Source organism: Bacillus tequilensis (genome assembly GCF_012225885.1).
Lineage (GTDB): Bacteria > Bacillota > Bacilli > Bacillales > Bacillaceae > Bacillus > Bacillus tequilensis.
This window is the reverse complement of sequence record NZ_CP048852.1, coordinates 390858-447614: the sequence shown is the minus strand read 5'-3', so window position 1 is coordinate 447614 and position 56757 is coordinate 390858. Positions and strand designations below refer to the sequence as shown.

At 46.5% G+C, this 56757-nt stretch carries 58 protein-coding genes and 3 pseudogenes (1 of these 61 cut by a window edge); 20 read left to right on the top strand and 41 right to left on the bottom strand.

Going from position 1 to position 56757, the window contains the following annotated elements; all coding sequences use genetic code 11:
- Nucleotides 1-25: 25 nt before the first annotated feature.
- Nucleotides 26-622, top strand: coding sequence for a class I SAM-dependent methyltransferase (locus G4P54_RS02295; RefSeq protein ID WP_205781568.1), 597 nt, complete (start codon nucleotides 26-28; stop codon nucleotides 620-622).
- A 16-nt stretch (nucleotides 623-638) separates the two neighbouring features.
- Here G4P54_RS02295 and G4P54_RS02290 read toward each other — a convergent pair whose 3' ends face one another.
- The 4 genes from G4P54_RS02290 to pbpC form a co-directional block, all read right to left on the bottom strand.
- Entirely contained in the window at nucleotides 639-2150 is a 1512-nt protein-coding gene (locus tag G4P54_RS02290; RefSeq protein ID WP_167871659.1) for a class I adenylate-forming enzyme family protein, read from the bottom strand.
- Nucleotides 2151-2360: 210 nt separating this feature from the next.
- Entirely contained in the window at nucleotides 2361-4445 is a 2085-nt protein-coding gene (gene mtlR / locus G4P54_RS02285) for a mannitol operon transcriptional activator MtlR (RefSeq protein ID WP_167871658.1), read from the bottom strand.
- Nucleotides 4446-4634: 189 nt separating this feature from the next.
- Nucleotides 4635-5537: an aldo/keto reductase gene (locus G4P54_RS02280; protein WP_167871657.1), complete on the bottom strand. Its 903-nt coding sequence runs from the start codon at nucleotides 5535-5537 to the stop codon at nucleotides 4635-4637.
- Between the two features lie 98 nt (nucleotides 5538-5635).
- Nucleotides 5636-7642 (bottom strand): penicillin-binding protein 3, encoded by a 2007-nt coding sequence (gene pbpC / locus G4P54_RS02275; RefSeq protein ID WP_167871656.1) that lies wholly within the window; start codon nucleotides 7640-7642, stop codon nucleotides 5636-5638.
- Nucleotides 7643-7793: 151 nt separating this feature from the next.
- On the opposite strand from pbpC, the gene G4P54_RS02270 reads away from it, so the two are divergent.
- Entirely contained in the window at nucleotides 7794-8084 is a 291-nt protein-coding gene (locus tag G4P54_RS02270) for an antibiotic biosynthesis monooxygenase family protein (RefSeq protein ID WP_167871655.1), read from the top strand.
- Nucleotides 8085-8086: 2 nt separating this feature from the next.
- On the opposite strand, the gene G4P54_RS02265 is transcribed toward G4P54_RS02270, so the two are convergent.
- The 9 genes from G4P54_RS02265 to G4P54_RS02225 form a co-directional block, all read right to left on the bottom strand.
- Nucleotides 8087-8332, bottom strand: coding sequence for a YczI family protein (locus tag G4P54_RS02265; RefSeq protein ID WP_167871654.1), 246 nt, complete (start codon nucleotides 8330-8332; stop codon nucleotides 8087-8089).
- Nucleotides 8333-8504: 172 nt separating this feature from the next.
- A complete protein-coding gene (gene lipC / locus G4P54_RS02260; RefSeq protein WP_167871653.1) occupies nucleotides 8505-9146 on the bottom strand; it encodes a spore germination lipase LipC in 642 nt (213 codons plus the stop codon).
- A 62-nt stretch (nucleotides 9147-9208) separates the two neighbouring features.
- Nucleotides 9209-9961 (bottom strand): IclR family transcriptional regulator, encoded by a 753-nt coding sequence (locus G4P54_RS02255; RefSeq protein ID WP_167871652.1) that lies wholly within the window; start codon nucleotides 9959-9961, stop codon nucleotides 9209-9211.
- Nucleotides 9962-9976: 15 nt separating this feature from the next.
- The gene (locus G4P54_RS02250; RefSeq protein ID WP_167873803.1) at nucleotides 9977-10984 is read right to left on the bottom strand and encodes a 5-oxoprolinase subunit C family protein; all 1008 of its coding nucleotides are present in this window, start codon (nucleotides 10982-10984) and stop codon (nucleotides 9977-9979) included.
- Between the two features lie 2 nt (nucleotides 10985-10986).
- Nucleotides 10987-11709 carry a 5-oxoprolinase subunit PxpB gene (gene pxpB / locus G4P54_RS02245; protein ID WP_167871651.1) on the bottom strand — a complete coding sequence of 241 codons (723 nt, stop codon included), beginning with the start codon at nucleotides 11707-11709 and terminating at the stop codon, nucleotides 10987-10989.
- Nucleotides 11710-11753: 44 nt separating this feature from the next.
- Nucleotides 11754-12527: a putative hydro-lyase gene (locus G4P54_RS02240; RefSeq protein WP_167873802.1), complete on the bottom strand. Its 774-nt coding sequence runs from the start codon at nucleotides 12525-12527 to the stop codon at nucleotides 11754-11756.
- 24 nt (nucleotides 12528-12551) lie between these two features.
- A complete protein-coding gene (locus G4P54_RS02235; protein ID WP_167871650.1) occupies nucleotides 12552-13766 on the bottom strand; it encodes an NRAMP family divalent metal transporter in 1215 nt (404 codons plus the stop codon).
- Nucleotides 13767-13780: 14 nt separating this feature from the next.
- Complete coding sequence (gene pxpA / locus G4P54_RS02230) at nucleotides 13781-14554, bottom strand: 5-oxoprolinase subunit PpxA (protein WP_167871649.1); 774 nt, start codon at nucleotides 14552-14554, stop codon at nucleotides 13781-13783.
- 201 nt (nucleotides 14555-14755) lie between these two features.
- Nucleotides 14756-15505 carry a phosphoglycolate phosphatase gene (locus G4P54_RS02225; protein ID WP_024714505.1) on the bottom strand — a complete coding sequence of 250 codons (750 nt, stop codon included), beginning with the start codon at nucleotides 15503-15505 and terminating at the stop codon, nucleotides 14756-14758.
- 133 nt (nucleotides 15506-15638) lie between these two features.
- On the opposite strand from G4P54_RS02225, the gene G4P54_RS02220 reads away from it, so the two are divergent.
- Nucleotides 15639-15803: a YczO family protein gene (locus G4P54_RS02220; RefSeq protein WP_032682072.1), complete on the top strand. Its 165-nt coding sequence runs from the start codon at nucleotides 15639-15641 to the stop codon at nucleotides 15801-15803.
- Nucleotides 15804-15838: 35 nt separating this feature from the next.
- Here the strand turns inward: G4P54_RS02220 and G4P54_RS02215 are convergent, their stop codons facing one another.
- On the bottom strand, nucleotides 15839-16231 hold the full coding sequence (locus G4P54_RS02215) for a 3-hydroxyacyl-ACP dehydratase FabZ family protein (RefSeq protein ID WP_167871648.1): 393 nt from the start codon (nucleotides 16229-16231) through the stop codon (nucleotides 15839-15841).
- An 85-nt stretch (nucleotides 16232-16316) separates the two neighbouring features.
- Between G4P54_RS02215 and G4P54_RS02210 the strand changes: the two genes are divergently transcribed.
- Nucleotides 16317-16925 (top strand): dienelactone hydrolase family protein, encoded by a 609-nt coding sequence (locus G4P54_RS02210; protein ID WP_167871647.1) that lies wholly within the window; start codon nucleotides 16317-16319, stop codon nucleotides 16923-16925.
- A gap of 60 nt (nucleotides 16926-16985) precedes the next feature.
- Here the strand turns inward: G4P54_RS02210 and sipU are convergent, their stop codons facing one another.
- The 6 genes from sipU to G4P54_RS02180 all read right to left on the bottom strand — a co-directional run bounded on the left by sipU (nucleotide 16986) and on the right by G4P54_RS02180 (nucleotide 22330).
- Nucleotides 16986-17549, bottom strand: coding sequence for a signal peptidase I sipU (gene sipU, locus G4P54_RS02205; RefSeq protein WP_167871646.1), 564 nt, complete (start codon nucleotides 17547-17549; stop codon nucleotides 16986-16988).
- A gap of 119 nt (nucleotides 17550-17668) precedes the next feature.
- Nucleotides 17669-18733 carry a tartrate dehydrogenase gene (locus G4P54_RS02200; RefSeq protein ID WP_167871645.1) on the bottom strand — a complete coding sequence of 355 codons (1065 nt, stop codon included), beginning with the start codon at nucleotides 18731-18733 and terminating at the stop codon, nucleotides 17669-17671.
- 73 nt (nucleotides 18734-18806) lie between these two features.
- Entirely contained in the window at nucleotides 18807-19928 is a 1122-nt protein-coding gene (locus G4P54_RS02195) for a mannitol-1-phosphate 5-dehydrogenase (RefSeq protein WP_167871644.1), read from the bottom strand.
- 1 nt (nucleotide 19929) lies between these two features.
- Nucleotides 19930-20361 (bottom strand): PTS mannitol transporter subunit IIA, encoded by a 432-nt coding sequence (locus G4P54_RS02190; RefSeq protein WP_167871643.1) that lies wholly within the window; start codon nucleotides 20359-20361, stop codon nucleotides 19930-19932.
- A gap of 24 nt (nucleotides 20362-20385) precedes the next feature.
- Nucleotides 20386-21816 (bottom strand): PTS mannitol transporter subunit IIBC, encoded by a 1431-nt coding sequence (locus tag G4P54_RS02185; protein WP_024714512.1) that lies wholly within the window; start codon nucleotides 21814-21816, stop codon nucleotides 20386-20388.
- A gap of 160 nt (nucleotides 21817-21976) precedes the next feature.
- Nucleotides 21977-22330, bottom strand: coding sequence for a hypothetical protein (locus G4P54_RS02180; RefSeq protein WP_167871642.1), 354 nt, complete (start codon nucleotides 22328-22330; stop codon nucleotides 21977-21979).
- Nucleotides 22331-22494: 164 nt separating this feature from the next.
- Here G4P54_RS02180 and cutR point away from each other — a divergent pair, with 164 nt between their 5' ends.
- The 3 genes from cutR to G4P54_RS02165 are packed head-to-tail and all read left to right on the top strand — an operon-like array spanning nucleotide 22495 to nucleotide 25355.
- Entirely contained in the window at nucleotides 22495-23067 is a 573-nt protein-coding gene (gene cutR, locus G4P54_RS02175; protein ID WP_024714514.1) for a copper uptake transcriptional regulator CutR, read from the top strand.
- A 34-nt stretch (nucleotides 23068-23101) separates the two neighbouring features.
- Nucleotides 23102-24727, top strand: coding sequence for a copper transporter YcnJ (gene ycnJ, locus G4P54_RS02170; protein ID WP_167871641.1), 1626 nt, complete (start codon nucleotides 23102-23104; stop codon nucleotides 24725-24727).
- 13 nt (nucleotides 24728-24740) lie between these two features.
- Complete coding sequence (locus G4P54_RS02165; RefSeq protein ID WP_167871640.1) at nucleotides 24741-25355, top strand: YcnI family copper-binding membrane protein; 615 nt, start codon at nucleotides 24741-24743, stop codon at nucleotides 25353-25355.
- 42 nt (nucleotides 25356-25397) lie between these two features.
- On the opposite strand, the gene gdh is transcribed toward G4P54_RS02165, so the two are convergent.
- From gdh to gabT, 4 genes are all read right to left on the bottom strand, one after another.
- Nucleotides 25398-26183, bottom strand: a complete 786-nt coding sequence (gdh, locus tag G4P54_RS02160; RefSeq protein ID WP_167871639.1) for a glucose 1-dehydrogenase — start codon at nucleotides 26181-26183, stop codon at nucleotides 25398-25400.
- Between the two features lie 19 nt (nucleotides 26184-26202).
- Nucleotides 26203-27066: a glucose uptake protein GlcU gene (glcU, locus tag G4P54_RS02155; RefSeq protein WP_024714518.1), complete on the bottom strand. Its 864-nt coding sequence runs from the start codon at nucleotides 27064-27066 to the stop codon at nucleotides 26203-26205.
- A gap of 122 nt (nucleotides 27067-27188) precedes the next feature.
- Nucleotides 27189-28577: a succinate-semialdehyde dehydrogenase gene (gene gabD / locus G4P54_RS02150; protein ID WP_167871638.1), complete on the bottom strand. Its 1389-nt coding sequence runs from the start codon at nucleotides 28575-28577 to the stop codon at nucleotides 27189-27191.
- A gap of 68 nt (nucleotides 28578-28645) precedes the next feature.
- Nucleotides 28646-29956 (bottom strand): 4-aminobutyrate--2-oxoglutarate transaminase, encoded by a 1311-nt coding sequence (gene gabT, locus G4P54_RS02145; protein ID WP_167871637.1) that lies wholly within the window; start codon nucleotides 29954-29956, stop codon nucleotides 28646-28648.
- A gap of 105 nt (nucleotides 29957-30061) precedes the next feature.
- On the opposite strand from gabT, the gene gabR reads away from it, so the two are divergent.
- The gene (gene gabR, locus G4P54_RS02140; RefSeq protein ID WP_167871636.1) at nucleotides 30062-31501 is read left to right on the top strand and encodes a MocR-like transcriptional regulator GabR; all 1440 of its coding nucleotides are present in this window, start codon (nucleotides 30062-30064) and stop codon (nucleotides 31499-31501) included.
- Between the two features lies 1 nt (nucleotide 31502).
- Here gabR and G4P54_RS02135 read toward each other — a convergent pair whose 3' ends face one another.
- A complete protein-coding gene (locus tag G4P54_RS02135) occupies nucleotides 31503-31817 on the bottom strand; it encodes an ArsR/SmtB family transcription factor (RefSeq protein WP_167871635.1) in 315 nt (104 codons plus the stop codon).
- A 140-nt stretch (nucleotides 31818-31957) separates the two neighbouring features.
- Here G4P54_RS02135 and G4P54_RS02130 point away from each other — a divergent pair, with 140 nt between their 5' ends.
- The 4 genes from G4P54_RS02130 to G4P54_RS02115 all read left to right on the top strand — a co-directional run bounded on the left by G4P54_RS02130 (nucleotide 31958) and on the right by G4P54_RS02115 (nucleotide 35490).
- A complete protein-coding gene (locus tag G4P54_RS02130; protein WP_167871634.1) occupies nucleotides 31958-32245 on the top strand; it encodes a putative quinol monooxygenase in 288 nt (95 codons plus the stop codon).
- Between the two features lie 16 nt (nucleotides 32246-32261).
- Nucleotides 32262-33011 (top strand): NADPH-dependent oxidoreductase, encoded by a 750-nt coding sequence (locus G4P54_RS02125; RefSeq protein WP_167871633.1) that lies wholly within the window; start codon nucleotides 32262-32264, stop codon nucleotides 33009-33011.
- Between the two features lie 162 nt (nucleotides 33012-33173).
- Nucleotides 33174-34052 carry a TetR/AcrR family transcriptional regulator gene (locus tag G4P54_RS02120; protein ID WP_167871632.1) on the top strand — a complete coding sequence of 293 codons (879 nt, stop codon included), beginning with the start codon at nucleotides 33174-33176 and terminating at the stop codon, nucleotides 34050-34052.
- A gap of 19 nt (nucleotides 34053-34071) precedes the next feature.
- On the top strand, nucleotides 34072-35490 hold the full coding sequence (locus G4P54_RS02115) for an MDR family MFS transporter (RefSeq protein WP_024714526.1): 1419 nt from the start codon (nucleotides 34072-34074) through the stop codon (nucleotides 35488-35490).
- A 46-nt stretch (nucleotides 35491-35536) separates the two neighbouring features.
- On the opposite strand, the gene yclQ is transcribed toward G4P54_RS02115, so the two are convergent.
- Genes yclQ through yclN form a run of 4 tightly spaced genes read right to left on the bottom strand, consistent with a single transcriptional unit; the run spans nucleotide 35537 to nucleotide 39154 of the window.
- On the bottom strand, nucleotides 35537-36490 hold the full coding sequence (gene yclQ / locus G4P54_RS02110) for a petrobactin ABC transporter substrate-binding protein YclQ (RefSeq protein WP_167871631.1): 954 nt from the start codon (nucleotides 36488-36490) through the stop codon (nucleotides 35537-35539).
- A 21-nt stretch (nucleotides 36491-36511) separates the two neighbouring features.
- On the bottom strand, nucleotides 36512-37270 hold the full coding sequence (gene yclP / locus G4P54_RS02105; protein WP_167871630.1) for a petrobactin ABC transporter ATP-binding protein YclP: 759 nt from the start codon (nucleotides 37268-37270) through the stop codon (nucleotides 36512-36514).
- Nucleotides 37264-38211 carry a petrobactin ABC transporter permease YclO gene (gene yclO, locus G4P54_RS02100; RefSeq protein ID WP_167871629.1) on the bottom strand — a complete coding sequence of 316 codons (948 nt, stop codon included), beginning with the start codon at nucleotides 38209-38211 and terminating at the stop codon, nucleotides 37264-37266. The genes yclP and yclO overlap by 7 nt, the downstream gene beginning before the upstream one ends.
- Nucleotides 38204-39154, bottom strand: coding sequence for a petrobactin ABC transporter permease YclN (yclN, locus tag G4P54_RS02095; RefSeq protein ID WP_024714530.1), 951 nt, complete (start codon nucleotides 39152-39154; stop codon nucleotides 38204-38206). The genes yclO and yclN overlap by 8 nt, the downstream gene beginning before the upstream one ends.
- A gap of 385 nt (nucleotides 39155-39539) precedes the next feature.
- On the opposite strand from yclN, the gene G4P54_RS02090 reads away from it, so the two are divergent.
- The gene (locus tag G4P54_RS02090) at nucleotides 39540-40904 is read left to right on the top strand and encodes an aspartate kinase (RefSeq protein WP_167871628.1); all 1365 of its coding nucleotides are present in this window, start codon (nucleotides 39540-39542) and stop codon (nucleotides 40902-40904) included.
- A gap of 182 nt (nucleotides 40905-41086) precedes the next feature.
- Complete coding sequence (locus G4P54_RS02085) at nucleotides 41087-41176, top strand: YjcZ family sporulation protein (RefSeq protein ID WP_167871627.1); 90 nt, start codon at nucleotides 41087-41089, stop codon at nucleotides 41174-41176.
- A gap of 100 nt (nucleotides 41177-41276) precedes the next feature.
- Here the strand turns inward: G4P54_RS02085 and phrC are convergent, their stop codons facing one another.
- The 3 genes and pseudogenes from phrC to G4P54_RS02070 all read right to left on the bottom strand — a co-directional run.
- On the bottom strand, nucleotides 41277-41399 hold the full coding sequence (phrC, locus tag G4P54_RS02080; RefSeq protein WP_024714533.1) for a phosphatase RapC inhibitor PhrC: 123 nt from the start codon (nucleotides 41397-41399) through the stop codon (nucleotides 41277-41279).
- Nucleotides 41383-42531: a response regulator aspartate phosphatase RapC gene (rapC, locus tag G4P54_RS02075; protein ID WP_167871626.1), complete on the bottom strand. Its 1149-nt coding sequence runs from the start codon at nucleotides 42529-42531 to the stop codon at nucleotides 41383-41385. The genes phrC and rapC overlap by 17 nt, the downstream gene beginning before the upstream one ends.
- Nucleotides 42532-42693: 162 nt before the next feature.
- A pseudogene (locus G4P54_RS02070) lies at nucleotides 42694-42828 on the bottom strand (ATP-binding protein); the annotation flags it as partial.
- Between the two features lie 156 nt (nucleotides 42829-42984).
- Here G4P54_RS02070 and G4P54_RS21590 point away from each other — a divergent pair.
- Nucleotides 42985-43136, top strand: a pseudogene (locus G4P54_RS21590) (ABC transporter permease); the annotation flags it as partial.
- Nucleotides 43137-43184: 48 nt separating this feature from the next.
- On the opposite strand, the gene gerKB reads toward G4P54_RS21590, so the two are convergent.
- From gerKB to gerKA, 3 genes are read right to left on the bottom strand one after another with little or no spacing between them, the layout of a single operon-like run.
- Nucleotides 43185-44309, bottom strand: a complete 1125-nt coding sequence (gerKB, locus tag G4P54_RS02065; RefSeq protein WP_024714535.1) for an endospore germination permease GerKB — start codon at nucleotides 44307-44309, stop codon at nucleotides 43185-43187.
- A gap of 24 nt (nucleotides 44310-44333) precedes the next feature.
- Entirely contained in the window at nucleotides 44334-45557 is a 1224-nt protein-coding gene (locus tag G4P54_RS02060) for a Ger(x)C family spore germination protein (protein ID WP_167871625.1), read from the bottom strand.
- The gene (gene gerKA / locus G4P54_RS02055; RefSeq protein WP_167871624.1) at nucleotides 45547-47181 is read right to left on the bottom strand and encodes a spore germination protein GerKA; all 1635 of its coding nucleotides are present in this window, start codon (nucleotides 47179-47181) and stop codon (nucleotides 45547-45549) included. The genes G4P54_RS02060 and gerKA overlap by 11 nt, the downstream gene beginning before the upstream one ends.
- Before the next feature lie 125 nt (nucleotides 47182-47306).
- Between gerKA and G4P54_RS02050 the strand changes: the two genes are divergently transcribed.
- Nucleotides 47307-47528 carry a YczF family membrane protein gene (locus G4P54_RS02050; protein WP_024714538.1) on the top strand — a complete coding sequence of 74 codons (222 nt, stop codon included), beginning with the start codon at nucleotides 47307-47309 and terminating at the stop codon, nucleotides 47526-47528.
- 14 nt (nucleotides 47529-47542) lie between these two features.
- Here the strand turns inward: G4P54_RS02050 and G4P54_RS02045 are convergent, their stop codons facing one another.
- The gene (locus G4P54_RS02045; protein ID WP_167871623.1) at nucleotides 47543-49297 is read right to left on the bottom strand and encodes a right-handed parallel beta-helix repeat-containing protein; all 1755 of its coding nucleotides are present in this window, start codon (nucleotides 49295-49297) and stop codon (nucleotides 47543-47545) included.
- 278 nt (nucleotides 49298-49575) lie between these two features.
- Between G4P54_RS02045 and G4P54_RS02040 the strand changes: the two genes are divergently transcribed.
- Entirely contained in the window at nucleotides 49576-51054 is a 1479-nt protein-coding gene (locus G4P54_RS02040) for a peptide MFS transporter (protein WP_167871622.1), read from the top strand.
- Nucleotides 51055-51131: 77 nt separating this feature from the next.
- Here the strand turns inward: G4P54_RS02040 and G4P54_RS21520 are convergent.
- From G4P54_RS21520 to G4P54_RS02020, 5 genes and pseudogenes are all read right to left on the bottom strand, one after another.
- A pseudogene (locus G4P54_RS21520) lies at nucleotides 51132-51350 on the bottom strand (alpha/beta fold hydrolase); the annotation flags it as partial.
- A gap of 143 nt (nucleotides 51351-51493) precedes the next feature.
- Nucleotides 51494-51958, bottom strand: a complete 465-nt coding sequence (locus G4P54_RS02035; protein ID WP_024713959.1) for a pyridoxamine 5'-phosphate oxidase family protein — start codon at nucleotides 51956-51958, stop codon at nucleotides 51494-51496.
- Entirely contained in the window at nucleotides 51955-52182 is a 228-nt protein-coding gene (bsdD, locus tag G4P54_RS02030) for a phenolic acid decarboxylase subunit BsdD (protein ID WP_024713958.1), read from the bottom strand. The genes G4P54_RS02035 and bsdD overlap by 4 nt, the downstream gene beginning before the upstream one ends.
- Nucleotides 52183-52198: 16 nt before the next feature.
- Nucleotides 52199-53620: a phenolic acid decarboxylase BsdC gene (gene bsdC / locus G4P54_RS02025; protein WP_024713957.1), complete on the bottom strand. Its 1422-nt coding sequence runs from the start codon at nucleotides 53618-53620 to the stop codon at nucleotides 52199-52201.
- A gap of 2 nt (nucleotides 53621-53622) precedes the next feature.
- The gene (locus G4P54_RS02020; RefSeq protein ID WP_024713956.1) at nucleotides 53623-54237 is read right to left on the bottom strand and encodes a non-oxidative hydroxyarylic acid decarboxylases subunit B; all 615 of its coding nucleotides are present in this window, start codon (nucleotides 54235-54237) and stop codon (nucleotides 53623-53625) included.
- Between the two features lie 88 nt (nucleotides 54238-54325).
- Between G4P54_RS02020 and bsdA the strand changes: the two genes are divergently transcribed.
- The 3 genes from bsdA to tcyB form a co-directional block, all read left to right on the top strand.
- On the top strand, nucleotides 54326-55198 hold the full coding sequence (gene bsdA / locus G4P54_RS02015) for a transcriptional regulator BsdA (protein ID WP_167871621.1): 873 nt from the start codon (nucleotides 54326-54328) through the stop codon (nucleotides 55196-55198).
- Nucleotides 55199-55313: 115 nt separating this feature from the next.
- On the top strand, nucleotides 55314-56120 hold the full coding sequence (gene tcyA / locus G4P54_RS02010) for a cystine ABC transporter substrate-binding lipoprotein TcyA (protein WP_167871620.1): 807 nt from the start codon (nucleotides 55314-55316) through the stop codon (nucleotides 56118-56120).
- A protein-coding gene (gene tcyB, locus G4P54_RS02005; protein WP_014662754.1) for a cystine ABC transporter permease TcyB crosses the window boundary here: on the top strand, nucleotides 56107-56757 show its 5' portion. Its footprint extends 54 nt past the window's final position; the window shows 651 of its 705 coding nt (coding positions 1-651); its start codon is at nucleotides 56107-56109; the stop codon falls past the right edge of the window. Before tcyA ends, tcyB begins: the two co-directional genes overlap by 14 nt.

Here is a 56757-nt window from a genome sequence, read left to right as displayed (position 1 = left end):
AATAACTTGCAAAGGGGGTTGCTGAATGATTAACATGCTTTCTAAAAAATTCAGCCGGCCAAAGGGCGTATGCGGCATGCTTGCCGGGTACATCATGGCAGCTGAAAATCAGACACTGAATCAGTGGACAATCGATCAGCTTGGGGTCACACGCGGAGACAGCATTTTAGAAATCGGGTTCGGCCCGGGATACTGCATGCAGCAGATGCTGAAACGAGAAAAGACCGTTGGGCTTCATGGGATTGATATATCAGAAGCCATGCTGAAGCTGGCCGCCCGCAGAGTAAAATCAAAAGGTGTGCGTTTGATACAAGGAAACATTGAGACATTCCCTCTCGCCGCCTCGTTTTATGATAAAGTGATTTCCGTTAACAACTACACCATTTGGAATGACCAGACAAAAGGCGTGAGACAGATGTACCGGGCGCTAAAGCCCGGCGGCAAAGCAGCGATTACGATGCAGCCGCGGGAAGCGGACGCCAGTTCCGAAAAAACCAAATCATTTGGACAACAGATGATTGCCGACTTCCAAGCAGCCGGATTTGAAGATATTGAGCTGCACTTTAAAAACATTAAGCCTGAGCTTTCCGTCTGTGCAACTGCAAAGAAGCCCGTCACATAAGTGACGGGCTTCTTTTTTACGAATGTACAGCCTGCTTGCGCAAGACGTCTTTTTTTACCTTGCCGAGGTTATTTTTCGGCAGTTCGTTCACGAATTCAACTTCAGGTATTTTGTAAGCGGAAAGGCGTTCCTGGCAAAATGCGACGACGTCCTCTTCCGTTATACGCTGGCCGCCGTTTGTCACGATAAAAGCGCGCGGTTTTTCTCCGTACAGCGGGTCTGGTATACCGACCACAGCCGTTTCAAGAATTCCCGGGATCTGCTGGATGACTTCTTCAACCTGATCCGGATAGACGTTATCGCCTCCGTAAATAATGACATCCTTGTAGCGTCCAGTGATGAAAATAAAGCCATCTTCATCCACATAGCCTGAATCTCCGGTTTTGAACCAGCCGTTTTGCAGCACTTTTGCTGTCGCTTCAGGGTTGTCTTCATAGCCTTTAAATAAGAATGGCGTGTGAACAACGATTTCGCCGATTTCACCTTGAGGGAGTTCTTCTCCCGTCTGAGGATCTTCGACTTTGACTTTAACACCTTCCACAGGTTTCCCCGCAGATGCAGCTTTATCCATTCCCATCTCAGGCATCCATGTGCTGATTCCCCAAGCTTCAGTGCTTCCATAGCCGTGTGCGAGCGGAATGCCGATATCATTATAGCGGCGGATCAGGCTGCTCGGCACTTTTGTTCCGCCTGTCATTAAAATCACAAGCGAAGATATGTCGGTTTGGTGCTTTTCCCATGCTTCGAGCAAATACGTGTAAAACACAGGAAGAGCCATCACGCTTTGAATTTTTTCTTCTTCAATGACCTTCAGCATATCAACAGGATCTTGATCCTTTGTAAAAATGAAAGTCGTTCCTGCAAAGGTTCCCAGCATGATGCAAATGAGCGCACTCGTATGATAAATCGGGTGGCACGCGAGAAAACGAAGGCCCTTCATGCGTGTTGCTGAGCTAGTGGATCTTTCTACATATCTGTATATGCCGCCATGTGTGATCATGCATCTTTTCGGGTTTCCTGTCGTTCCGGACGTAAACATCAGAAGCGCCGTATCATCTGGGGAAACCATTTCAGTTTCGGGCAAATGGTCAGGACCCGCAAACAGAGCTTCAAATGCAGCAGATGTTTCGTAAGCTGTACCTGTTTCCATCATAATCTGGAGTGAAGACAGCTCAGGAAGAACTTCGTTGAGTGTCTCTTTAAACTCCGCTCCGTAAAACATCGCTTTCGGTTCACTCGCTTTTAAAATGCCTGTCATTTCATATGGTTTCAGCTGCCAGCTGACAGGTACCACAACAGCACCTATTTCAAGCGCGGCGAACATAACAGTTGATGCAGGATGACCGTTTTTGCAAAGCAGTGCGACACGGTCTCCTTTTTGAATTCCTTTTTGCAGCATGGCATTTGCCAGTTGATTAATCCGCTTACGGTATTCTTTATATGTCAGTGTATGAGCTCCGCTTTTTACAGCCTCTATTTCTTCGCTATCCGGCATGTCATGCAGGATCAGATGCTGTAGTGTTTCCATATCGTCATCTCCTATATTCTCATTAATCTTCTATAATTTGTTAGATTTTCTTCCTACCTCACCCATTTTAACCCAAAAAAGATAACTTGTAAAACTATTTCATTTTGGAATTATTCCATTGATGAATGATAAAATAGTCCCGCATTTTCTTATTTTGTGCCCCACCCACATAAAAACACACGCCATTTTTTTGACGTGTGCCGTGGAGGATTACAGGATGTTTTTTTCTTTCATCCATGTGAAAAATACGCGGTTTAACCGCTGATACAGTTCTTGTTCTCCCTCTTCCTGAAACCCCGCGATGCTTTCTCTGCTCTCGATAATGGCGGAGCTGATTGCGCTTAAAATCTCCGAGCCTTCAGCAGATAATGAATCAGGCGCCATCATCATGAGGATACGTGTCATCCTGAGGGTATTTCCGTCCATGCCATTCACTTCATAAGAGGTGCTGAGATCATATATTTTGAAAAAAGGCAGGACAATTTCATCATTTTTGAGATGATAAAGCGCCATGTTTGTCCCCGGGATTCCCAATCCCCCTTGTTTCTCCCGCTCCGCCAGGCAATCCGCCGCTTTTTTCGGATCACGGATCAAGCCATCTTTCTTCAGCTGCCGGAATAGCTCTAACAGGAGCATGCTATGATCAGGGTTTGTTTTGAGGTGAGTAAGAGTAAAGTGGCGCAGCACATCTTGCATGACCGCCATATACCGCCCCACGCTTTCCGCCGCTGCCAGCATGTCAGGCACGTCAGCTTGACGCGCCTCTTCCTTCGTGCTTCTTTTTTTCTCAAGAATGAGGGGAATTTTCCGCTTGATATACTGCTTCACCTGATTTGCGTCTTCCTCATTTAAAAGCGGGCTGACCATCATGTAATCAATGTTTTCGTAAGGAATCGGAACGGTGGAAACGATCATATCATACGATTGAACATCTCTGTCCTTCAGCTCGATCAAAGAGGACATGTCAAATGACTGAATTTCCGGAAGTTCTTTCTTCAGTCTGGAAGCAAGCATTTTCGAAGAACCGATCCCGCTTGAGCAGACGACAAGCGCTTTCACTTTTGCTTCTTCTTTTTTGATTTCAAGAGCTGAGCCAAAGTGAAGAACGATAAAAGCGATCTCATCATCAGAAAAGGACATGCCCGGAAAAACCTTTTCCACGCCTTCTTCAATCGCCATATAAAGCAGAAAATAATCGCGCTTGATCTGTTCCTTCATCGGATTGTATATCTCAATATTCTCTTTTATGCGGCTGACGGCCGGTTCCAAGTGGGCGATCAAGCCTTCATATAAAGAGTAGTTTTTCGTGAGATCCATTCTGATTTTGTCTGAAATAAAAGCAATGAGCCGCTTTGTTTGCAGAGCTGTTTCCAGTTCGATTTCCTGCGCTTTGTATTCTGTTTTGTATTTTCGGTTGGCGCTTCGAAGGTGGATTGTAATATAGCCGACCTCCGCCTCCGGAATTGTTACACTGAAGGCACGTTCAAGCTCGCCCGCGATTTCAAGAGCAGAGCTGTATTCTTTTGCACTCTTCAGTTCCTCAAGTTCGGCTTGCTCCATGGTGATGGTTTCCCCAAGCTTGATCCGTTCAATTGCATACGTCAGATGGACGACGAGCGCGATATAGGAGCTGTCGGACAATGAAAAGGCGATTTTTTCTTTCAGCTGAAATAAGATACGCTCCATTTTTAACAGCTCGCCTTTGCTGACTACGCCGAACATTTTCTCTGATGAATCGGCTTTTCCTTTGATGTTTAACTCAACCGCTTCCAAAAACATTTGGATATCGAGACGGTTCACAATCAAGTTGCCGACAATTTTCCGTTTCGCATTTTCCGGCCCTAAAAGCTGGATGCCAAAGCCTCTTTTACGGATCAATATCAATCCGAAGGGAGAAATCCATTTCTCCAGCTCGTCTAAGTCATAGCTGACCGTGGCATTCGTCACCTGCAGATCATGGGCAAGCGTGTACAGCTTAACCGGTTCCTGAGACTCTAATAACGAACAGAGAATGAGCAGTTTACGTTCGTCCGCGCTATATTCATGCTGTTCGTATGATAAATCAGTCAGCAGCTTTTGTTTGTCCTCGGGACTTCCCACTGCCTTCAACCCTTTACCGGGCTGTTTATCGAGCGTAAGGTTTGCGGTTTCCATCAGTGGCTTAATTGATTTGAGCTCTCTGTGAATGGTTCTCGTGCTGACTTCCATCAGCTCGGCAAGCTCAGTGACAGTGACATATCGGTTTTGTAATAATAAGTGCTTTAACAGCTTTTGTTCTCTGGCAGTCATATACATAAAAAGGCCTCCTAGACAGTCGTGATGTATGGATGAAGTCGCGAGGAAATTCAGGAGATAATAAAAGAGAGGTTTTCTTTTTAATATAAAACGCTTTCAAAGGAGATTCAATCACTTATAAATGGTAATTTGGCACTAGCAAGTGTGACAGTATTGAAAAAGCACCAGCTGTTTAGCTGGTGCTTTTTGTTAAGGTATATCGCAGCCCTGTACGGCTGTAAAAATGCGGAACCACTGATCCTGATCAAGCTTGTATGCCAGCGCATGTACCGCAGCGGAAATCCGCTCGCGTTTTCCGCTTCCGACAATCGGCATGATGCCGGCCGGATGCGTAAACAGCCATGCGTACATCACCTCGTCTATTGACGCGGCGCCGATTTCCGCCTGAACGGATTCGAGCGCCGTGCGGGCACGGCGGTCTTTTTCTGTGTCGCCGGTGAATACTTTGCCGCCTGCCAGCGGTGACCAAGCCATTGGCGGAATCCGTTTTTCCTGGCACAGGTTCAGTGTGCCGTCCAGCACATTTTCTAATTCATATGCGGATAGCTCGATCTGATTGGTCACGAGCTTTTCAGGCAAATACGATTCCAGCATGCGATACTGGTGGTCTTTAAAATTTGAAACGCCGAAGTGTCTGACCTTGCCGGAGCATTTCAGCGCTTGAAACGCCTCTGATACTCCCTCCGGGTCCATGAGCGGGTCCGGTCTGTGAATCAGAAGCACATCGATATAATCCGTTCTTAGGTTCATAAGAGATTGCTCAACGGATGCTAAAATATGTGATTTGCTTGTGTTATAATGATGCGAACTGTGAGCGGGACGTTCAGGTGCTTCAAGAACGATGCCGCATTTTGTGACCAGCTCAATATTTTCCCTTAATCCGGGCGAAAGGGCAAGAGCGTTTCCAAACAGCCTTTCGCACGTATAGCCTCCGTAAATATCGGCATGGTCAAAGGTTGTGATGCCGTGATCGATACACCATTCAATGAGGCTGAGCAGCTCGGCATCTGAATAGTTCCATTCATTCAGCCGCCAAAGCCCGTGGATGACTCTTGAAAATTGAAGATCCTCCGCCAATTGAATACGCTGCATGCAAAATCCCTCTTTTCTGTGTACAAACCGGGTTTTGCCCCTTATTAGTTCATTCGGCCTCAGATCCCCTTTTTCCTTTCATTCCTGTCAAAAAGGCATTAATTCGATTGAAATTGCTTTTTCGCTTTCTCAACGACATAGTGGCTGCCGCCGCGGTCTTGCACATTTTGGATCATCATTGCGACAAGCAGGTCTTTATTTTTGTAATCGTAGCCGACGAACCAGCCATTTTCCGCGCCGTCTTTATCATCTTTTGATGTTTTCAGCTCGGCTGTTCCAGTTTTTCCGGCAACAGTGATTCCTTTCACGACAGGCTGATACGCTGATCCGCGCACGTCTTCCACGACGCCTTTCAGACCTTTTGTAATGTCCGCCGCTCCTTCCTTCGTGACCACTTGCTTGTGCCAGACATCGGCTGTTTGTGAATCTTTTTTGATCAGTGTCGGTTTGACAAGATCTCCGTTATCCACAAATGGCGTGTAAGCAGCCGCCAAGTGAAGCGGAGACATTTGCATTTGCCCTTGTCCGTATCCTGTATCCGCAAGCAGAATGTCTGAATCGAGCTTGTCATTTGCGATAGACGACTTCTGGGTCGGGAATTCGTACGGAATGTCCTCTGAGAAGCCAAACGTTTTCAGACCTTTTGTAAAGTTGTCCGCTCCCATATCAAGTGCGTTCTGCGCGAAATAAATATTGTCAGATGTAATGAGGGCATTTTCCAGATCGACTTGCTGAAGGCTCTCGGACACACGTGTCACTGAATAGCCGCCCCAGCTTGAATCCTTTTGCCACTCTTTGCCTTTGATTGTTTTCTTCTCATCCGCTTTAAGGGTGCCGTTTTTGAGTCCGATGGCAGCTGCAATCGGTTTAATCGTGGAACCCGGCGCGTAGGTTTTGTTGAATTTCGCTGAAAACGGATTGTTTTTATCTTCGTTTAGTTTTTTCCATTCCTTATCGTCCCAGCCGAAAATAAATCCGTTTGGATCGTAAGAAGGTGCGCTGACAAGAGCGAGTGTTTCGCCTGTCTTCGGCTGCAGCGCGACTGCCGCCCCACTGTCATCCTTTAGTTCATCATACAGCTTTGTTTGCGTTTTGATATCAATTGTGAGGTGAAGATCCTCGCCGTCCTTCGCTTTCTTCTCAGCGATGACTTCTCCGGTTTGCGGCACGTAGATTTTCCAGCCGGTTGTGCCTCTTAGCTTGTCTTCATACACATTTTCAAGTCCGGCGATGCCGATGTTAGACGTATCGCTGTATGTTCCGTCTTTCTGTTTCTTCAGTTCCTCCGCAGTGATGGCGCGTACGTAGCCTGTTAAATGGGCAGTCTTTTCGCCATACGGATAGTAGCGGGAGCTGACATTCGTTCTTGTTACACCTTGTAATGAGGTGGCCTCAGACACTAATTTCTGCTGGTCAGGCTTGACCATTTTGACCGGCACAAACGAATCGTCTTTCACCCAGCCTTGGTTTAGCTTTTTCTTGATGTCGTCTTCAGTCAAATCAAGTTTTTTCGCGAGCTCTTTTATGGTTTTTTCTTTTTTATCGCCAAGCTCACCGGGAATAATTCCGATTTCAGGAACATCTGTATTGATGGCTAAGCCTTTCCCGTTTTTATCGTAAATTTGGCCTCGTTTTGGTTCGATGCTCATAATTTGCACTTTTTTGTCATCAGCCAGCTGCTTGAAAATAAACGACGGGTCCCAATCTATATTCCATGACTCCTCGTCATCTGTTTTTTCTTTTTTCAGCACGGCGGTATTTTTGAAGCTGACCTTGCCCGCATTTGTATCCATGCTGACCTTATATGGGATGTGCTTCATTGTCTCGTTGTCTTTATCGTCCTTATCCACATCTCCTGCAGTGACTTTCAGATGTTTCACGCCTGCCTGCTCGTAAATGGTTTTATACCTGTTGATGAAATCTTTCTTGGAGATTTCTTTTTTAACATCTTTGGTCAGGCTTTGATACATCTCATCGAATTGCTGATCGTTCCATTGTTTCACGAATGCTTCCATACGATCCTCTGGTGAATCCGTCTTGGAGCATCCGATTAATCCAATCAATCCGACGCATAGAAATACTAGTAGAATACACTTTTTTAACATGACTTTCCCCTTCCTTCCACTTGTTATTTTCTCTTATATGAATTAGTGCTTGCAAGATTTTTTTGAAAATGAAGGAAAAGCTTCACCGCTTTTGCAGAAATCTCCTGTCGTTTGCTGTAGACTGTTTGAAAAGACAGAAAGAAGGGATGACATGATCAGAGAGGCGGCAATGCTTCACATTAAAAAAGGGCTGGAACAAGAGTTTGAGGAGGCGTTCCGGCAAGCGGCGCCGATCATTTCCGGCATGAAGGGCTATATCACGCACTCGTTATCAAAATGCATGGAAGAAACGCATAAGTATCTGCTGCTTGTGGAGTGGGAAACACTTGAGGACCATACGGAAGGCTTTCGCGGTTCTTCAGAGTATCAAGAGTGGAAAGCCTTGCTTCATCGGTTCTATACCCCATTCCCGACGGTCGGGCATTTTCAAGATGTGCAATAGAATTATATGATATGAAGTGTAAAACCGATGAGAGAGACAGACCATACGAAAACGGCGGTATAAATATTAAAAGCGCCTGAGCCGTCGTTTTCTTTGTTGCGCTCTTCAAGCCCCTGCATAAACATGACTGCACCAAGAAAAACGAGCATGAGCGATTGGATAACAGAGGTATGCTCCGTATAGTTAAAAGCAATAAGCGCCAGTATAATAATGATAACCGCAAAAGACATTTTAAAAATCCGAAACAAAAGGACCATCCTTCCTTATATACGAAATATTGAACGTTATGGCTATATTTGCCTACGTCCTCCATTATTCTAGCGCACTTTTTTTGTCTGTAGAACAGAAGACAGGGAATTTTAAGTTTCTTTTAATATTTCAATTTCACATAAAAAACGCGCCCTGACATAAGGCGCGTTTCTATGAAACTGACAGCTCTTTATAGCCCAGCTTGTGAACGGCTTCAGCCATCGCTTGATAGCCCTTGCTGTTCGGATGGACACCGTCAATGGACAGGTATTCCTGCTCTTTTCCTTTGAAGATGCTGTAGGCGTCCGCGATTTTGACATGGGGTGCTGAGGCAAGTGTTTCTAAATGTGAATTAAAAGATGTGATCCATTTGCCGGCGATTTCAATGCCGGGAAACGGATTGTATAGGTTGAACACTCGGATGGCGTACGGGGACGAATTTTCTCCTTTGATCTCGGCGATTTTGGCAATCATCTTTTCAAAATTCTCATGGCAATGGGCGGATACACGGCTGAAAATCGTTTCATCCTTAGACGTTTCGTATTCTAAAACCGAATCGATGAGATCGTTTCCGCACCCTGTGATGGTTATCATGTCAGCAGCTTGAATGCATTTTTGCACATAGGGATAAGACAGCAGCCCCAGAATTTGTTCTGTATTCAGGCCTGATTTTGCAAAGATGGATATTGCCGTATTTGTTTTCAAGTCGGCTTCCATCATGTCTCCGAAACGCTGGACGAAGCCGGGAGAAAACAGCCCGGCTCCTCTCCCTGTCGTCAAAGAATCCCCCAGTGCTGTATATCGAAGCACCATGTTTTTTCCTCCACTCCTAAAGTCGATACGTTAATGTACGCAGCGGAGAAAAGATCGGCTACTTATGAATACCCTATTTTTCTAGAAATCTGTAAGGCGGCATCCTTCACCTTTTCTGTTAAATACGGAAGCCTGTCTGCTGTAAATCTCGCTTCAAAGCCTGCAATGCTGATGCCTGCTGCCACCTGACGCTTATGGTTAAAGATCGGAGCGCCAATGGCCGCCGTATAGTTTTCGAGTTCTGAATAGCTGATGGTATAGCCGTTTTGTACGGATGCATCAATCACCTGAAGCAGCTTTTCTGGATCGGTGATCGTTCCGGAGCCAATTGAAATAAGCTTTGTTTGTTTGATGTATGTTTCGATTTCTTCACGAGGGAGAAAGGACAGAATGCTTCTGGCACACGCTCCCGCGTACAGCGGAGAACGCCGGCCGATCGCCGTGTACAGCCGCACAGTCTGTGTCCCTTCTATTTTCTCAACGTATATCGCCTCATTGCCGTCTCTCATGATCAATTGCACGGCTTCATCCACTTCCCGGCACAGGTCTTCCATAATGGGTTTCGCTATTTTTCTGATATCCAGCCTGTCGGCGACAAGCTGTCCGAATTCCAAAAACATCAGTCCCAGCGAATAAGCGCCGGCCGCATCCCGATTAAGGAAACCCATTTCCTCCAAAGAACTGACCATCCGATGAACAGAGGTTTTCGGCATGCCTGATTTCGACACCAGTTCACTCAAGGTAAGACTTGGTTCATGCAAAAACAAATGAAGCAGCGACATAGATTTCACTACGGTTTTGTTTTTATTCTGCATCTTTCATCCCCTTTGCTATATCAGCCATTCCATCTTCATTCTTATTTTCAGTTCTTTTATATGCTGTTCCCGTTCAATCGCAAGCGCTTCTGCTTTCTGAAGGGATACAGGCTCAAACTGGATGTGCTCGCCCGGCATGATTTGGGAAACAATCGGAAGATCAGCGGATATAATGTGCGCGATCCTCGGATAGCCGCCGGTCGTTTGCCGGTCTGCAAGCAGGATAATCGGGTTGCCGTCAGGCGGCACCTGAACTGTTCCAAACGAAACCGCTTCAGACACCATCTCAAGCGGCGCCTTCAGTTCGAGCGGTTCTCCTTTGAGCCTGTAGCCCATACGATCGGATTGCGGAGTGACACGAAACGTTTCTTCATAAAAACGCGTTTTTGATTTTTCTGTGAAAAAGTCGAATTGTTTCCCTTCCAGCACCCGAATGACGGGATTCTTTTTCAATGGCAGAAACCTGCCGCGGCTGACCGACCATTTCGGCGCTGCGAATCCCCGCTTTTCAAGCAGGGGGCTTAAGCGGGAAGAGATAATTTTCGAAAGAGATGACATCTCTCCAATGGTAAGTTCATCTTCCTTTTGAAGCGCTCTGCCATGAAGTCCTCCGATACCCGCTCTGACATACGTGCTTTTGCTTTCCATGACAGCAGTCACATCGATGCCGCCGGCAGCCGCTAAATAAGCGCGGCTCCCGAGCTTGCAGGGACCAAAGCTGACTATGCTGTTTTCCTTGACAAGCACGGGCTTCCATAAAGGCGCTTCCTCGTCATTAATACGCAAAGTGAAGTCCGCCCCTGTCACCGCAATCAGCGTCGTTTTAGAAAAATAAAATGACGGACCGGGCCCCATCAGTGTAATTTCAAGACCTGCTTCCTTTTCGCAGTTGCCGATCAGCAGATTAGCAATGCGCAGTGAAACTGTGTCCATGGCGCCGCTTGCCAGAACGCCATATTTTTGATAACCCGTTCTGCCTATATCCTGAACCGTTGTGAGCAGTCCGGGCTTTAACACTTTCATGCTCAATTGGACTCCTCCTTATAGGCGTGATAGTCTTCTTCTGAGATGCGGACAAATTTCACAGTGTCTCCCGCCCGCAGTAATGTCGGCGGGTTTTCGCGCGGCCGGAAAAGAGCAAGCGGCGTTTTGCCGATCAGCTGCCAGCCGCCCGGCGTCGAAATCGGATAAACGCCTGTCTGCAATCCGGCAATACCGACTGAACCAGCGGGAATCGACGGTCTTGGCGATGATTTTCTTGGGGCGGCAATGCGTTTGGACATCCCTCCTAAAAAAGGAAATCCGGGAGCGAAACCAAGCATATACACCACATATTCGCCGCCTGTATGAATATCGATGACTTCCTCCGGTGACAGCTGATTGATCTTCGCCACCTCTTCTAAATCAGGCCCGAATTCACCGCCATAGCAGACGGGAACTTCTACAACACGGCGGCTGTTTTCATAGTCTGCCGCTATTTCCTTCAGCCGCTCTTCAACATCGCGCTTGACCTTCTCAAAAGGTGAGCTGATCCCTTGAGGCAAATACTTGTACACTTCATACATATCATAAAATACCGTTAGACTTGTAAAAGCCGGGATACATTCAATGAATCCCGGAAATGGCTGTTCTTCTATATATGCGGCCGCGGCATGCACAAGGCCGTTGACCTGTTCATTTATTTCTTCTCCGAATCGGATCATCATTGCAGAATCACCGAGCTGTTCGAATTGATATCGTACAGTCATCTTTCTCACCTCTTTTATTTCTCGTTCATTAGGAGGACGAGAGGTTACAGCACCGCAAGCGACTCGTCTCGAATATCTGTGATGAGCATATGCCCCGGCGCATGTGTGATGACCATTTCAGGTTTTACATTCATAGCCACTGCTTGCGGTGTCACCCCGCATGCCCAAAAAACAGGAACCTCGCCTTCACGAATGGAAACGGCGTCACCGAAATCCGGTTTGTCCAGATCACGAATGCCGATTGCTTCAGGATTGCCAATATGGATCGGCCCTCCATGCACGGCCGGAAAACGTGAAGTCACCTGTGCGGCCCGTACAGCCAGCCGTTCCGGAACGGGTCTCATACTGACAACCATCTGTCCGTGAAACGCCCCCGCTGGAACACAATTGATATTCGTTTTATACATCGGGACGTTTGTTCCCTCATCAATATGCCTGACAGCTATTCCATTATTGATCAGCGCCTGTTCAAAAGAGAAACTGCATCCGATCAGAAAGCCGACAAAGTCATCCTCCCAGTATGGTGTGATATCAGCTACTTCCTCCGTAAGGACACCGTGCCTGTAAATACGGTATTTCGGAAAATCCGTTCTGATATCAGCATCCGGTGCAGCCAAAGACGGCACAGGTGAACCTGTTTCCGTCACGTCCAGCACAGGACATGGCTTTTGATTCCGCTGGCAAAACAGCAGGAAGTCAAAAGCAAGGTCTTTCTTTAAAATCACAAGATTCGCCTGGGCATAGCCGCCGGACATTCCGGCGGTCGGCCCGTTTATTTTTCCCTCTCGTATCAGGGCGCGCACATCCCGCGGCGCCACTTTGTTTAATTGATCCACCTTTTATCAGCTCCACAATCGAGGAAGTTGTGTACATAACGTGTAGATTCCCATAACTGCCATGACAATCACAACAAGTGCGCCTGTACCTGTCAGCCAAAGCGGATGCTTATAATCACCGACAATGTTTTTCTTGTAAGCAGCCACAAGCAGCGTTCCGAGCGCAATCGGCAAAATCAGGCCGTTCAGAGATCCGACAAGCACGAGAATTTTCGCAGGCTGCCCGATTGTGATAAAAGCTAACGTAGAAATCACGATAAATCCGATAATAATGCCGCGTGAGTTCTTTTCGATTTTTGGAGAAAAGGTTTTGAAAAATGAAACGGATGTATAGGCTGCCCCGATAACAGAGGTAATGGCCGCAGACCACATAATTAATCCAAAAATTTTATAACCGACGTTTCCAGCAGCCAGCTTGAAGACAGAAGCAGCAGGGTTGCTTTCATCAATGTGCAGGCCTTTTGACACAACGCCAAGCACCGCAAGGAATAGAGCGATACGCATAACAGAAGTAATTAAAATGCCGACAACCGAGCTTTTTGTCACCTGCGGGATGGATTCCTTTCCTTTAATGCCCGCATCCAGCAAACGGTGTCCCCCGGCAAATGTAATATATCCGCCGACGGTTCCGCCCACTAGTGTGACGATCGCAAATATGCTGATATGTTCCGGAGCGAATGTATTTGTCACTGCCTGTCCAACCGGAGGAGCAGTAGTCGCCGCAACGTAGACCGTTAAAATAATCATGACGAAGCCGGCGATTTGCGTAAAGCGGTCCATCGCTTTTCCCGCTTCTTTAATGACAAAAATCAAAATGGCGATAACTGCGCTGATCAAAGCGCCTGTTTCTGGTGTAATGCCAAACAGCACCTGAAGCCCCAGTCCGGCACCTCCGATATTCCCGATATTAAAAGCAAGTCCGCCAAGCACAACGAGAATGGCGATGAAATAACCCAGTCCGGGAAGCACCATATTCGCAATTTCCTGGCCTCGCTTTCCAGAAACAGCGATGATGCGCCATACATTGGTCTGAGCGAAAATATCTAAAAGAATAGAGATTAAGATGACAAAACCGAAGCTTGCCGCGAGTGTGTTTGTGAATGTTGCGGTTTGTGTGAGGAAACCCGGGCCGATCGCTGATGTCGCCATTAAAAAGGCGGCACCCATCAACAATGACCAGCTGCCCGCTTTTTTTCCTGTTGTTTTTTTCTGCTGCTCCATCTATTGTTCCTCCTTTATGTTGACCTCTGTGCTGAAATAGACGTTACTTCAATTCCTGCCGCTTTGAGCTCTTTTTTGATTTTTTGTGCAAATGTCAGCGCGTGGGCTCCATCTCCATGAATGCAAACTGTATCTGCTTTTAGTGACACATCATGTCCTTGCTGAGATTTGACCGCACCTTCTTTCACCATTTTGATGACCTGAGTGACAGCTGCATCATCGCTTTCAATGAGTGCGTCCGGCTGGGAGCGCGGCGTGAGCGTGCCGTCTGCTTGGTATGTTCTGTCGGCGAACACTTCATTTGCCGTCTGAAGTCCGATCCGCTCTCCCGCTTTTACGAGCTCGCTCCCAGCAAGACCGAAAAGAACCAGACCCGGATCAACCTTATAAACAGCTTTCGCGATGGCATCCGACAGCTTTTGATCGACTGCCGCCATATTGTATAAAGCTCCATGCGGCTTGACGTGCTGCATGTGAAGCCCTTCTGCTTTTAGAAAACCAGAGAGAGCGCCAATTTGATAGACGACGAGATCATACGCTTCCTCAGGAGAGATCGCCATATTGCGGCGCCCAAAGCCGAGCAAATCCGGCAAACCCGGATGCGCGCCGATTTTTACACCTTTTTCTGCAGCAAGCGCGACGGTTTTCCGCATGACACCGGGATCTCCCGCATGAAATCCGCATGCGATGTTCGCTGATGTGACATACTCTAAAATATCTTGGTCAAGGCCTATCGTATAGGCTCCGAAACTTTCTCCTAAATCACAGTTCAAATCAACCTGAAACACAAAATCCCTCCTGCCAAAGCAACGATTTGCTTGATGTATTTATTGTTCCGAAATTCGGAACAACTATTCCGAATTTTTGAACTTTGCTTCATTATAATTGAATCCTATCAGTTTGTGAAATGCTTTTGTCAGAAAACCTACCATGGTCCCAGAAGAAAACCTGCCAAATAAAAAAGAGAGTCCATTTTAGGACTCCCTTTTTTATAGTACCCAATGGCGGATTGCTTTAGCGACACCATCCTTACTATTTGTATCCGTGATCCAATCAGCCGTTTCTTTCACGACGTCTTGCGCATTGCCCATCGCGACACCCAGACCGGCTTCTTTAATCATCGCGATGTCATTGAGGCTGTCGCCCATCGCCATGACATTCTCCATCGTAAAGCCGAGTTTTTCAGAAACCTTCGCAAGGGCTGCGGCTTTATTGATGCCAAGCGCGTTGACCTCGATGTTTGTCGGGCTTGAATTTGTGATTTCAAGCTCTTTGTTCTTTCTCAGCTCCTCCAGCACTTCGTTTCGGATGTCGTCATCCTCAATCTCAAAACCGAATTTGAGCCATTCATGATCCGTAATGTTTTCCGGAAACTCGCCTCTCCATACTTTATTTACCGTAGAAGCCCAGAAATTAGTGTTGTGCTTATTCCGTAAATCCCACATCATTTGAATATGATCCGTATGGAGCAGCTTCCGCTCCACCAAGTTGAAATCCGAGTCCCAGATTTCACTGCCGTTTGCCGTAATTAAAAAGGATGACAGCTTCAGCGATTCCGCCAGCTCCCGGCACGTCATCAGCGTCCGGCCCGTGCTGATCACCACGTGCACGCCTTTATCCTCGGCTTCACGTATGGCTTTGCGGTTTTCATCCGATATCAGCTGCTCGTCATTCAGCAGCGTTCCATCCATATCAATTGCAATCAGCTTGATATCTACATCTTCTCTTTGAACAGACATATATGTACCTCTCTTTATCTTGAAATTGTGGTTAATTTCTATTCTAATACATTATACCCAGCGGAACAAAAAAGCGATTTCGCATGTTTGAAGCGCATTGATAAGAGGAAAACAAACGGTGAGGTGATCAAACGTGACAGAAAGAAAACAGCAAAACAAACCAAATGAAAACCCCGAACACAATGACTTAACCGATCCGATTCCGAATGAAGAGCTGAAGGAAAATATGAATGATGAAAAACACAAACGGCAGCAAAGAGACCGCTCACAAAGCGAACGGGATTACGATACGAAATAATAGAACCCTTCACAGATTGTTGTGAAGGGTTTTTTTCATTTTTCAATAAAGATGCCGATTTCAGCTTCAGCAACAGGCTGCCCGCCCACTGACGCCTTGGCATGTCCAAATACAAACCCGCGCCGATTACGCGCGACTTCAAACGTAAGATCAAGCCGGTCACCGGGAATGGCCGCGCCCAGCTTTTCCGCTTTCTTCACGGAAGATAATAAGTCCAAGCTGTTCTCTTCCGTAATGCCTGTAAAAGCCGCAGTTTGCGCAAGCGCTTCAATCACAAGTGAAAAAGGCATTTCTGTTTGCGTCTCAGTAATAAACCAGTCGTTCTCACTGACCAGCTTATAAGCCGCCGCATGTTTTCCGGGCTCGCTTTCTGTCACGCCATCAATAAATAAAAAAGGATAGCGGTGAGGCAAAGGTAATGAGTTCATTCTATATCTCCTTTTTTTGACCATTATATATCAGCCGAAAGCTGAGCGATAGGATATAATGGAAAAAACGCAAAAGGAGACCGTTATGCCGCAAAAGCCGCTCGTCATTCTCGCACACGAAATATATGGCGTAAACACCCATATGAAAAAAATAGCCCGGCTGATCAAAATGGCTGGATATGATGTGTTGACGCCCAATCTGCTCGAAGATGGTGAGGTCTACACCTTGCAAGAGGAAAAAACCGCATACGAACAGTTTACAAAACATAAACGGCTGAAAACGGGAGAATTCCTTATTCAACACTTGATCAGACAAAACGCCGGACGGCCCATCTTTGTGATCGGATTCAGCGCAGGCGCTACGATCGCATGGAAATGCAGCAGTATGCCTGAGGTGAGCGGAGCTGTTTGTTATTACGGTTCCCGGATACGCGATTCTCTTTATCACGTGCCAGCGTGCCCGGTCTTCATGTTTTTCCCTTCATATGAACCGTCTTTTGACGTTGCGCTTCTCATCAAAAAACTGCGGGAAAAACAGCATCCCCATGTGGAGATTTATCAATTCGAGGCGCTTCACGGTTTTGCCAATCCTGATTCAGATACATTCGACAGGGTACTTCTCTTCAAAACGCTTTCTATCATCAAAAACGAGGCAGAAAAATGGCCTCGCCCTGTTTCATCAACGTTTTCTTAAACGCACACAGCCAGTGGTCTCATCAGGTCCGCTCTGTTTGCGATGCAATGTGTTTTGATTTTATTTTGCCTGTCTCATCTCACCGAATGGATAAAAGACGAGTGATTCAGTACCGATGATATCTTCCTCAGAAGGCATGCCCATTCCGTTTCTGCTATCCATCGAATTGAGACGGTTGTCTCCCATTACAAAATATTTGCCGGAAGGAACCTCAACTTCGAAGTCACCCGTTAAGGCTACACCCAACTTTTTGACCTTTTGTTTCTGTTCCTTTAGGTACGGCTCTTCGACCTTTTTATCATTTATGTATAACTGATCATTCTTCATTTTAACGCTGTCACCGGGCAAACCGATTAAACGTTTCACAAATGAACGGCCGCTCTGTTTGTCATGAATGACTAAGATGTCGCCTCTATCAAAACCGCCTGTATATTTGGCTGCTTTGTCCACCAGAATTCTTTCTGAGTCTTTAAGCGTTGGAGCCATTGATGAGCCTTCAACGAGAAAAGGCTTGTAAAACGCCATTCTAACCGTAAAAATAAGCGCTGCGATAAAAATAATGCTAAGTATAACGATCCATTTGGTTTTTGCTTTTTTCTTTAACGTGATTGTTTTTGCATTCAATTTCCTTCACCCGATACCTTCCTGAGAATTCCAAATTATTATACAGCATTTGGGTCTTCTTGGTTAGTCTTTTGTGGAAATTGATTGGCCGGGGCAGCCGTCTGCCCCGGCCTTTTTCATCAAAGTTTCCTTACACGCGCACATATTTCGTCAGTGACTTCGGCCGTTGTGCTTCGTCCGCCAATGTCACGTGTTTTGATGCCGTCAGCCGTGACCCGCTCCATCACTTCGAGGATCTTCGCCCCCAGTTCTTCCTCTCCGAAATGGTCAAGCATCAGCTTCGCTGTCCAAATCTGGCCGATTGGATTAGCTAGGCCCTGTCCGGCAATGTCGGGAGCTGAGCCATGAACCGGCTCGAACATGGACGGGTATTTGCCGGACGGGTTTATGTTCGCAGACGGCGCAATGCCGATGCTTCCCATCAGGCTTGAGCTGATGTCGGTTAAAATATCACCGAACAGATTGCTCGCCACAATGACGTCAAACGTTTCCGGACGCGTCACAAAAAAAGCGGCCAGCGCATCAATGTGCTGAGATGACGTTTCGATTCCGCTGTAGTCAGCCGCAGTCTGCTGAAAGACTTCATCCCAAAACGGCATCGCGTGATAGATGCCATTGGACTTTGTCGCACTCGTCACATGCCCGCGCCGTTTTTTCGCCAATTCGAAGGCAAAGCGCATGACTCGTTCTGTCGCCTTTCTCGTAAATACGGCATTTTGGATGGCGATTTCATCGTCACCCCTGTGAATGCGTCCGCCGACTTCACTGTACTCGCCTTCACTGTTTTCGCGAATCACCACGAGGTCAAAATCATTTGGATGAAGTAGCGGCGACGTAATGCCCGCCATTTGTTTGGCTGGTCTCATATTAATGGAAAGCTCAAGCTCCCTCCGGATTTTCAGCAGCAGCCCCCATAACGAAAGATGATCGGGAACCAGCTTTGGATTTCCGACCGCTCCCAAGAAAACCGCTTCAAATTGAGTAAGTGTATGTATTCCGTCTTCAGGCATCATTTCACCGTGTTCCATATAATAATCACAGCTCCATGGAAAAGACGTAAATAAGAATGACAAACCTCCGTGCACCTCAGCAGCCGTGTGAAGCACCTTCTCAGCAGCCGCCATAACCTCTTTTCCTACTCCGTCTCCCGGTATTGCCGCAATCTCGAATTGTTTCATCGTCATTCTCCTCCCCTGTTATCGTAAGCGTTTTCTATTATACTAGAAAAAAATCCCGTGACGTGGTGTCACGGGTCGGTTATTGGTTGAGTTTCTTTAAAATGATGGCATGCAGCGGTTCATGAGACTGAATGCCGCACACCTCTTGAAGCACGCCGCTGTATCCTTTTTTATCGATCAGCGCTTGCAGTTCAACCGCTTCGGGGTCACCGGTGTAATCAAAGCGCAGGGCTGCGGCAATTCCTTCCGCAAGTGCGTTCGGCTCTTTTATTTTCTTTGCCGGGCCTACGAGTCTATCATTCTCTCCCAATTTTCTGAGGGGTGATCTCGCCACGCGGGTCACATCATCCGTAATAAATTGATTTTCAAAGCGTCCGATAATGTTTTTGATATATTGTTCGTGTTCGGCTTGCTTAAAGCCATACGTTTTGATGAGATAGTCACCGGTTTCAAGCAGCGCTGAATGAACGACACGGCGGATTTCCGGATGATCAATTGCTTCTTTGACTGTTTTCAGCCCGCGCTGATAGCCGACATACGCTGTCACCGCGTGTCCGGTATTGACCGTAAACAGCTTTCGTTCGATGTACGGCGTTAAATCATGAACAAAAAGCGCGCCGTTTATGACCGGTGTTTTCCCTTTAAAGCCTGATTCATCAATGACCCATTCGAAAAATGGTTCAACTGATACTTTTAGCGGGTCTTCATGATGCTGAATCGGCACGATCCGGTCTACGGCGGAATTCGGAAAGCCAACTGTTTCACTGATGGATTCCCGCTCCGCTTCTGTTAAGTGGCTGAATACCTCTTTCTTCAAGAAGCTGCTGCCGCCAATCATATTTTCGCAGGCAATGATGTTTAGCGGGTTTTCATGACGTCTTCGTCTTAGGCCTTCTGCGATAGACGGCGCAATCAGCTTTAACACGTTCGGGCCGACCGCTGTCGTGATAAGCGCCGCGTCATTGATCAGCCGGTACAGCTCCTCTTGCTGGCTGCCGCTATTGATGGCGCTGACCGGGCCGATCACCTCTGATGAATGCCCCTCTTCTGCCAGCTCCACTGTATATGCTTTCTTTTCATGAAGGAGGCTGACCATCGTAGCGTTCACATCGGCAAACACCACATCATAGCCGGAGTGGTGAAGCAGCGCTCCGATAAACCCCCTCCCGATATTTCCCGCACCGAAATGTAAGGCGATCATGTCAGTTCACCTCGTTAAAAATGGCGATCAGATCTTCTTCGCTTTGAGCAGAAATCAGGCGTTCAATGTTTTCTTCTTCTGAGCAGATAATGGCGATGTTAGACAAAATATCTAAATGCTCATTATTTTTGCCGGCAATGCCGAATACCACTTTTGCCGTGTTGCCTGCTCCGTATTCGACACCGTCAGGAATCTGTATGATGGAGATCCCAGAGTGAAGCACCTCGCTTTTCGCTTCTTCTGTGCCATGGGGAATTGCAATGAAATTCCCCATAAAAGTAGAGGACGTCTCCTCGCGTTCAAACATTTTGCCAATGTAATCTTCTGTCACATAGCCGTTGTCAATCAGCGTCTGGCCTGCCATTTTGATGGCCTCTTCTTTTGATGATGCCGTTTGATTGAGTTTAATATTTTGCTTTGCGAGTACTTGCATGTATATCACTCTCTTTCTATGAGATTACTTTTTAAGCTTTTCAAGAAGCTCGTCGTATTTCGGACTGTTTAAGAAGTTATCTACTGATATGTGCGTCGCGTTCGGCAGCTTGGCTTTCGCGCGGTCTGTTAAATCTTTATGGGTGATGACAATATCCGCATCGCTTGGCAGATTGTTAATGGCCGTGTTGGCCACACTGATGTCAAGCTCAGCCTTTTTCACTTTGTTTCTTAAGATGGATGCCCCCATGGCACTTGATCCCATTCCAGCATCACACGCGAAGATAATTTTGTTTACGCTTTCAGGAGACAGCTCAGACGTTTCCTCAGCTTTCGTTTGCTCCGCTTCTAAAGCTGCGGCAGCTTGGCTTTTCTTCCCTTTCATAGACTGCATTTTTTCTGTTGCGGCAGTGAGATCTTCTTCGCTTGCTTTTGAAGATTTCAAGATCACGGCTGATACAATGAACGAAACAGCCGCAGCGACTAACACACCCGCCAATACGCCGAAGTAGCCTCCTCTTGGCGTCATCGCCATCAGTGCGATCATGCTTCCCGGTGACGCTGCTGCGACAAGTCCGGCATTAAAGATCGTAAACGTTAAGAGTCCGCTTGCTCCGCCGGCAATGGCTGCGAGGATTAAGGCAGGTTTCATCAAAATGTACGGAAAGTAAATCTCGTGAATCCCGCCGAAGAAATGAATAATCGCCGCGCCGGGAGCTGTTGATTTTGAAGAACCTTTGCCAAAGAACATGTACGCCAGCAAAATGCCGAGCCCTGGCCCTGGATTTGCTTCTACTAAAAACAGAATTGATTTCCCTGTTTGGGATGCCTGCTCGATTCCGATCGGACTTAAGATCCCATGGTTAATGGCATTGTTGAGGAACAGCACTTTCGCCGGTTCCACAAAAACGCTGGCTGCGGGCAGTAAATTAGCGTGTACAATGACTTCCACACCGGCTGCCAGCAGTTTGTTTAACGTCAGGACAACCGGGCCGATGGCGTAAAACGCGAGAATGGTTAAAGCCGCGCCAACAATCCCCGCCGTAAAGTTGTTGATCAGCATTTCAAAGCCTTGTTTGACTTTTTCCTTGAACAATTTATCAGTCTGTTTAATGAGGTATCCGCCAAGCGGTCCCATCATCATTGCACCTAAAAACATTGGAATATCCGACCCGACAATCACCCCGATTGCCGCTGTCGCCCCGACGACTCCGCCGCGGTGGCCGTAAATCATTTTTCCGCCTGTATACGCTATCAAAAGCGGCAATAAATATGTGATCATCGGGCTGACAAGCGTATTCAGCTGTTCATTCGGAAACCATCCCGCCGGAATAAACAGCGCAGTAATGATGCCCCACGCGATAAACGCGCCGATATTCGGCATGATCATTCCGCTTAAATAACTGCCGAAGCGCTGCACTTTCACTTTCATGCCGCCTTGCTGTTCTTGCTGCATATATAAACCCTCCTTGTTTGTCGCTGTACGATATAAAAGCGAGAATTTTACTTCCCCTTGGCTCTATATTAAAGCGCTTACAACCTCTATACAATTGAAAGTAAAGAGGACTTTGGCACACGGCTGTGACAATTTTTTAAAAATAAAAAGGCTCCTGATTTCAGGAGCCTTTTCTCTTGCCTCTATAAATAATGTTGCCGTTTTGAATCACGTACTTGGCGATCATCCGCTCACTCACAATAAAAACGGGATATGCGCACACAAGTGCAAATACCGCCATCGGCACGTGCTGCACGGCCGGTAACATCGAGCTAAGCTCATTGCGGAGGAGCAGCAAAAGATAAATGAGCAGCACGATAACCGCTAATGACACCAGCATAATCGGAGCTGATACTTTATATTCGTAAAGCCGTTCCCGGCAGTGTCCGCAGCGAAATTGACAAGGTACATTTGATGATCTGACCATGTCCCCTGTCAAAGGCTTGCCGCAGTTTGGGCATACTGTTTCTTTCATAAGGTATTCCTCACTTTCCATTCCATATGTCTATTATACCAGAGTCCCTTCTGTTTCGTTTTGTTGCCGTTCAACACATTTTCACATTTTTTATCATCAGCTTACTTGTCTCTGTCTCTAAAATCCTCTACGCTTAAATAGATCTTAATGGAGGGGATGTATGAATGCTTCCAATTAATAGACAGCAACATATCCTGAAATGGCTGAAAGAAGAAGGCACGCTCAAAATTTCTGACATCAGCGCAAGATTCGGCGTTTCTGAAATGACGATATACAGAGATGTCAATCAGCTTGTTCAGTCAAATCAGGTCATGAAAACGGCCGGCGGCATCACGCTGCCAGTCCGAACACCTCAAGCGGATCATATGTGCAGCTATTGCCTGAAGCCGGTTAATCAGGCCTATTCGGTTCAGCTGATTACGGTAAACCAAGACATTGAACAGCTATGCTGCGCACATTGTGCGTTTTTGCGCTATGCAGATAAAACAGAAGAGGTTTCACACTTGATTTGCAGAGATTTTCTGTTACACACAACAGTCAGTGCCGGTTCGGCCTATTTCGTCGTCAATGCGGAATTAAATCTGCAATGCTGCCAGCCGCAGGCGATTCCGTTTGCGACACTCGACCATGCTGAACGGTTTCAAAAAGGATTCGGCGGAGCCGTCCGCACCTTTGACCAGGCACTGAAAGACATGCTGCAAGACAGAAAAAAACGCTGCACCTGCATCAAGAAATAACACAACATATACAGCGGAAGGTGGTGTCAGAGTAATGAAGCGAAACAGATGGTGGGTCTTCCTTCTGCTTTTTCTTGTTTTCCTGCCGAAAACAAGCTTTGCTCACGCCTATATTGTCAAATCTTCACCTGGAGAAAACAGCGAATTAAAAAGCGCTCCTGCACAGGTGGAAATCGAATTTAACGAACCGGTTGAAGAAGGGTTTCATTTCATTAAAGTCTATAATTCAAACGGCGACCGGGTGGATACGGACAAAACCGAAATTAAAAATGACAACAATCACATCATGACAGTGAAGCTGAAAAAGAATCTGCCGCATGATGTGTACAGAGCGGAATGGAATGCCGTGTCCGCGGACGGGCATCCGGTTTCCGGCGTCATTCCGTTCAGCATCGGAAAAGCGGACGGCGGATTCAGCAGCCAAAAAGCCGCCGGTGCCACATTGAACCCGGCAACAGCCGCAGACCGCGCAATTCTGTATACAGCCTTATCTCTGTTCATCGGAACGGTTTTCTTCCATCTCTTTTGGTATAAAGGGAATTCAGAACAACTTGCCAAACGGACGAAACGTATCTTCATCGTCTCGATCGCCGCATTGGGACTGGCACTTTTGCTTCAGCTTCCGATTCAGACAAAAGCGAACGCGGGCGGCGGCTGGAGCAGCGCCTTCCAGCCGGGCTACATGAGAGAAACACTGTTTGAAACAGCAGGCGGCACCATTTGGATCATACAAGCCGTGCTGTACGTGCTGCTTGCACTGTCTGTGATCCCTGCGATACGTAAAAACCGCTTTTCGTCCTTCGGCTATTGGACAGCACCGGTGGTTATCTTTTTCGGTCTCCTGCTTGCCAAAGCGTTTACCGGGCATGCCGCTGTCGTTGAAGAAAAAACGGTCGGCATTTTGATGGATTTTCTTCATTTATCTTCCGCTTCCATCTGGGTTGGCGGAGTAGCGGCACTCGTTTTGCTGCTCACAAAAGAATGGAGGCAGCCTGACAAAACGCTCGCATGGGAAACGGTAAGCCGCTTCTCGCCTTGGGCGCTTATTGCCGTCGGCGTCATTTTGTTTTCAGGCTTGCTCAATGGATTTTTTATCATTCGTTCGATGGATTCACTGTTTCACACGGCATACGGCCAAGCTCTTTTAGTCAAAAGCGGACTGTTTGTTTTGATGCTGGCTTTAGGCGCCATTCATTTTCTGCTCACCAGAAAGCAGCGCCGCGCAGGAATCAGCCGAACGCTGAAAGCGGAATGGGCAATCGGCATCGCTGTCTTAGTCACAGCGGCCGTGTTTACAAGCCTGCCGAGCCCGCCTGAGCCGGCGCCGGAACCGTTCTATCAAACCAAAGCGATCGAAAACGGCCAAAGCGTTTCTCTCAGCATCAGCCCGAACCAGCCCGGCAAAAACGTATTTGAGCTGCGGGTCACCGACCATAACGGCGATCCGGTGAAAAACATCCAGCAAATCACGTTAACCGTCTATAAAACAGGCCTGTCAGGCAGCAAAAACAAAAGCACCTTTACGTTAAAAGAAAAAACAAAAGGTGTCTTCCAGGATCAAAACCTGTCCATTAATGAAAAGGGAAACTGGAAGATCAAAGTCCACGGGCTGACCGGTGACTTTAACGAAATCAATATCATATTTACAAAAACCAATTAAAGGAGTGTTTGATATGTTGAAAAAAGTTGCATTCACACTGTGTCCTGCTATTGTCGGCTCTCTCTTATTTTTTACGGCTCCTGCCAGCGCGCATGTTTCTGTAAAGCCTGCTCAATCCGCGGCCGGCTCTTGGGAAACGTATACGATGAAGGTGCCTTCTGAGAAAAATCTGCCGACAACGAAGGTCGTCCTCAAAATGCCGAAGGATATTGAATTCCAGCAATATGAACCAATTCCCGGCTGGAAGGTCTCCACTCAGAAACACGATGACAAATCAGTATCCGTGACGTGGGAAGCGACTGACGGCGGCATTCAGGAAGGACAGTTCCAGCAGTTTACCTTTGTTGCCAAAAACCCTGATAAAGCAGAGGAAGCCGCTTGGGACGCCTACCAATATTACAAAGACGGCAGCATTGTTGAATGGACAGGTGACAAAGATGCAGATACCCCTCATTCCATTACGAACATCACTGCTGCAAAACAAGTGACAGATGAGCACGGCGCCACGAAAACGGAAAACGATTCCGAAGAATCAGGCTCCTCAGCTCTTGACATCACAGCGATTGTGCTGTCTGCTGCTGCCATTATTTTATCTGCAGCAGCACTTATAAAGAAGAAACGTGCCTAATAAAAAAGCGATCCAGAATCATATCTGGGTCGCTTTTTTTGATTAACCTCGTCCCGCCTGGAAGGAAGGATATTTCGTCATTCCGCCGTCTGCAAACAAGGTGATGCCTGTGACGTAGCTGGATTCCTTAGAAGCAAGCCACGCTGCCACCGCGGCGATTTCCTCCGGTTCGCCGATATATCCCATCGGAATCATGCTTTCTACATCCGCTTTCTGTTTAGGATCAGCAAATTTTTCAGCATTGATTGGCGTGTTGATCGCGCCCGGTCCGATGTTGTTGACGCGAATGCCCTTCGGCGCGTATTCCAAAGCCAATGTTTCTGACATCAGCTTAATTCCGCCTTTACTTGCCGCGTAATGAACAAATAACGGCCACGGAATCATCTCATGCACACTGGACATGTTGATGACATTTCCCTTGATATCGTTTTCCACGAAATATTTAATCGCTTCACGGCTTCCTAAAAAGGCGCCCGTTAAGTTCGTGCCGATAACTTTATCCCAGTCCTTCAGCGGCATTTCGTGAGACGGCACAGGATTTTCAAGTCCGGCGTTATTAATCATAACATCGAGTGTGCCGAACTCTTTTACCGCTGTTTGCACGATATTTTTTACATCTTCCTCTTTTGTGACATCCCCTTGTACGACAACAGCTTCACCGCCCGCCTTGATGATCTCTTCTTTTACCTCATTCGGGTCCTGTTTACCACTGTAGTAGTTGATGACCACCTTCGCCTGCTCCTTGCCGAAGCGAACGGCCATTGCCTTTCCAAGCCCTGATGCCGCTCCTGTAATGGCGACAACTTTTCCTTTTAAATCCGGATACATATACATCCTCCTCCATTTGTTAAGAATTTGATTTGGCGATTCCTAAAAATACAGCGGCTGCGATAATCAGGATAATCCCGATCGCAATTGCGATAAGCTGGCGTTTCGTTTTCTTTTCACGCAGGATGAAAATACCGCCGAGCGTAGATATGACAATTCCCATTTGCGAGAGGGAAAAGCTTGTTGCAACCCCGACTCTTGGCTGAGAAATAAACAAAAACATATTTCCGCCTGCCCAGATTAAGCCTGGGAGAATATTTCTGATCGCATACTTGTTAAAGGGTTTGTGTCTGTAGGTTAAAACTAACCCTCCGACCACCATGCCAATCGCCTGCGGCAGAAGCGCCGACCAGCCGGACACATTGAACAATCTGGCCACGACGACATAAACCAGATAACCAAGAGTCGAGACAAGAAGAATCAAAATGCCCTTTTTCAAGTTGCTCGGCTCTCCCTCTTCCCTGCCTTTTTTATCTTCCAATGACGTGAGGATGATGCCCACAATGATAAAAATCAAAGCGAGAATACCAAGCGTAATTGCAATCGGTGTTGACCATTCGCGGAACACAATCACACCGAACAGCGAGGTGGATACGAGCTGCATTCCTGTCGAAATCGGCATTGTTTTGGATACACCCATCAATTCAATGCTCTTCAGCTGATTGGCCTGTCCAAGCGACCAAAACAAGCCGGATACGATTCCAACAATAAAAATGCGAAGTGACAGGACGGGCTGAACAAACAAGTAAATAACGATAGAAACAATGAGCGCTCCGATCGTCGTTCCCAGTGTCTGGCTGTACGGCCCGCCGCCTAATTTCACATTGAAGAGAACAATGCTCCCCCAAAACAAAGCCGGGAGAAGAGCCAATAATAAATCCATTGTTGGGGAACCTTCTTTCAAAATGTATTTGCTGTTATTTTGGCTGGAATTGTTGTGATTATTCGCCGGAACACAAAAAGAGCTGCCGGATAATCCGGCAGCTCTCAGGAGCTTGCATTCTTCTACAAACCGATGGACAAATATTTTGTTTCAAGGTATGGCTCAATGCCTTCCGAGCCGCCTTCACGGCCGATGCCGCTTTCCTTCATTCCGCCGAATGGCGCTTGAACCGCTGACGGTCCGCCGTCATTCCAGCCGATAATGCCGTACTCTAGATTCTCGGAAATATAGATGCCGCGGCGGTAGTTTTCTGTGAAGAAGTAAGCAGCCAAGCCGTACGGTGTATCGTTGGCAAGCTGAATCGCTTCATCGATATCAGAAAACGTAACGATTGGCGCAACCGGGCCGAAGGTTTCCTCGTGCATGATATTCATGGACGTATCGACATCGGCGAGCACTGTCGGATTGACGAAGTAGCAGCCTTTGTCATCGTTTCGGTCATATGTGCCCCCTGCAAGAACCTTCGCGCCTTTTTCAACCGCATCATCAATTTGGCTGATGATTTTTTCGAAGCCTCTCTTATTGATAATCGGCCCGACGTTCACACCTTCCTCTAGTCCATTTCCGACTTTGAGCTTAGACACTTGCTCGCTTAGTTTCGCCGCAAATTCATCTTTAATGGATTCATGGACGATCAGGCGGTTCGCACATACGCAAGTTTGGCCCGCGTTTCTGTATTTGGACATCATTGCCTGTTCAACGGCAAGGTCAATGTTCGCATCTTCATCCACGATCAGCGGCGCATGCCCGCCGAGCTCCATAGAGACGTGCTTCACGGTGTCCGCGCTGTTTTTCATAAGGATTTTCCCTACTGGCGTTGATCCTGTGAACGTGATTTTGCGGATTTTCGGACTGCTTGTGAACACATTTCCGATTTCTTCTCCGTCGCCGATCACAACCTGAAGAACATCCTTCGGAATGCCCGCTTCATATGCGAGGCGCGCGAGCTCGTAGGCAGACAGCGGTGTGTCCGGTGCGGGCTTGATAATAAATGTACAGCCGGCAGCAAGAGCAGGGGCCGCTTTGCGTGTAATCATCGCATTCGGAAAATTCCAAGGCGTGATCGCAGCAACGGGGCCGACCGGCTGGCGCGTGACAACAATTCGTTTACCCGTTGTCGGAGCAGGCACCGTTCTTCCGTACACACGCTTCGCTTCCTCTGCGAACCATTCAATATAGCCTGCGCCGTAAAGCACCTCGCCGACTGCTTCCTGATATGGCTTTCCGTTTTCCTTTGTAATTAAATCCGCAAGTTCTTCTTTATGTTCAACAATCAGCTCATACCATTTTTTCAAAAGAGAGGCTCTTTCGTTCGCTGATGTTTTAGACCACGTTTTAAACGCTTGATGTGAACGTTCAATGGCTTCTTCTACTTCTTTGGCAGATTGCTGAGGAATCGTTTTGATCTCCTCGCCCGTAGCCGGGTTGTAGACCGTTAATTGATCTGGCATATTGAACATTCCTTTCTTTTCATGATTACTTAAAATGATAGCAGACCCTGCCGTTTTCTTTCCAATGATTAAGCTCGCAGGCCCGCTTCCAAGATGCTGAGCCCTTCATTCAGAAGGCTGTCTGAGATGACGAGCGGCGTCAGAAAACGAATGATATTGCCGTTAATTCCCGCTGTCAGCAAAAGCAGCCCATTTTGATTCGCATACGCCGCGATCGCTGCCGCTTTCGCTTTATCAGGCTCACGCGTGTTAGTGTCCTTGACGATTTCGATGGCCGCCATCGCCCCGAGTCTGCGGATGTCACCGATGAAAGGAAATTCTTGTTTCCACTCATATGCCTTATCTTCAATGATTTTGCCAATTTCTTCAGAACGCTCATTCAGCCCTTCTTCTTCAATAATATCCAAGACAGCCAAAGCCGCCGCGCACCCGAGCGGGCTTCCGGCATACGTGCCGCCCAGCTCTCCGGGCGCTGCCGCATCAAGCATATCCGCGCGGCCGATCACACCGCTTAACGGCAGGCCAGCCGCAAGGGATTTGGAAACCGTAATCAAATCAGGAACAACATCAAAATGTTCAATTGCGAAATAAGTGCCTGTTCTGGCAAAACCGGTTTGAATTTCATCAGCGACAAATACAATGCCGTGTTCCTTGCAGAATGACGCGACGTGCTGCACAAACCGTTTCGAAGGAATGATAAAGCCCCCTTCCCCCTGTACTGGCTCCATCACGACACACGCTACCGTTTCAGGCGCGACTGCAGCGATAAAGAAATCATTAAACGCTTGGATCATCATGTCGTCATAGCTTTCATTACTCATGCCGTCAGGTTTCTGATAATAATAAGGAAACGGCGCTTGATAAACCTCTGACGCAAAAGGTCCGAAGCCAAACTTATAAGGCTTTACCTTGCTTGTCATGCTCATCGTCATATTCGTTCGTCCGTGAAACCCGCGTGTAAATGAGACAACCCCTTGGCGTTTCGTATGCTTTCTGGCGATTTTCACAGCATTCTCGACCGCTTCCGCCCCTGAATTCAGAAAGATCGCTTTTTTGGCATGGCTGCCCGGTGCAATACCGCACAGTTTTTCGGCTAATTCGATATAAGATGGGTACATCATGACATTGAAGCCGGGGTGAATCAGCTCCTCCGCCTGCCGCTTCACAGCCTCAACCACCTTCGGATGCGAGTGTCCGACGTTTAACGTTCCGATGGCGCCTGCAAAATCAATAAATCTCCGTCCGTCCAGATCGTACAGCTCAGCCCCTTCTCCTTTGACCGCCAGACTGCGGTTGCCGTTGCTCACACCTTTTGATACGAATTGATCCCGTTTTTGCTGCCACTGGGCAGTCGTGATGCTTGCTGTTGTTTGACTCATATGAAAGCCCCCCTGTTGCTATTTTCTTATCATTCTGACTTCCTTTTGGTATGATGAAAAGTACCAATTATAAATTTTCGATGGTACCAGAAGGAGAACCCGCAGATGGATATCACAATGACACTCGATCGCTCAGAACAAGCCGATTATATTTATCAGCAAATTTATCAAAAGCTGAAAAAAGAAATCCTCAGCCGCAATCTGCTGTCCCATTCGAAGGTTCCCTCCAAACGGGAGCTGGCTGAGAAGCTGAAGGTCAGCGTGAATTCAGTGAATGCAGCCTATCAGCAGCTCTTGGCTGAGGGTTATTTATACGCCATTGAACGAAAGGGTTTTTTCGTGGAGAAGCTGGACATGTTTTCAGCTGAGGAACACCCTCCGTTTGCCCTGCCGGATGACCTGATAGAGATTCCGATCGATCAAAGCGACTGGATTTCGTTTTCACACATGAGTTCCGATACAGACCATTTTCCGATCAAGAGCTGGTTTCGCTGCGAACAAAAAGCGGCCTCCCGCTCATACCGCACGCTCGGCGATATGTCGCATCCACAAGGAATCTATGAAGTAAGAGCGGCTATTTCCAGGCTCATTTCTCTGACGCGTGGCGTAAAATGCCGGCCGGAACAAATCGTCATCGGGGCAGGCACACAGGTGCTCATGCAGTTATTGACTGAGCTTTTGCCTGAGGAATCGGTGTATGCGATGGAAGAACCCGGCTACAGGCGCATGTACCAGCTTTTAAAACACGCCGGAAAGCAAGTAAAGACGATCACGCTCGATGAAAAAGGCATGTCGATTGATGAAATCAGCAGACAGCAGCCTGACGTGCTGGTGACGACCCCATCGCATCAATTTCCTTCCGGAACGATTATGCCTGTATCCAGAAGAATTCAGCTGCTGAACTGGGCAGCCGAGGAGCCGCGCCGCTATATTATTGAAGACGATTATGACAGTGAATTTACATATGATGTAGACAGTATTCCGGCGCTTCAAAGCCTCGACCGGTTTCAAAATGTTATCTATATGGGTACCTTTTCAAAGTCCCTTCTGCCCGGCTTGCGGATCAGCTATATGGTTTTGCCCCCGGATCTATTGCGGACATACAAACAGCGGGGCTATGACCTGCAGACATGCTCGTCTCTTACGCAGCTCACCTTACAGGAATTTATCGAGTCCGGAGAATACCAGAGGCATATAAAAAAAATGAAGCAGCATTATAAAGAAAAGAGGGAACGCCTGATCACCGCTTTAGAAGCAGTGTTCGGCGGAAAGGCTGCCGTAAAAGGAGCGAATGCGGGCCTGCACTTTGTCGCCGAATTTGATACAGACCGCACCGAACAAGACATCCTGGCACACGCCGCCGGCCAGCAGCTTGAAATCTTCGGAATGAGCAGGTTTGATTTGAAGGAAAACAAGCGGCAAACGGACAGGCCCGCTCTCATTATCGGCTTCGCACGGCTGAAGGAAAAAGATATTCAGGAGGGGGTCAAGAGGCTTTTCCGCGCTGTTTACGGACATAAAAAAATCCCCGGTACAGGGGATTGATTCACCAGCGGTCCTGGTCCACATGCAGCACCGCTTCAAGCAGGCCCGGAAATGCCTTTTCAAGGTCTTCAGCGCGAAGCGAATAATACCGGCGCTTTCCTTCTATGCGAACTTGGGCGATGCCTGATTCTCTCAAAACTTTGAAATGATGTGACAAGGTTGACTTGGCAACCTGCACATCCGCACAAGTGCCGCACGTTTTTTCTTTCGCTTCCGCCAATTGCTTGACCAGCTCTAAACGAAGCGGATCACTCAGTGCGTGAAGAACCTTTGTCAGCTGCAATGTTTCTGTTTCTGGATGGTTTGGAATGTTCATGACACAAATGTATCACACAACAATTCGAATGACAATTTTACTATTTAAGGGTTTTTCCTTTACCTCATTTTGAATACATGTTACAGTTAGTTCGATGAAATTCGAACAATAAATTCATTTTAAAGACGGAGGAGATCAACATGATCGTATTACAAGCTTATATGAAAGTAAAACCAGAAAAACGCGAGGAATTTTTGAGCGAGGCGCAATCGCTTGTTCAGCATTCAAGAGCTGAGGAAGGCAACGCGCAATACGACCTTTTTGAAAAAGTAGGCGAAGACAATACATTTGTGATGCTTGAACAATGGAAAGGTGAAGCAGCAATTAAATCCCATAATGAAACTGCACACTTCCAAGGGTTTGTCGCAAAAGCAAAAGAACTGCTGAGCGCTCCTCTTGACGTTGTCCGCACAGAGCTTAGCGAGTAAGGAAAGGGTGTCCTATATGAATGAAGTCATGACATCATTAACAGACCACCGCTCGATTCGCAGCTACACAGATGAACCTGTAGCGCAGGAACAATTGGACCAAATCATCCAAGCGGTGCAAGCCGCACCATCTTCTATTAACGGGCAGCAAGTGACTGTGATCACCGTACAGGATAAAGAGCGCAAAAAGAAAATCTCCGAGCTGGCAGGCGGACAGCCTTGGATTGACCAGGCTCCTGTTTTCTTGCTGTTCTGCGCAGACTTTAACCGGGCCAAAATCGCGCTTGAGGATTTGAATGATATCAAAATGGAAATCACAAACGGCTTAGAGTCTGTTCTTGTCGGCGCAGTAGACGCGGGTATCGCCCTCGGCACAGCGACAGCAGCGGCTGAATCACTCGGGCTTGGCACGGTTCCGATCGGAGCGGTTCGCGGAAACCCTCAAGAGCTGATCGAATTGCTTGAGCTTCCGAAATACGTGTTCCCTGTATCAGGCCTTGTCATCGGTCACCCTGCCGACCGTTCGGCGAAAAAACCGCGCCTGCCGCAGGAAGCGGTCAATCATCAGGAAACATATTTGAATCAAAATGAACTGACGTCTCACATTCAGAAATACGACGAGCAGATGTCTGAATACATGAATAAACGGACAAACGGAAAGGAAACAAGAAACTGGTCACAGGGCATCGCTACCTATTATGAGCGCCTGTACTATCCGCATATCCGTGAAATGCTTGAGAAACAAGGATTTAAAGTTGAAAAATAAGCCACACCCGGCCTGTCGGAATCTCCGGCAGGCCTTTCAATTATCCGGTTGAAATCCATTGACTTCTATTTCGTTTATTTGGTAAAATTTTTTCATTGTTACTCATTGGTTTTTTGTGAACCAATGAGTTTTCTAATGTTCAAGAAAGAAGGAAGCCATGAGATGCTTGATAAAAAAACAGATATTTTGTTAGCTGCGCGAAAGCTTTTTTCAGAAAAGGACTTTACGTCGGTTTCCATGCAGGCGATCGCGGAAGAATGCAAGATGTCAAAAGCTTCGATATATAAGCTGTTTCAATCTAAGGAAGATCTGCTTTTGGAGCTGCTGTCATTTAACCAGAAGCAAATGGTGGCCGCGGCCTCAAGACTTCAGGAAAATACCGCGCTGACACCGGAGGAGCGTTTGTCGCAAAAGGTCAAAATGGAGCTGGAAGGCTTTAGGCGGAATCAGCAGTTTTTCAATATGCTGACCTACGGAAACCTCAAGCCTCATAACGATCGAGTCAAACAGCATATCCATCAGACCAGATCGACGATAATCTGTTGGCACCGTGATTCGCTGATTCAAGCGTATGGAGAAGCCATTCTTCCGTTTGTGTGGGATTTGGTGATCATTCTTCACGGCATGATGCGTGAGTTTTTAATGCTGATCAAAATAGAGGAAAAACCGCTAGAGCTTGACCCGATCGCAGAGTTTATCATCAGCACCCTCAATCAGATTGTCAAAAACAAGGAGACCCGGCAGTCTCTTCTTCCGCCTGAAGCCATCGAGCTTTACATTCATTCAGCATCCGCTTACAAGCCAAAGGATAAATCAGCCCTATTGTCGGAAAGCCTGAAGGAATTACATAAAGGCATCTCTTCCCTGTCCGCCGCGGACTATGACGTAGATGAGCTAACATCCGCAGCCGCCATGCTGGAGGAAGAAGCGAAGAAGGAAACCCCCCGCGCTTTTTTGCTCAAATCACTGATTGGCTATCTGGAACAAACCGGTGTTTTAACACAGCCCGTTTCGATGTTAAAAACACTGTTAATTACTTAGAGAAAAGAAGGGATATGTATTGGACACAAGTATTGAACCAAAACCTTTTAACCGTTCTGTCATTGTCGGCATTTTGTTAGCCGGGGCGTTTGTCGCGATTTTGAACCAGACGCTGTTAATTACCGCGCTTCCCCATATCATGAGGGATTTCAAAGTAGACGCGAACCAAGCGCAGTGGCTGACCACTTCATTTATGTTAACAAACGGGATTTTAATTCCGATTACCGCGTTTTTAATTGAGAAATTCACGAGCCGAACACTGCTCATCACAGCAATGAGCATTTTCACTGCCGGAACAATCGTCGGGGCGTTCGCTCCGAACTTCCCGGTTCTGCTTGCAGCACGTATCATTCAAGCCGCCGGAGCCGGTATTATGCTGCCGCTCATGCAGACCGTATTCTTGACGATCTTTCCGATTGAAAAACGGGGTCAGGCTATGGGTATGGTTGGATTGGTGATCTCGTTCGCGCCTGCGATCGGACCGACTCTTTCCGGATGGGCAGTCGAAGCTTTTTCATGGAGGTCACTGTTTTATATCATTCTTCCGTTCGCTGTAATAGATTTGATTCTTGCCAGCATCCTGATGAAGAACGTAACGACTTTACGAAAAACACAGATTGATATTTTATCAGTGATTCTTTCGACATTTGGATTCGGCGGCCTTCTGTATGGTTTCTCAAGCGTCGGCTCTTACGGCTGGACCAGTTCAACCGTCTTGCTTTCACTGCTGGTAGGTGCCGTCGCACTGCTCCTGTTTATCATAAGACAAATGAAGCTTGTAAAGCCGATGCTGGAATTCCGCGTCTTTACGTTTTCCATATTCAGCTTAACAACACTGCTCGGCACAATTGTCTTTGCGTTATTGATCGGTACAGAAACCATTCTGCCGCTTTACACACAAAACGTCCGGGACGTCACAGCTTTTGATACAGGGCTTATGCTTCTGCCGGGGGCTGTTGTGATGGGCTTCATGTCACCGATTATCGGCAGAATTTTTGACCGTGTCGGCGGAAGAGGGCTGGCGATTGCCGGTTTCTGCATCATCTTCCTGACATCACTGCCGTTTATGCAGCTGACTGAACATACATCACTCGCTTGGATTGTTGTGTTGTATACCGCTCGTCTCTTAGGCACCGCCATGATCATGATGCCGGTGACAACAGCCGGAATCAACGCGCTGCCGCGCCACCTGATTCCGCACGGCACGGCGATGAACAACACGATTCGCCAAGTCGGCGGATCGATCGGAACCGCCCTATTGGTATCCGTGATGAGCAACCAGGCGGCACACGCAGGTACGACAAATGTGAAACACGCCGCCCTGCACGGCATGAACGCCGCTTTTATCGTGGCAGCCTGCATTGCACTTGTCGGCTTCCTTCTCTCATTCACATTAAAGAAACCTCAGCGCCCTGCTGAACAGCAGCCGGCACGCTGATCATAAAAAAAGAGCCCCGCTTTTTAAGCGGAGGCTCTTTTTCGTTTTACTTCTCTAAACCGTCTTTCACTTCTTTAATCATTTGCGTCATAGACTCAAGGCCGCCTCCTGATAAATACCAAGTAGCAGAATCAAGGTAGACGACATGACCATTTTTCACTGCGTTTACGTTTTTCACATAATCGTTTTCCACGACTTGTTTTGTAGATGATGTTTCTCCGATTGCTGTACCGCGGTCAATAACAAACAAGTAATCAGGGTTTGTTTTTGAAATGTACTCGTAAGAAACACTTTGTCCGTGCGTAGACGCTTTGATGTTTTGATCTGCCGGAGCCACGCCGAATACGTCATGGATCAGGCCGTATCTTGATTTAGGACCGAACGCGCTGATTTTCCCATCGTTCGCCATGATGACGAGACCGTTTTTGTTAAGCTTTTCAGCCGTTTTCTTTACATCTGCGATTGAGTGATCAATGTTTGCGAGCTCATCTTTCACTTTGTCTTCTTTATCAAAGATTTTACCGATTGTTTCCGCGTCTGATTTAAATGATTCCATGTACTTCGCTGTATCTACGCCCAGGTAAATCGTCGGCGCGATTTCAGAGAATTCTTTGTAAGACTCAGATTGTCTTGCTGAAATAATAATCAGATCAGGATCTAAATCCGCCACTTTTTCGAAGTCTGGCTCTTTTAAGCTCCCGACATCCGCGTATTTGTCATCTTTGAATTTTGATAGATAGCTTGGAAGGGCTTTTTTCGGCAGGCCTGCCACTTTATCATCAAGACCGAGTTTATCTAACGTGTCTAAGCTTCCTAAGTCAAATACGACCACCTTTTTAGGGTTCTTTGGCACTTTTGTGCCGTTTTTATCGAGCTGGTGTTTCACTGTGATTTGTTCTTTCTTTGTATCAGAACCTTTGCTGCTTGTGCTTTGGTTTCCGCATGCAGAAATGACAACGGCAGTGACCAAAGCGATGAATAGTAACGCTAACTTTTTCATGCTCCTCACCTCTTCTATAGATTAAGAAAAATAAACACCTATTCTTTGATCATCAATCATCCGAATCGGAATGGTCATATCGTAGATGTCCTCAAGCACAGAGGTTTCTATTATTTCTTCAGGCGGCCCTTCTTTTACGATGCGGCCGTTTTTCAAAGCTACGATATGGTCCGAATAGACAGAAGCAAAATTAATATCGTGAATGACGATAACGATCGTTTTTCCCAGCTCATCCACCAGACGTTTCAGCAGTTTCATAATTTCAACTGAATGTTTCATATCCAGGTTGTTTAACGGCTCATCCAGAAAGATATAATCGGTGTCCTGGGCAATCACCATGGCGATAAATGCCCTTTGGCACTGTCCGCCGCTCAGCTGATCGAGGTATTTGTCCTGAATGTCTTCCAGCTTCATATAACCGAGCGCCTGGTTGATATGGACCCAGTCTTCCTCTGTCAGCCGGCCTTGTGAATACGGAAATCTTCCGAAGCTGACGAGGTCTTTGATGGTGAGCCTGATATTGATTTGGTTCGCCTGCTTCAAAATGCTCATTTTCTTGGCAAGCTCTTTGCTGTCACATGCTCCAATTTCCTGCCCGTCTATGAAAATGTCGCCGGAATCCTTTTTGATCAGGCGGCTCATGATAGACAGCAGCGTGCTTTTGCCGGCACCGTTAGGACCGATAAACGAGGTGATCTTGCCCTTTTGAATCGTGACAGACGTCTCTTCAAGGACCACTTTCCCGCCGTATTGTTTGCTTACATTTTTGACCTCTACCATGATTTATTCTCCTTTAACAGCAAGTAGATAAAATAAATCCCGCCGGCAAAATTAATAATGACGCTCAGCGTCGTTGAGAAGGTAAACACTTTCTCCACCACAAACTGCCCTCCGACCAGTGCAATGATGCTGATCAAGACTGAGCCTGCGATTAAGTATGTATGCTTATACGTTTTCAGGAATTCTCTCGCCAGATTGACGACAAGAAGGCCTAAGAACATAATCGGCCCGACTAGCGCTGTTGAAACAGAAACAAGGATCGCAACCACGATCAGCATCTGCTTCACCACTTTGTCGTAGTCAATGCCCAAATTGACGGCGTGCTCGCGCCCGAGCGACAGCACGTCGAAAAACTTTGTAAAACGCCAGACATAAGCGCCTGTCAGCAGAAAAATGATGAACGCGAGCCATAACAAATCCGTATTGATGTTGTTAAAGCTGGCAAACATCTTATCCTGCACAACTTGGAACTCATTCGGATCAATCAGCATCTGCATAAAGGAAGACAGGCTGCTGAACAGCGTGCCAAACACGATTCCGATAAGCAGAAGGAAAAAGATATTTCTCCCCTCTCCCTTGAACATGATCTGATACAGAACTAGGGAAAACAATATCATCAGCAGAATAGAGATGATAAAGTTGATGTTTTTATTCATGATGACAATATTCGCGGAGCCGAACAAAAAGATAATGCCGGTCTGAATCAGCATGTAGAGAGAATCAAGACCCAAGATGCCGGGCGTCAGGATGCGGTTGTTCGTAATCGTTTGAAAGATCATGGTCGAAAACGCAATCGCTCCCCCCGTCAGCACAATGGCAGCGACCTTTTTGATTCGTCTCGGCAAGGTGTAATCCCAATTGCCTAAGTCATAAAACAGAAACAAGCCAATACATACAATGGCTAAACCAACGAGCAACACAATTTTCACCTGGTTACGCATACGCTTTTCTCCTTAACAGCATAAACAGGAAAATGCCGCTGCCGATGATTCCGACCATCAGGCCAATCGAGATTTCGTAAGGGAAGATAATAACCCTGCCCAATATATCGCAAAACAGCACAAAAACCGCTCCCAACAGCGCCGTGTGCGGCAGGCTGTTCTTTAGATTGTCTCCTCTGTAAATCGATACAATATTCGGAATGATTAAACCGAGGAACGGAAGCATACCGACAGTCAAAATCACAAGCGACGTGATCAAGGACACGATAATAAGCCCGATGTTCACAACGCGTTTATACTTCAGGCCGAGGTTCACAGAAAAGCTTTCCCCCATGCCGGCCAATGTAAATTTATCCGCATACACATAGGCAATGATGACGAGCGGAATACTCAGATAAAGAAGCTCGTATCTCCCTTTCACAACTAAAGAGAAGTCTCCCTGAAGCCATGATGACACATTCTGGATCAAGTCATATTTATACGCGATAAATGTCGCGATTGAGCTGACGATATTCCCGAGCATTAAACCGACAAGCGGTATAAAGATCGTGTCGTTAAACTTGATTCTTTCAAGGATTTTCATAAACAGAACATTTCCTGCAAGGGCAAAAACAAACGCAACCAGCATTTTGATTAAAGGACTTGCAGATGTAAACAGCAGCAGGGAAATTAAAATACCGAGCCGAGCCCAATCCATCGTGCCCGCCGTTGTCGGTGATACGAATTTGTTTCTGCTGATTTGCTGCATAATCAATCCGCAGATGCTCATGCTCAGTCCCGCGATGACAATGCTGATCAATCGCGGCAAACGGCTGGCAAACAGCGTTGACGCTTCTTGTTTGCTTAAATCGAAGAGATCAAGCGGCGACAGATCTTCTACGCCGATAAATACAGATGTGACCGCTAATATAATAAGTAGAATAAATAAGTAACGTAGCTTCATGCTGCCTCCTTACATCCTTACAGCAAAAAGAACGTATCTCCTACTCCGCAAGGACTCAAAACAATATGGCCATATAGTAATTGATTATCATTATCATTTACATATTACCATTTTTCTATTGTTAGTCAATATTCTTTCAAAATATTAACCTAGTCATGTATTCAATTTTACTAATCATTCTAACCATTTTCCATCTCAAATCGTTAGGCCGTTTACCATATTTTTCTTCAGCGCGCATGTAGACGGTGAGTTTTCCTGACATCGTTCCTTGTGGAAAATACAAATGTTCGTTCCAGAAAGAAATTACCCCTTGATTTACAGAACTGAAAGAGAGATAATAAATACTAAATTTGTGTGAAAATTTTAAACATTAGGAGATGTAAACATGAAGGTCGTTAAATTCGGAGGCAGCTCACTCGCATCAGGCGCCCAGCTTGAAAAGGTGTTTCACATCGTCACCTCAGACCCGGCACGGAAGGCTGTAGTCGTTTCAGCTCCGGGAAAACGCTATGCCGAGGATACGAAAGTGACTGATCTCTTAATCGCATGTGCTGAACAATATTTGGCATCTGGCAGCGCCCCTGAACTGGCGGAAGCTGTTGTGGAACGGTACGCCCTTATCGCAAATGAGCTTCAGCTGGGGCAAAGCATTATCGACAAAATCCGGGATGATCTGTTTACGCTTTTAGAAGGAGATAAAAGCAGTCCCGAGCAGTATCTTGACGCCGTCAAAGCCAGCGGGGAAGATAACAACGCCAAGCTCATCGCAGCCTATTTCCGCCACAAAGGCGTCAAAGCGGAATATGTAAACCCTAAGGATGCCGGCCTTTTTGTGACAAATGAACCCGGCAACGCGCAAGTTCTTCCTGAATCCTATCAAAACCTCTATCGTCTTCGGGAACGTGACGGCCTTATCATTTTTCCCGGTTTTTTCGGATTCAGCGAGGCTGGCGATGTGATTACATTCTCACGGAGCGGTTCTGATATTACCGGTTCTATTCTCGCCAACGGGCTTCAAGCAGATTTGTATGAAAACTTTACAGATGTGGACGCTGTATACTCAGTCAATCCGTCCTTCGTTGAAAATCCTAAGGAAATCAGCGAGCTGACATACAGGGAGATGCGGGAGCTGTCCTACGCGGGCTTTTCAGTGTTTCATGATGAAGCGCTCATTCCGGCATTCAGAGCGGGGATTCCCGTCCAAATCAAAAATACGAATAATCCGTCAGCACAAGGCACCCGTGTCGTCAGCAAACGGGATAACACAAACGGGCCTGTCGTCGGGATTGCCAGCGATACCGGTTTTTGCAGCATTTATATCAGCAAGTATTTAATGAACAGAGAAATCGGATTTGGCCGCAAAGCCCTTCAAATCTTGGAGGAGCACGGTTTGACGTATGAGCATGTTCCATCGGGAATTGACGACATGACCATCATCTTGCGGGAGGGTCAAATGGATGCCGCCGCTGAACGCAGCGTGATCAAACAGATCGAAGAGGATCTGCACACAGATGAAGTGATTGTTGAGCACCATCTCGCCCTAATTATGGTTGTAGGAGAAGCGATGCGCCACAATGTCGGCACAACGGCGAGAGCCGCCAAAGCATTATCAGAGGCAAAAGTGAATATCGAAATGATCAACCAGGGATCTTCTGAAGTAAGCATGATGTTCGGCGTGAAAGAAGCCGAAGAAAGAAAAGCCGTTCAAGCGTTATACCATGAGTTTTTCGCTGGCGTGCTGATCTCTTAATATACATAAATAGCAGGCGCAACTGTTTGTTGATGCTAACGCTGATCATCTCTGCGGGACGCCGTAAGACAATGTAGTTGTCTTGCGGTGTTTTTTAGTTGTTTTCATTATTTTTCAAATGAACCCTGTCCGCCGGAGATTTGCTGCATAAAATAAAGCAATCTCACAAGGAGGTGCGTAAGATGTCAGGTTACGGAAATTCTTTCGCTTTAATTGTTGTGTTGTTTATCCTCTTGGTTATTGTGGGAACTGCATTTGTAGGAGGCTACTAAATAAAGTAACCTCCATGTAGAGGGCGCCGTAAGAGCCCCTTTGTCTTACGGCGTTTTTTTCTTTTAAAAAACCCTTCTCTAAAATGAGAAGGGCTGGTTCTTACGTCATTCCTCTTTCTGTTACATGAAAGTCGAGTGCTTCGGCGTTAGCGGAAACACCTGCCGCTGTAAGAATCGCGGCGGCGGCAAAACAAATAACAAACAACTTAGATTTCAACTTCATACAAACCTTCACTCCTTTGTATTTGTTTTCTTGCCTCTTCAACTTTTAGAAAGTAGGAAGCAGACAGTTTGAACCAATTTTGTTCATAGTAATATTTTGCTACTTCTAGGGCTAAATCCTCTATATCAGCATACATATTTTTATTTTTAAGGTATTGGAAACATTGTTCGATTCCTTCTTCATCGGGCTGTTCCTGATATAGGGAGTGCAAAAACTCGAATTTTACCGCATAGTCTGCATCATCTGTTTCTTTAGCATATTCATAGCCCCGCTTGTGATATTCCGAACCTTTATCACGTTTTCCCTGTTTATAATAAATCAAGGTGATTAAAAAATATGCTTGCGGCAGAGAATTGATGATCCTGCTGCGTTCAAACGTGGAAACCGCTTTTTCAAAGTAATCAATGGCAGGGTTCAGCAGATCTTGATTGTAATAGCATAATCCGAGATTGTAGTATGCTCTTCCGACCAGCTGGGCTTTTTGTTCTGCTTGGGCCATATCGAGCGCCAATTTGAAATGGCGTGCGGCTTGTTCGAAATTTCTTTCATCCATCAGGTTGACCCCGAACACGAAATGGCATTGAATGATTCTCACATTATAGGTTTCCTGCTCTATATATATTTCATAGGCGTTTTTTATATGAATCAACGAAAAATAGGTTTGCTTCATATAATAATAAGCTTCCGCGATTTTAAAATAGAATTCAGCCCGTTCAATATGGTCTGCGACGAAGGAAAGCTTTTTCTCCGCCTGTTTATAATAGGTAATGGCTGAAATAAATTCCCGCTTATCAAACTCATACATCCCGCGAAAAAAATTCACGTAATAGTCGAGCAGCCCTTTGAGATCTGCCTGGTTGCTGTCGATGTTTCTGGATAATTCGGACAGGCTTGGCTGGTCTTCGATATTTAATTTCTCTAACGGCTCTAGATAATCAAGCATAAGCTGGTGGCGGAATTCCATTAGTGAATAATAGAGCAGCAAGTTGGAATCGTGCTGCATGTGTTTCAGTTCCTGCTGGATTTCAGCTTTTAGCACTTCGGCATCCGGCACGCTGAATGTGCGGATATATTTGTACCACTCGTTAATTTTTTGACCGACTGCTGAAGAAGGAATTACCCCGCTCTTCATTCCTTCACCCTCTCCCATCAAAAACTGTTTATGTCATATTTTATCATGTTTACAGACCGTTCCGACCCGAAAAACACGCAATCTTTGTTTCGGGAGCACGCAACAAACCGAAGCGGTGTGCAAAAAAGGCCGCTTCGCCTGGCTTTGCCGCCGCCCTGTGAGTTATTGCTGCTTTGCCGTTAAAGGAAGGCGGATGATGAACTTCGTGCCTTTTCCTTCTTCATTATTGATTCCTACTATGCCCTGATGCATTTCGACGAGCGGCTTGACGATGGAAAGACCGAGTCCGTATTCACCGGTTTTGTGTGTCACACTTGTTAGTTTTTATTTCATCAACTAGAAATAGATTGTTCATATTTTTTCTTACCTTTGGACTGCTATTAATGTATCCACAAGCACCGCCCGCCACCCCACAGGCGTCTTATCAGTAAAAAACCGATGCGGACAAGGCGGCCGCAAATGGTTCAAGCAGGCCTTTCGATTGAAGGTGTCATCAGCACATCGTTAGTCGATGATTCAAAAATACAGACGACACGCGATTACAACATTAGGCGTCGGGAAAAAATGATGTAAGGGTTAACGATTCGATCACGATTGAATCAGCAAATAGAAGGAATATAAAAAAGAGCGGAGGCTGCATTCCCCCGCTCATTTTATTGTTGTTTTGTTCCCGGCCCCTTTGCTTTCTCTCTTCGCTTCTTTTTCCACACAGCCAGAATAAACAGAAAGAGCGGAAACAATACTTGAAAAGGCAAATGTATATACAGCGGCACCACTTTCAGGCCTTCGTTTAAATGCTCAGAAAAGTTACTCGCGATCGTAATAGAAAGGATTAGGATACCCAATCCCATCGGGTAGGCCAATTGCGAGGGGTTCTTTTCCTTAAAGAGCGTTGAGGCGCCCACGACAGTAGCATATAAGTAGAGACTGACCTTAAAGAAGCCGCCGATGATCAGCGCCAGCATAAAAAAGACATCGAGCCGGTCTAAAAATTCTTCGACCTTGATCGTCTGGATCGTACTTAAAAGCGGAAACTGAGACCTAAGTGTAAGGTCAACATCAAGCACGCTGATATTAATCGCCACGGTGAGCGCCACAATTAATCCGCTTAAGGTTATGGCAATCAACCCCACTTTTTTCACATTTTTTCTGTCATTCAGATTAGGGAAAATCATCACAAATAACACAACTTCACCAAACGGAATGTACATCGTCTGCGTGAATACAGAGTGAATGACAGGATAAATGCCGTCTGCTAAAACCGGTTTTAAATGCTGCGGGTCCATAGAACCCGAGACAATAATCAGCACGAGGCCGATCGCACCCAATAAATACATGGCTCCGAACAAAAGCTCGGCCGAGCGGGCGAGCACTTCGATTCCTTTTCTGACAGTATAAACGCTCACTACCATCAGCATCGCATTGACGATAATAATAGGTGTATCATGGTATGCAAACGTCAGCAGCATTTCTCCAAAGTCACGGAGCACCCGCGCGGCAATATAGGCAAAGTACAGGATATACAGAAATGAAAACAGCCAGCTCAGCTTGGTTCCAAGCATATCATCCATATATTCTTTCGGAGAAGATTCCGGGTAGCATTGATAAATGCCTTGATACAAACAGAAAAGAAACAAGCCGGCCGCACAGCCCAACAGAACTGCTATCCAAGCATCTCTGCCCGCCATCGTTCCCGGTGTAATCAATAAGGAGCTGCCCAGCTCACAAATGATAATCATAACAAACAGCTGCCTTATGCTGATTCTGGCTTTTTCCATCTGCCGTTTCCCCTTTCTCCTGACCTATTTATCTTTAAGCTGATGTTTGAGCGGATTGTTTCGCAATCCCGTTCTTCTGATATACGTCTCTGCTTTTACATCGACAGGCAGATCAGGCAAATACTCTTTGTCCCAAGTGTCCTTCATTTTTTCCCACTGCTTCGGATACTTTCTGTATATCGTGTCACCAAAACCAATAAAGTCAATTTTGTTGTGCTTGACCTTTTTCACAGTCTCGCTGATTTCCTTTTCCAGCTCTTTATTGAGGGCTTTTTCAATAGCGACCAGCACCTTGGGATCAGACAATTGGAAAGGGTATTTGACGGCATCAATTATGCCTTCAACCGACACATGTATGTGTATGCGCGGCTGTCCGTTCCGTATCTCGGGAACCAGCTTTGTATCCTGATGGGTGACCTGCAGGCTGACCGCATCCTTCATCTTGCCCCAATCAGCATTAATAAACGTATGCTGCATTTTATTCATCAGCCAGACAGCCCCAACGCTTTCATCATCTTCAATCCAGTACTTTAAATGTCCTGTCTTATCAAAAATCGCTAAACCGTCTGCCTGCAGAATCGCTTTCGGATCAGTCGCCTGCGTGTTTTCCATGCTGATTCCTTTTTTCTCGTCGCCAATCATCAAATACCCTGGAATTACCGGTGCCCTTGTGTCCGTGGCTAGCACTTTCAGGACGTCCTGAATATTGGTTTTGACGACCCGTCCGTATTGTGCCTCCGTGAAGTCGAGTGTTTTATTGACTTTGTTCGATGGAATTTTATCAATCGGCGTTAGGATTTTGACGATATTTTCCGCTTTTGTTTTATGGGCGACAACGATTGTTGCTGTTGTCCTGAATTCAGTGTCCCGGTCAAGATTATCTAACACAAAATCCAAACCTTCCTCTTTCGCCAGCTTTTCGCTGAGCACCACGAGATTGGTATGGGCAAAGTAAAGCCGACGGGATACCTTAATAGAGGCTTTTCTGAGCGCTTCCGTCATATTGTCTCCTTCAATCGAATAGACGGATACAGGCGGCCTGTCTCCGGCACCGCCTCCCTGAAGCCCTCCGGCGACATTTCCGGGATTGATAATTTGAAGATGCAGCACGTAGTTGCCTTCATTGGTCCGATCAATGCCAATCGCCGAGATAATCGCAAGATCCGTCAGCTCACGCTTATCCCAGCATCCGGGCAGCACGATGACGCTCAAAAGCATGAGAACGGCTAATAGACATTTACGTACCATTCTGATCCCCTTCTTCCAAGTCTTTGTTCACCATTCCTCGTGAAGCGGCCGGCTCCGGACGCTGACCTTGCCCCTGCCGAACTTTATCTTTCTTACTGACCGATTCCGGCCTTTTTTCATCAGCCCACCACGGAACCCTAAACAGCGCATCCTTTATCCCTTGGGAAGAAAAGGGAGCAAGCGGCGACATGTAAGGAACGCCGAAAGAGCGCAGGCTGCATAAATGGACAAACATCATAATAATGCCTAAAATCAGCCCGTAAAACCCCATAATCGAGGCGGCAATGATAAAGATAAACCGAATAAGACGGGCTGAAATCGCCATGGCAAATGCGGGTGTCGCGAAGCTCGCAATCGCGGTGAGGGCAACGATGATGACCATGGCCGGAGAGACGATGCCAGCCTGTACGGCAGCCTGGCCGATAACGAGCGCACCTACGATCGATACCGCAGAGCCGACAACCCGCGGCAGCCTGACGCCGGCTTCCCTCAGAATCTCAAAAGCAACCTCCATCGTAAGGGCCTCGACAACAGCTGGGAAGGGAACAATTTCCCGCTGGGCCGCAATGACGACTAACAGCTGCGTCGGGATCATTTCCTGGTGAAACGTCGTGGCCGCCACGTAAACAGCCGGAGCCACAAGTGAGATAAAAAAGACCAAAACCCGCAGAACCCGTATGCTTGTCGCAATATCAAAACGCGAATAGTAATCCTCTACGGATTGGAAAAATTGAACAAATAAGGCGGGGGCAATGAGAACAAACGGCGTTCCGTCCACAACGATCGCAAATCTTCCTTCTAACAAATTTCCCGCTACCACATCAGGCCGTTCTGTATGATACATGGTCGGAAACGTCGTAAATGTTTCATCTTCAATCAGCTGCTCGATATATCCCGACTCTAAAATACTGTCAATATCTATTTTTTTTAAACGCGAACGCACTTCCTTGAGCACCTTTTCATCACAAATGCCATGAATGTACATGAGTGCGACATCTGTGTGGGTTACCGATCCGATTTTCATTTTCTCCACCCACACATTCGGATTTTTGATGTATCGGCGGATCATGGAAATATTGGTTTGCAGAGATTCTGTAAACCCTTGGCGCGGGCCGCGGAAGGACACCTGGGTGCTCGGCTCTTGAATGGAACGCTGCTCTCCCCCTTGTGTGCTGCAAATCAGCGCCTCTTCAGAACCGTTTGCGAAAATCAGCGCATTGCCGAGCATTAGTTCAGAAAAAAGCTTGTCCCAGCTCTTCTCCGCTTTTACTCCGCCCAGCGGGAGCGTTTTTTCAAGAATCTGCTGGAGCGCATGGGAATTCTGGATAGACTCATCCTGAATCAAAGGCTCGATTAAGGATTCATGGATTGTGTTATTATCGACCAGCCCCGCAATGTAAATAATGGCGAGATGGACACGATCCTGTTCCCCGATTTTAATCTCGCGAATGATGACGTCCGAGCTGCTCCCAACTTCCTTTTTCATTTCCGCTATATTTGTTGCCAAACTGGGAGAAACGAGAACCGTCCTTTCTTTTTCCTGCTGCTGAGCCTGACTTTTGTCTTCTGTTTTCTGCTTATCTTTCGAATCGGTCTTGTTCTTTTGCTTAGAAAATAAAGGCATACACAAAATACCTTTCCTTGTCGTTTTCTCATATTCTTCCTTTCAGAGTGGAGATTATGCATGCGGACGGTTGCGGTATAACTTCTCTGATATAGATAGACAATAAAAGCGGAGGGTGATGAGACATGAAGATATTAGGCGTGACAGGGGTCATATTGATTTGTTTATTAACCATTTCTGTTTTTTTGGACATGCTTCAAGGCTTCAGTTTGACAAAAGCCGTTTATAACAATATGTCCAGTTTTAAAATGACAACGTTCGCAGAATGGGTCGTGCTTTTATTTTTTGGTTTGGTTCTTGTAAGAGAAATATACGTGATCCATAAATCGAAAAAAAAGAACCCCTGAGCGGGGCGCTTTTTTCAGACGATAATATTGCCGTCTGCGGTATCGCTGCTATGTTTGTTGATGGTTCCTTTGAGGATGCGATTGCCGATGATTTTAGAATTGGTTGAGGTGTTTGTTTGAATGGCTGTCGCCGTGCCCGCTGAGAGGTTATTGATGGTGTTTCCAGAGATGATAGAGCCTGCAGAACCGTTGACATAAATCACAATTGGATTTCCGGCTGTTCTGTTGACTGAAATGGTATTGTCAAAAATCTCATGCACACCCGCGCTGATATAGATGGTGACCAAAAGCGGAGATCTTTCGAAGTGGTTGCCGATAATTGAGGTTTTCGCCCTTGTGAAACAGTAAATCGGGTAATTTTTGAAAGATTTAAATGTATTGTTTTTGATAATAGCGCCAGCATTGTTTGTAACCGTAACTGAATATGATTCCGCGGCTGCTTCAAACCCGTCAGGATTCAATATATTCCCTTCAATCACTGCGTTTCCTTGAGCGATCCAGATCCCGCGGCTGAATTTTCTCAGCACATTATCTTTCACGATCATATCACCTCCGGAAATGTTCACACCGTCAACGACTTCAATGAGGCAGTTATTCAGAAATACGGTATCATCCGACAGCACTGCTCGCAGGCCGGTGCTGCGTCTTGTTTCAGACAATCCGTTTTGAATCTGGTTGCCGTCTACCTTTACATCGGAAGACTGATAAACCAATATTCCTGTGTTTTCAAAGTTGCTGATTTTATTGTTCGTGACAAGAATGCTTTTTCCCCTGACATCAATTCCGGTTGAAAACCCGGTAATCAGGTTGCCGGCGATCACCGCATCACTGCTCTCTTTTCCTTGTGACACACCGAGTCCGGTAATCCCGACTCTAGGCGCAGCCGCCGCGTTTTCAGCCCGTCTGAGAATATTCCCCTTGATCACCGTTTGCGTTCCATACCCATAGCTGATCGTATTGTCTGAATAGTTACCCTCTATTGAAATGCCGTATCCATTAAAATTGGTCACAGAGCTTGAAACGTTTCCGATGAAATGGTTGTTGCGGATGGATACATTGATCGGTTCTTCATAGTCAACATTACCTTCGCCATATCCTTCTATGTCAATTCCGAATTTCGGCGCTGTTCCATTCCCTGTTCCGGCACCTTCAATCACGCATTCCTCCACCGTGACCGTGTCACATCCGGTAATTGATATGTTATTTCTCCTCGACCGCCGAACCTCACAGCCGCGGATCGTAATATGCTCCGACGTACGATAATCATCCGTTGTCTCTAATCCCCTTGGACTGACAATAATCCCGTCGCCGGTAAAATCAGAAATGTTGACATCCTCAATGACAACATTCAAGCATCCTTCAATACATATGCCGAAGCCCCATTCATGAGTTGACCTTATCCCCGCGGAGGCATACGTATGCTCATCGCGTTCACCGATAATTTGTCCCCCGGAAATGGTTATATTCTCTTGCTTGCCTACATAAAATGCGGAATAACCCCACGAGCTGTTCGGGATGACTTTGATGACACACTCAGGGTCCATCAGAATCTCAAGGTTGCCGGGAACAATGATCCCCGCGTTTCGAAACTTCTGATTGGGGTCTCCTCCAAGCGTTCCGTCTATTAAATATGTTCCCTTTGGCAACCAGACAGTATGATAGCCTTTCGAAACAGCCGTGCTGAGGCATTGATTAATCAGTTTCGTTGAATCCGTTTTACCATCTCCTGAAATACCGAAATCTGCCGCATTCAACATGAATTCAGCCAATTGCGAGCCTCCTTCTCTATGATTGCTATCATGATACTCACAAAGGCCCGATCCGCTTGTACATTTCTTTAAAATTTTATCAAAAAAATATAAAAGAATAGTTTCGTAAGAAAATCTTACAAAAAAGGACTTAATCATCAGGAAGAAATCCCTATTTTCATGTGTTTATATTTTTCCAATATGGAACTATTTGAAATGAGTATAATTTATATTGACACAAGTATTATATAAGAATATGATTTTTATAATACACTTTTTTAAGAAAGGGTTTGGCTGACATGGCTTCGATTGATAACGAAAGTATCATTAAAAGCGTCCCGCAAAAAGGGTTCTTTGGTCACCCGCGAGGACTATTTACGCTATTTTTCACCGAATTTTGGGAACGTTTCTCTTACTATGGAATGAGAGCAATCTTACTTTACTATTTGTATACAGAGACGGTTAACGGAGGGCTTGGCTTTGACAAAGGCACTGCTGTTGCCATTATGTCGATCTACGGATCACTCGTATACATGTCCACGATTATTGGCGGATGGCTCGCTGACCGGGTATTCGGCACCGCAAACACTGTGTTTTACGGCGGCATATTCATTATGTTCGGCCACATTGCACTCGCCTATCCCGGCAGCGCGACAGCATTCTATATCAGCATGGTGCTTATCATTATCGGAACGGGGTTATTAAAACCAAACGTTTCAAGCGTGGTTGGAGATCTTTACACGAAAGAAGATCAGCGCCGCGACTCAGGTTTCAGTATCTTCTACATGGGGATCAACCTCGGCGGTTTACTAGCGCCGTTAATTGTCGGAACACTCGGACAGAAGTACAACTATCATCTCGGCTTCGGAGCTGCCGCAGTCGGAATGCTTCTCGGACTTATCGTATTCGCTCTGACAAGAAAGAAAAACCTCGGGATTGCAGGCTCAAATGTGCCGAATCCGCTGTCTAAAAAATCTGCGATTGGTACTGGAATAGGTGTTATCGTTGTGGCAATCGCAGTGATTATCTCTGTACAAACAGGCATGCTGACGATCAAGGGTTTCATCGACCTTGTAAGTATTCTCGGTATTTTGATTCCTATTGTTTATTTCATCATCATGTTTACAAGCAAAAAAGCGGACAAAACAGAAAAATCTCGTCTTGCCGCTTACGTCCCTTTGTTTATCGGTGCTGTCATGTTCTGGGCTATTCAGGAACAGGGAGCGACCATTCTTGCGGTTTACGCTGATGAACGCATAAGACTTTCATTGGGCGGATTAGAACTTCAGTCATCTTGGTTTCAATCATTAAACCCATTGTTTATCGTCATTTTTGCGCCGATTTTTGCGTGGCTTTGGATGAAGCTTGGCAAACGCCAGCCGTCCACACCGGTTAAATTTGCGTTTGGTATTATTTTAGCCGGATTGTCATTTATCATTATGGTATTCCCTGCAATGCAAGGAAAAGAAGCACTCGTAAGCCCGCTTTGGCTCGTTCTCAGCTTCCTGCTTGTCGTGCTTGGAGAGCTGTGCCTGTCTCCGGTCGGTTTATCCGTGACAACGAAACTGGCGCCAGCTGCATTCTCTGCACAGACAATGAGTATGTGGTTCCTGACGAACGCAGCAGCCCAAGCGATCAATGCCCAAGTAGCCGGATTGTTTGATAAAATTCCTGAAACAATGTACTTCGGCACCATCGGTTTGATATCAATCGTACTTGGCGGCATTCTCCTGCTGCTTTCGCCGATGATCAAACGCGCGATGAAAGGGATTCTATAATAAAAAACAAACAGCCCGCCAATTTTGGCAGGCTGTTTTTATTTGTCCATGTATTTGCTGAAGATTTGATCAAAAAATCACGGTTCTTCCAGCATCGGCTGATGGCCGCTCTTTTCAAAAATAATCTTCTAGATATGCCCCTCAACTGGCATCCCACAGGTTGACTGGAGCAGCCAGATAATCATATCGATGTACACCGCACTTGAACATCAGCTTCCCGCTGAATCACAAGCCGGGCAAATGTATGCCCCCACAATTCATCAACGTTCGGCATATTCGTATACGCCGTCCCATAAAAATTGCAGCGGGCAGTAAACCGAACTCCCGATTACTAGGATGCGCGCTCTCTCCCTGGATTGACAGCCCCCCGCCATTTCCCACGCCTCCTTTGGTTTGCATTATATAAAAAAAGCCTGACGCATAGCGTCAGGCTTCCATATTATCGCTTCAATTCTTCCAGCGTCTTTTCCCATCTGTTCAGCACCTCTTCAGGGCTGTGAAGCTGGATATGGACGCCAGAGGTCAAATCAGCGTATTTCGCAACGTCCTCCTTCATTGAAACGATGCGGCAGGCAAAGCGGTCTCTTTCATATTCGGCATCGTTCAAAGGCGTCAAGGGCTCGCATTGCAGCTTCACATAATAAGCGGCTCCCCTCCACCATGCCGTAAACTGCGCTTTTCCTGTGCGAAGGATGTTGGCGGAAGTCGCTGTGTTTTTCCACAGGGCGATTCGAATATCGGTTCGGCTCAGAGCGATGATTTCTCCCGCGCTGATCATCGCTGCATGCGGCCAGCCATCCTCCGATACGGTTTGCAGAACGAAAGCCTCGTGCTGCTTCTCATTCAGGCGATTCCCGTCAAGCAGCTCAAAAAGACGGTCTGATAGACAGTTCACGCTGATCAAGCCTTTCGTTCCGGCACAGCCGGAACTTCAACGGCTGTTTCCGTTTCCTTCGGATCAATTTTAAACGCCGGATTGTACTTCGCTGGATTTGTAATGCTTTCCGGCTCACAGGATCTCCATGTGAAAAAGCAAGTTTGGCACTGATAAACTTCCCATGCGCCTTCTACAGGCGATTTGCTCATGACTTCTCCCTTTTTTGAATCGCATCGAGGACATGTATGCATATCGATCATCCTTTCCTTATTTATTCATTAAGTCCATTAGTTTTTGTTCCCATTCTTTCGTTGTTAATGGAGAATCAAGCGGCTGTGAATAATGCCCTCTTGTTTCCGGCGCAACCGGTGTAGTGGCGTCAAGAATCATTTTGTGAGTAATCCCTGATGGGTTAGATCCCGGATCAAGCGGCAGAACGGATAAATCCGGAATGATGACCGCATCGTGTTTTGGATGCATTTTGGTCGAAAGCGCCCACATGACCTGCGGCAGGTTGAATGGATCGACATCCTCGTCAACGACAATGACCATTTTGCAGTAGCCTAGTCCGTGCGGTGTTGTGAGCGCGCGCATGCCGACCGCTTTCGCAAATCCGCCATAGCGTGTTTTGGTGGAAACAATCGCGATTAAACCGTGTGTGTACATGGCGTTCACGGCGACAATTTCATTCGGATAGGCTTCTTTTAATTGCTGATAAAGCGGCACGCAGGTATTGATGCCGATCATGTAATCGCATTCGGTCCAAGGCATGCCTAAGTATAAATGTTCAAAAATCGGATTGTTTCTATGATACACGCGTTTAATTTTGATAATCGGCATGCTGCGTCCGCCGGAATAGTGGCCTGTGAACTCACCAAACGGGCCTTCGTATTCGCGCTCTCCGGCAATGATTTCACCTTCAAGGACAACTTCAGCGCCCCACGGAACATCAAGATCTGACAGCTTTGATTTGACGATGCGATATGGCTCCCCTTGAATCGCGCCTGCCATTTCGTATTCCGATTGATCATAAAGAAGCGGAGTCGACGCCGCCGTTGTAATAACCGGCTCACAGCCAAGCGCGATGGTAACCGGAAGATTGACACCGCGTTCTTCAGCTTGGCGCAAATGGATCGCAATATCGTGCTGCGGCACAGGCTGAATGCCGAGACGATCTTTACCTTTCACCTGCATTCTGTAAATGCCGACATTTTGTTTGCCGAAGTTGTCAGGGTCTTCTAGATCGCGTGAAATCACACATGCTTTGTCTAAATAGTAGCCGCCGTCTCCTTGGTTAATTCTGAAAAGAGGCAGTATATCGAACAAATTGATATCTTCTGTGATTTCATTTTCATGAAACGGCGCTGTTTCCTCCCGTTTGACCGGCATCGGAAACTGTTCATAACGCTTCGCGAATTCAAAAAACTGTTCTTTTACCGGCGTGTCTTTCGGCATGCCAAGCATCATTGCGTGGTTCGGCCAGGAGCCAATTACATTCATCGCAATTTGCGCGTTATTGTAGCCGTAAATGTTGTTGAATAAGAGCGCGGGGCTTTTATCGCCAAGGTTGCTGGCTGCGCGTGCGGCAGCTCCTAAATCAGGCTCCGGCTTTACCTCTTCATTCACTGTCAGCAGCTGTCCTTCTTTTTCAAGGGCAGCGAGAAATTCTCTGAAATCTTGATAAGCCATAATCAAGCTCCTCCTTTTTGTTTTTCAATCCCATTCCAGCGTTTCGCTTCAGGAAGGCGAATACCGAATTGGTCCAACGTTCTGAATACAATATGGTCAACCATTTCCTCTAGGCTGCTCGGCTGATTATAAAATGCCGGCATCGGAGGAAGAATGATGGTGCCCATTTTCGTAAGCGCTAGCATATTTTCGAGATGAATCTGGTTCAAAGGCGTCTCTCTCGTTAAGAGGACGAGTTTTTTTCTTTCCTTGAGCATGACATCCGCCGCACGTGTCAGCAGATTATCCGCCATCCCGGTACGAATGCTGGCGAGAGATTTCATGCTGCACGGCGCAACTATCATCCCGTCGGTATCGAACGACCCGCTTGAAATGGCTGCCGCCTGGTCCTTATGCGAGTATGTGTATGCGGCCAGTTGTTCTACTTCTTGTAGGGTATAGCCTGTTTCGTGTTTAATTGTGACGTTCGCCCAAGGAGACACAACGAGATGGGTTTCCACTTCGGCGGCCTTCAGCCACTCCAGCATCCTGACCCCGAAAATGGCCCCTGTTGCTCCTGTCATTCCGACAACGAGTTTCACTTTGCCTCCTCCTTTATGCTTGAATTCCGCTTTCATTTCCATCATACTCCTGATATATCCATATGAAAAATATCTGTTATATCTATATTCAATACCTAAAAGGTATGGTAAGGAGGCGCTTTTTTTGGACATTCGCCAGCTTCGCTATTTCATTACGATCGCCCAAGAACAGAAAATCACGTCAGCCGCCAAAAAGCTCCACATGGCGCAGCCGCCTTTAAGCAGGCAGCTGAAACAGCTGGAGGACGAGCTGGGTGTCGTTTTGTTTGACCGGAATAAGAAAAAACAAATGACGCTTACATATGAAGGAACTGTTTTTTTGAAAAGAGCCAAGGAGATTTTACACAGGTTTGAAGATGCCGTCATTGAGGTACAAGAGCTGAAGGACGAGGTTGCCGGCACGCTGGCTGTGGGGTCAACGATTTATTGCGCCGCACTGATGCTTGAAAAAGTCACACAGATTAAAGAAAGCTACCCGCATCTTACCTTTCATATTTGGGAGAATGAGCCTGCCACGCTGTTAGAGCTGCTGGAAAGCCGGCAAATCGATGCGGCGGTCACGACGACAATGATCAAAAGCCACACGGTCCAATTTAAACAGCTTGATGATATTCCATGTGTGCTCGTGCTTTCAAAGGAAGCCGGATATCCGTGCGGGGACACCATTAAAATGGAGGATATACCATCATTTCCGCTGATTCTGCTGCGGCCTGTCAATGGAAAGGGCGTCTACAATCAGGTCATGAATGAATTTCATCGTTTGAAACTGGAGCCGCGCATTGTTTGCGAATGCCACGATTCCGCAACTTTGCTCAGCCTCGTCTCTTCAGGATTCGGCGCCTCCATTCTGCCCGTCACAATGATTCCCGTTCATATGAGAAACCACGTTCACACCGTAAAGATTGAAAACAATCCCTTCATTATGACACCGGCTGTCATGTGGAGAACGGACAGTTATTTGCCAAAACCGGCACAGCAATTTTTGGATTTATTTTAAAAGATTTCGCCTTATGAAAACCAAATACTTGACTCATACTAAAAAAAAGTTATCCTTTAGATTTGTAAGCTAATTTTTTATTTCAATAAAATCAACCAGAAAAGTGGGGAATAAGATGAAAAAAGCATTATTGGCTTTATTCATGGTCGTAAGCATTGCAGCTCTCGCAGCTTGCGGAGCAGGAAATGACAATCAGTCAAAAGATAACGCCAAAAACGGCGATCTTTGGGCTTCTATTAAGAAAAAAGGTGTGCTGACAGTCGGTACGGAAGGGACATATGAACCGTTCACTTACCACGATAAGGACACTGATAAGCTGACTGGCTATGATGTCGAAGTGATCACGGAAGTCGCAAAACGCCTTGGGCTTAAAGCCGATTTCAAAGAAACACAATGGGACAGCATGTTTGCCGGCCTGAATTCCAAACGGTTTGACGTCATTGCCAACCAAGTCGGAAAAACAGACCGTGAAAACAAGTATGATTTCTCAGATAAATACACAACATCAAGAGCCGTTGTCGTGACGAAAACAGACAACAACGATATTAAGTCTGAAGCAGATGTAAAAGGAAAAACATCAGCTCAATCACTGACAAGCAACTACAACAAATTAGCTACAAATGCCGGCGCGAAAGTAGAAGGCGTTGAGGGTATGGCACAGGCTCTTCAATTGATCCAGCAAGGCCGCGTTGATATGACTTACAACGATAAGCTTGCCGTATTGAACTACCTGAAAACATCCGGCAACAAAAACGTGAAAATCGCGTTTGAAACAGGCGATCCGCAGTCAACCTATTTCACGTTCCGTAAAGGAAGCAGCGAGGTTGTTGATCAAGTCAACAAAGCATTAAAAGAAATGAAAGAGGACGGGACTCTTTCTAAAATCTCTAAAAAATGGTTCGGCGAAGATGTTTCTAAATAATCTGCCGGCATTGACGCTTGGCACGGCGATCCCGTGGGATCTGGTGCAGCAGTCATTCTGGCCGATACTTTCAGGGGGAATCTATTATACGATTCCCCTTACGATTCTTTCCTTTATATTTGGAATGATCCTGGCGCTGATTACGGCGCTTGCCAGAATGTCGAAAGTGAGACCTTTGAGATGGGTGTTCAGCGTATACGTATCTGCAATACGCGGCACTCCTCTTCTCGTTCAATTGTTCATCATTTTCTATCTGTTCCCGGCCTTTAACATCACATTAGATCCATTTCCAAGCGCAGTTATTGCCTTTTCATTAAACGTCGGCGCCTATGCATCTGAAATCATACGGGCATCCATTTTATCCGTGCCGAAAGGGCAATGGGAAGCCGGATACACAATCGGCATGACACATCAGAAAACACTGTTCCGCGTCATTTTGCCGCAGGCGTTTCGTGTGTCGATCCCGCCATTATCCAATACCTTTATCAGCCTGATTAAAGATACATCCCTCGCCTCTCAAATCCTGGTCGCTGAGCTGTTCAGAAAAGCCCAGGAAATCGGCGCGCGGAATCTTGATCAAATTTTAGTGATCTATATTGAAGCAGCCTTTATTTACTGGATTATCTGCTTCCTGCTT

Excerpts from the sequence above, each read along its gene's own strand:
- G4P54_RS02295 (WP_205781568.1), top strand. The coding sequence starts at position 26 with ATGATTAACATGCTTTCTAAAAAATTCAGCCGGCCAAAGGGCGTATGC.
- G4P54_RS02290 (WP_167871659.1), bottom strand. The coding sequence starts at position 2,150 with ATGGAAACACTACAGCATCTGATCCTGCATGACATGCCGGATAGCGAA.
- mtlR (WP_167871658.1), bottom strand. The coding sequence starts at position 4,445 with ATGTATATGACTGCCAGAGAACAAAAGCTGTTAAAGCACTTATTATTA.
- G4P54_RS02280 (WP_167871657.1), bottom strand. The coding sequence starts at position 5,537 with ATGCAGCGTATTCAATTGGCGGAGGATCTTCAATTTTCAAGAGTCATC.
- pbpC (WP_167871656.1), bottom strand. The coding sequence starts at position 7,642 with ATGTTAAAAAAGTGTATTCTACTAGTATTTCTATGCGTCGGATTGATT.
- G4P54_RS02270 (WP_167871655.1), top strand. The coding sequence starts at position 7,794 with ATGATCAGAGAGGCGGCAATGCTTCACATTAAAAAAGGGCTGGAACAA.
- lipC (WP_167871653.1), bottom strand. The coding sequence starts at position 9,146 with ATGGTGCTTCGATATACAGCACTGGGGGATTCTTTGACGACAGGGAGA.
- G4P54_RS02255 (WP_167871652.1), bottom strand. The coding sequence starts at position 9,961 with ATGCAGAATAAAAACAAAACCGTAGTGAAATCTATGTCGCTGCTTCAT.
- G4P54_RS02250 (WP_167873803.1), bottom strand. The coding sequence starts at position 10,984 with ATGAAAGTGTTAAAGCCCGGACTGCTCACAACGGTTCAGGATATAGGC.
- pxpB (WP_167871651.1), bottom strand. The coding sequence starts at position 11,709 with ATGACTGTACGATATCAATTCGAACAGCTCGGTGATTCTGCAATGATG.
- G4P54_RS02235 (WP_167871650.1), bottom strand. The coding sequence starts at position 13,766 with ATGGAGCAGCAGAAAAAAACAACAGGAAAAAAAGCGGGCAGCTGGTCA.
- G4P54_RS02225 (WP_024714505.1), bottom strand. The coding sequence starts at position 15,505 with ATGTCTGTTCAAAGAGAAGATGTAGATATCAAGCTGATTGCAATTGAT.
- G4P54_RS02215 (WP_167871648.1), bottom strand. The coding sequence starts at position 16,231 with ATGAACTCATTACCTTTGCCTCACCGCTATCCTTTTTTATTTATTGAT.
- G4P54_RS02210 (WP_167871647.1), top strand. The coding sequence starts at position 16,317 with ATGCCGCAAAAGCCGCTCGTCATTCTCGCACACGAAATATATGGCGTA.
- G4P54_RS02200 (WP_167871645.1), bottom strand. The coding sequence starts at position 18,733 with ATGACGATGAAACAATTCGAGATTGCGGCAATACCGGGAGACGGAGTA.
- G4P54_RS02195 (WP_167871644.1), bottom strand. The coding sequence starts at position 19,928 with ATGATCGCCTTACATTTCGGTGCGGGAAATATCGGGAGGGGGTTTATC.
- G4P54_RS02190 (WP_167871643.1), bottom strand. The coding sequence starts at position 20,361 with ATGCAAGTACTCGCAAAGCAAAATATTAAACTCAATCAAACGGCATCA.
- G4P54_RS02185 (WP_024714512.1), bottom strand. The coding sequence starts at position 21,816 with ATGCAGCAAGAACAGCAAGGCGGCATGAAAGTGAAAGTGCAGCGCTTC.
- G4P54_RS02180 (WP_167871642.1), bottom strand. The coding sequence starts at position 22,330 with ATGAAAGAAACAGTATGCCCAAACTGCGGCAAGCCTTTGACAGGGGAC.
- cutR (WP_024714514.1), top strand. The coding sequence starts at position 22,495 with ATGCTTCCAATTAATAGACAGCAACATATCCTGAAATGGCTGAAAGAA.
- ycnJ (WP_167871641.1), top strand. The coding sequence starts at position 23,102 with ATGAAGCGAAACAGATGGTGGGTCTTCCTTCTGCTTTTTCTTGTTTTC.
- G4P54_RS02165 (WP_167871640.1), top strand. The coding sequence starts at position 24,741 with ATGTTGAAAAAAGTTGCATTCACACTGTGTCCTGCTATTGTCGGCTCT.
- gdh (WP_167871639.1), bottom strand. The coding sequence starts at position 26,183 with ATGTATCCGGATTTAAAAGGAAAAGTTGTCGCCATTACAGGAGCGGCA.
- glcU (WP_024714518.1), bottom strand. The coding sequence starts at position 27,066 with ATGGATTTATTATTGGCTCTTCTCCCGGCTTTGTTTTGGGGGAGCATT.
- gabD (WP_167871638.1), bottom strand. The coding sequence starts at position 28,577 with ATGCCAGATCAATTAACGGTCTACAACCCGGCTACGGGCGAGGAGATC.
- gabT (WP_167871637.1), bottom strand. The coding sequence starts at position 29,956 with ATGAGTCAAACAACAGCAAGCATCACGACTGCCCAGTGGCAGCAAAAA.
- gabR (WP_167871636.1), top strand. The coding sequence starts at position 30,062 with ATGGATATCACAATGACACTCGATCGCTCAGAACAAGCCGATTATATT.
- G4P54_RS02135 (WP_167871635.1), bottom strand. The coding sequence starts at position 31,817 with ATGAACATTCCAAACCATCCAGAAACAGAAACATTGCAGCTGACAAAG.
- G4P54_RS02130 (WP_167871634.1), top strand. The coding sequence starts at position 31,958 with ATGATCGTATTACAAGCTTATATGAAAGTAAAACCAGAAAAACGCGAG.
- G4P54_RS02125 (WP_167871633.1), top strand. The coding sequence starts at position 32,262 with ATGAATGAAGTCATGACATCATTAACAGACCACCGCTCGATTCGCAGC.
- G4P54_RS02120 (WP_167871632.1), top strand. The coding sequence starts at position 33,174 with ATGCTTGATAAAAAAACAGATATTTTGTTAGCTGCGCGAAAGCTTTTT.
- yclQ (WP_167871631.1), bottom strand. The coding sequence starts at position 36,490 with ATGAAAAAGTTAGCGTTACTATTCATCGCTTTGGTCACTGCCGTTGTC.
- yclP (WP_167871630.1), bottom strand. The coding sequence starts at position 37,270 with ATGGTAGAGGTCAAAAATGTAAGCAAACAATACGGCGGGAAAGTGGTC.
- yclO (WP_167871629.1), bottom strand. The coding sequence starts at position 38,211 with ATGCGTAACCAGGTGAAAATTGTGTTGCTCGTTGGTTTAGCCATTGTA.
- yclN (WP_024714530.1), bottom strand. The coding sequence starts at position 39,154 with ATGAAGCTACGTTACTTATTTATTCTACTTATTATATTAGCGGTCACA.
- G4P54_RS02090 (WP_167871628.1), top strand. The coding sequence starts at position 39,540 with ATGAAGGTCGTTAAATTCGGAGGCAGCTCACTCGCATCAGGCGCCCAG.
- G4P54_RS02085 (WP_167871627.1), top strand. The coding sequence starts at position 41,087 with ATGTCAGGTTACGGAAATTCTTTCGCTTTAATTGTTGTGTTGTTTATC.
- phrC (WP_024714533.1), bottom strand. The coding sequence starts at position 41,399 with ATGAAGTTGAAATCTAAGTTGTTTGTTATTTGTTTTGCCGCCGCCGCG.
- rapC (WP_167871626.1), bottom strand. The coding sequence starts at position 42,531 with ATGAAGAGCGGGGTAATTCCTTCTTCAGCAGTCGGTCAAAAAATTAAC.
- gerKB (WP_024714535.1), bottom strand. The coding sequence starts at position 44,309 with ATGGAAAAAGCCAGAATCAGCATAAGGCAGCTGTTTGTTATGATTATC.
- G4P54_RS02060 (WP_167871625.1), bottom strand. The coding sequence starts at position 45,557 with ATGGTACGTAAATGTCTATTAGCCGTTCTCATGCTTTTGAGCGTCATC.
- gerKA (WP_167871624.1), bottom strand. The coding sequence starts at position 47,181 with ATGCCTTTATTTTCTAAGCAAAAGAACAAGACCGATTCGAAAGATAAG.
- G4P54_RS02050 (WP_024714538.1), top strand. The coding sequence starts at position 47,307 with ATGAAGATATTAGGCGTGACAGGGGTCATATTGATTTGTTTATTAACC.
- G4P54_RS02040 (WP_167871622.1), top strand. The coding sequence starts at position 49,576 with ATGGCTTCGATTGATAACGAAAGTATCATTAAAAGCGTCCCGCAAAAA.
- bsdD (WP_024713958.1), bottom strand. The coding sequence starts at position 52,182 with ATGCATACATGTCCTCGATGCGATTCAAAAAAGGGAGAAGTCATGAGC.
- bsdC (WP_024713957.1), bottom strand. The coding sequence starts at position 53,620 with ATGGCTTATCAAGATTTCAGAGAATTTCTCGCTGCCCTTGAAAAAGAA.
- G4P54_RS02020 (WP_024713956.1), bottom strand. The coding sequence starts at position 54,237 with ATGAAAGCGGAATTCAAGCATAAAGGAGGAGGCAAAGTGAAACTCGTT.
- tcyA (WP_167871620.1), top strand. The coding sequence starts at position 55,314 with ATGAAAAAAGCATTATTGGCTTTATTCATGGTCGTAAGCATTGCAGCT.